Raw genomic sequence first — 57,671 nt, 5'->3', positions numbered from 1 at the left:
CCGCTGAGATTGAGAGTGTCCACGACGAAGTCCGTCGACTTCTCGGCGCGCGGATCACCGGAGCGCAGCGCTTCCAGCAGCGGCTCCACCTCGACCGGCACCATGATCTCTTTTGCGCCGGCTTCGGAAAGCCAGGTGCCGGAGGCCTTCACCCACATGACGCCGTCGGACTTGAGCGACGTGTTGCCGCCGGCACCTTGGGTTTTAAGAATGTCGCTGCCTATCTTGCGCGACAGTTCGATGAAGCCGTCGAAGTCATCCGGACGCGTGAATGAGGCTGTCATTCTTCCTCCCGCCATTCCGCAATGCGATGGATCAGATGCGCCGGAATGCTGCAGTGCATGATGCAAGTTTTGCGCAAAGTGTAAGTCTGTGAGCGAAATACGTCAATGATGATGTTTTTGCGTCGTCGATCTTGAAGATCTTGTTTGCGTATGATTATAGTTGATCATCCACGCATGAGGAGCTTGGAGGAGGACCCCGTTGAGCGACGCCGATCGGCACAGGATCATTACCGACCTGTTGAAGGAACGGCCGTTTGCTTCGGTGCGCGACCTCCAGGAGCAGCTTGGAGTGTCCGCAGCCACGGTGCGCAGGGATATCGACAAGCTCCATGAGATCGGCAAGGCCCGCAAGGTCTATGGCGGCATCTCGGCAAGCGTGGGGCCCGGCTTGAGCCGCATCGCCGCCCGCTCCTATGACGAAAACCGCGACAGGGCTGTGGAGGCCAAGCGTGCCATCGCGCAAGCCGCTGCCGGTCTGGTGCGCGACGGTGACTCCATCATCGTCCATGCGGGCTCGACCTGCTACCACCTCGGTCTGCTTCTGGCGCGCCGCAACGTGCGGCTTTACACAAACTCCATGCCGCTTGCCGCCTATCTCGGTGAAAACGGCACCTGCCATCTGACGATTGCGGGCGGGGAATTGCACCGGGAGCCGCGCATTATCCACGATCCCGCCGCCGGGCCGCCGAGCTTCTTCGCATCGCGGTTCTTTGTCGGCACGCAGGGGATCAACAATGAGGGCCTGCTGGAGTCGCATCCGCTGCTCACCAAGGTCATCAGCGAACTGGCAAGTTGTGCGGACGAAATTGTCGTTCTTGCCGACAGCAGTAAATTCTCTATCCAGGCGCGCAATCTGGTTCTACCTTTGTCACGGGTCAGCACGATCATCGTGGACGATGGGCTGTCCGACGCCAACGCCAAGATGCTGGAGGATGCCGGCGTGACGATCGTCATCGCCCATCCTTCCGGAAACGGAGGTTGACTTGAGCCAGAATGCGTCTCCCAGCATAGCCGTGTTCGATCTCGGCAAGACGAATTCAAAGCTGTTCGTCATTGCTGCCGATGGCATGATTTTGGCTGAGCGGCGCACCCGCCCTGTCTGGCAAGACCGTGACGGCCTGAGGGTGCTGGATGATGCGCACCTCTTCTCCTGGATGCAGGCTGAGTTGAACGACCTTGCCGACGGCTATGACGTTTCCGGCATCATGTTCTCCGGGCATGGCTGCACCTTCGGCCTGATCGAGAATGGTGCGCTCGCCGCCCCGATGCTGGATTACGAGCAGGAGCCACCGGTCGATGTGGCCGCGCGCATCGACGGCCTGCTGCCGTCGTTCTCGGAAACGTTTTCGCCCAACCTGCCGCTTGGCCTGAACTATGGACGGCATATCCTTTGGCTGAAGGATCGCGATCCCGCACTGCTGGAGCGGGCCGAGACCATCCTTGCCTATCCGCAGTTCTGGTCCTGGCGCTTCTCCGGCACGGCTGTATCGGAAGTATCCTATCTCGGCTGCCATTCGCATCTTTGGGCGCCGCTCAAGGATGACTACAGCAGCCTGGTGGATGCTGAAGGCTGGCGCGCCAAGATGCCACCCATGGCGCGCGCTGGATCGGCCGTGGGCACCTGGCGCACGAAAGGCGGCCGGGACCTCACCGTCCATAATGGCGTGCACGACAGCAACGCGGCGCTTTATTATTATCGTTCGGTCGGCTTTTCCGATTTCACCCTCGTGTCCACCGGCACCTGGGTGATCATCTTCAACTCCGCCTGCCCGCTGGAAGCGCTCCACCCCGAGCGCGACATGCTGGCCAATGTCACGGTGGACCATCAGCCGACGGCAACCATCCGCTTCATGGGCGGGCGCGAGTATGACATCGCGAGCGGCGGCTGGAACGAGCCGGTCAGCCTGGATGCCGTGGCGGCGGTTATCGCAAAGGGTGTCTTTACGCTGCCATCCTTTGCAGCGGGCGGCCCGATGCCGGGCGAGGGCAGCTTTGTCGGACCGGCGGCCGAAGGCGAGGAGCGGGCCGCGGCTGCCCTTCTTTATGTTGCCCTGATGACGGATATTTCGCTGGATCTGATCCGTTCGGAGAACGACATCGTCATCGATGGCGGCCTTGTGAAAACGGGCCTTTATCCGGGCCTGCTTGCCGCGCTCCGGCCGCAGCAGCGGGTGCTGATCAGCGCTGTCGCAGAAGGTAGTGCATTGGGCGCCGCGGCGCTTGCCTTCGACGCGAACGGCATTTCCGCCTTTACCAGCGAGTGCCGGCAGGCTGAGCCTGTCGTAGTTCCCGGTCTGGATGCCTATCGCAAGCGGTGGATATCTCTGGCTGAAAGTCGGGATTCAGTCTTAGTTCAACCAGTCAAGGAGGCGCGGGCATGAGCGCGGCGCCTTTGACCTCAGCCGCGGCTGTTCCGGTTCTGGAGATGCGCAACATCTCGAAGACCTTCGGCACCACGCGTGCGCTGTCCAATGTATCCCTCACGGTGCATGCCGGCGAGGTTCACGCGCTGATGGGCGAGAACGGCGCAGGCAAATCGACGCTCATGAAGGTGCTCTCCGGCGCTTATACGGCGGATGCCGGCGGAGAAATTCTCATTGACGGTAAGCCGGTTTTTACCGGCGATCCGAACAAGGCCAAGGAAAACGGCATCGCCGTCATCTACCAGGAACTGTCACTCGCGCCGAATCTCTCGGTCGCGCAAAACATGTTCCTCGGCGCCGAACCCTCGCGTTTCGGCATCCTCGATCGTTCCCGCATGCGTTCCCGGGCGGAGCCGATCCTGAAGCGGCTTGGCCTCGGCTTCAGTGCCGATACCATGGTTGCGACGCTGTCGCTCGGTGAACGGCAGATGGTCGAAATCGCCCGTGCGCTGACGACCAATGCGCGCATCATCGTCATGGACGAGCCGACCACCTCACTCACCACCCGTGAGACGGACCGCTTGTTCGAGGTAATTGCCAGCCTCAAGGCGCATGGCATCGCCATCATCTATATCAGCCATCGGATGGAGGAGATCTATCAACTCGCCGATCGCGTCAGCGTGCTACGCGACAGCGCCTATGTCGGCACGCTGGCGAGGAGCGATCTTTCCGCCGCCAAGCTGGTGTCGATGATGGTGGGTCGCGATCTTTCATCCTTCTACAAGAAGGAGCATAGCGCCCCCGCGGGTGAAAGGGCGGTTGTCCTGTCTATCCGCGACGTCGGCGACGGGCGGCGCGTCCATCATTGTTCATTCGATGTCCATGCCGGCGAAGTCATGGGTATTGCCGGTCTCGTCGGGTCCGGACGGACCGAACTGGCGCGACTGATCTTTGGTGCAGACGCGAAGACGAGCGGCACAGTGGTTCTCAACGGCCGGGAGCTCAACATCCGCAGCCCGCGTGACGCGATGGATGCCGGGATCGCTTACCTCACCGAGGATCGGAAAGGGCTGGGGCTGTTCCTCGAGATGTCGATAACCGACAACGTCAACGTTGCGGTCATTGGCGAAGATGCGCGCTTCGGTTCCGTTCTCGATTTTGCCAAGGCGCGCCAGCGGGCCGACAAGGCCGTCTCCAACCTCTCGATCCGCACCAACAGCACCAGCATCAATGTCGGCGCCCTGTCGGGCGGCAACCAGCAGAAGGCGCTGATTGCCCGGCTGCTCGAAACGCGCCCCAAGGTCATCATCCTTGATGAACCGACCCGTGGCGTCGATGTCGGTGCCAAGTCGGAAATCTACCGGATCATCGATGAACTGGCTCGTGAGGGGATCGCCATCGTGCTGATCTCCAGCGACCTGCCGGAGATCATCGGCATCGCTGACCGGGCGCTTGTCATGCGCGAGGGCCGGATTGTTGGCGAGGTGAAGGCAGCGCCCGGCGCGCCCATCGCGCAGGAGGCAATCATGACGTTGTCGACTGGCTCGATGACGGACAAAGTGCAGGAGGAGGCCTGAGGGCAGGACATGACAACCATCCAGACCGACTCGAAGGCTAAGAACAAGGCCAGACTGGGCTCCACGCTGACCGCACTCGGCATGTTGCCGGTGCTGATCCTGCTCGCGATCGGCTTCCATCTGTTGAGTGGCCGGTTCCTATCGGTGAACAACCTGTCGATCGTCATGCAGCAGGCCTCGATCAACACCGTGCTGGCAGCAGGCATGACCTTCGTCATCCTCACCGGCGGTATCGACCTGTCGGTCGGATCGATCCTTGCAGCATCTGCCATGGTGGGCGTCATCGTCTCCCTCTGGCCGGATATCGGCATGCTCGGCGTTCCGGCCGCGATCGGTGTTGGCCTGGCCTGCGGCCTCATCAACGGCATGATCATCGCCTTCCTGAAGCTGCCGCCTTTCATCGTGACGCTCGGCTCGCTCACCGCCATGCGCGGCATTGCCCGCCTGCTCGGCAATGACACCACTGTCTTCAACCCCGACCTGCCGTTCGACTTCATCGGCAATGGCTCGCTGTTCGGAATTCCGTGGCTGGCAATCATCGCGATCGTCACCATCCTCGTGTCCTGGTTCATCCTGAAGCGCACCGTGCTCGGCAACTGGATCTATGCGGTCGGCGGCAATGTCGAGGCGGCACGGCTGACAGGCATCAAGGTGCCGTTGGTTCTGCTCTTCGTTTACGCGATGTCGGGCCTGTTTTCCGGTCTCGGCGGCGCCATGTCGGCGGCGCGCCTTTATGCGGCAAATGGCCTGCAGCTTGGCCAGGCTTATGAGCTTGACGCCATTGCGGCCGTCATTCTCGGCGGCACCAGCTTTGTTGGCGGGATCGGCTCCATCTGGGGCACGCTGATCGGGGCTCTGATCATCGCCGTGCTTTCGAACGGCCTGATCCTCGTCGGGGTCTCGGACATCTGGCAGTACATCATCAAGGGCTTGGTCATCATCGTTGCCGTGGCGCTGGACCGCTACCGCGCGAAGGGGCTGAGCCGCACCTGATCCGCCTCCACGAGGCGTATGCATTCCGGAAATTCGAGGAAATTTTCGGCAACAACGGCGCGAGGAGCGTCATCAAGAGGAGGAAAACATGCGCATGCTTTCTAAACTCATGCTCGGTACGGCACTTGCTGCCGCCATCGCCATGCCGGCAGCCGCCAAGGATCTGAACAAGATCGGCATCTCGGTCGGCCTGCTCGGCAACCCCTTCTTCGTGGCCACCATCAAGGGCATCGAAGACGCGGCCAAGAAGATCAACCCGAATGTCCAGGTCACCTCGGTTTCGGCCGATTATGACCTCAACAAGCAGGTGTCGCAGATCGACAGCTTCATCGCCGCCGGTGTCGACATCATCATGCTGAACGCCGTTGACGCCAAGGCCATCGCGCCTGCTGTCAAGAAGGCAACGGATGCCGGTGTCGTCGTCGCTGCATTCGACGTGTCGGCACCCGGTGCGGATGTCACCGTCATGACCAACAACGTCAAGGCGGGTGCGGATGCGTGCCAGTACATCGTCGACAAGCTGGGCGGTAAGGGTGACGTCGTCATCATCAACGGACCGGCGTCGTCCTCGATCCTCGATCGCGTGCAGGGCTGCAAGGAAACCTTCGCCAAATCTCCTGACATCAAGATCCTGTCTGACGACCAGAACGGTCAGGGTTCACGCGATGGCGGTCTGGCGGTAATGCAGGGCCTGCTCACCCGCTTCCAGAAGATTGACGGCGTCTTTGCCATCAACGATCCGACGGCGATTGGTGCCGAGCTTGCCGCCAAGCAGTTGAACCGCAACGAGTTCATCATCACCGCGGTCGATGGTGCGCCGGATATCGAAAAGGCTCTTGCCGGCGGCAATTCGCTGATCAAGGCCTCCGCCTCGCAGGACCCCTATACGATGGCGGGACAGGCGCTGCAGCTTGGGGTCGATGTGCTGAACGGCAAGAAGCCGGCCGAGCCGGTCGTGCTGCTCGATCCGCAGCTGATCACGGCGGAAAACCTCAAGGACTACAAGGGCTGGACAGCAGTTCGCTGATTTTCGCGGCTCTTGGCCCCGGGCGCTCCTCAAGGCCCGGGGCTTTCTCATCAAACAGGTTTCTTCGGGCGGTCGTTTTTCATGTCTAAGATTGGTGTTCACTCCTTTGTCTGGAGCGCTGGATCATCCAAGGGTGAGCTTGAAAGCGCTATGGTTCGCTCGCATGAGCTCGGCTTCGACCTGATTGAGTTTTCGTATATCGACCCGGCCCAGGTGGATGTGAAATGGCTCGCCGCCCGCTTGCGGGAGCTGAAGCTTGACGTGGCTATCAGCATGGGCCTGCCGCCGGAAGGCGATATCTCAAGCGACGACGCGAGCACGGTCGCGCACGGCACCGAGATCCTCAAGACGGCGATTGCGCTGACACGTGATCTCGGCGGCACCAAGCTTGCCGGCATCCTGAGTTCGGCGCATGGCAAGCAGGAGGCGGCGCTGACGCGCCAGGGCTGGGACACCAGCGTCACGACCTTTGCCAAGGTTGCCGATTATGCCAGGGACGCTGGTGTGACGCTCAACCTCGAAGTGGTGAACCGCTTCGAAAGCAACATGCTGAACACCGCCGCCCAAGGCATGGCCTATATCGCCGATGTCGGTGCATCGAACGTCTTCCTGCATCTCGATACTTTCCACATGAACATCGAGGAAGCCGATGTCGGCCTCGCCATCCGGCATGCCGCCGACAAGATCGGCTATATCCATATCGGCGAAAGCCACCGTGGTTATCTCGGCACCGGCAATATCGATTTTGCCGCGATCTTCGATGCGCTGGTGGCGATCGGCTGGCACGATTACGTCACCTTCGAATCCTTCTCTTCCGCCATCGTCGACCGGGCGCTGTCGCTGAAGACGGCCATCTGGCGTGACCTCTGGACCGACAACGTCGCGCTGGCCAAGCACGCGCATTCCTTCATCACGCTCGGCATGGAAACGGCGCGCCTGAAGGCGGAGCTTACGCAGAAAGCGCACCTGCCCTGAACGCGAGAGGCTGCCGCTTAGGCGGCAGGCTCCAGGATGATAGTACTGACGGTCTCTTCGGCAATGCGGCTGTCGCTATAGAGAAGCGGCACATATTCGCCACGCGCCCAGATCTGCGCCAGGTCACTGTAATGCGGCGAGCGCGGATCGCCGGACTGGCCCGGCGTGTTGATGCAGAAACTGTTGTCCCAGTCGCCGACATCCATCACCAGCCGGACGGACGCACCCGCTGTGATGCCGAAATCGCTCATCCGGTAGGCCGCATGCATGGGGGTCGAGCGGCTTCCGCCAAGCGGCAGCGGTCCGACATTCCAGGATCCGGACAGCCCGGTATCGGCTCGCCCTGCGGCATGCTCGAACAGGATCTGGTGCAGCTTGCCCCACTGCCAGCCGGAAGGGTCGTCACCGAGGCGCTTGCTGCAGTCGCCGTAGGCTGCCGATAGCGTCACAAGAAGCATCTCGTCCCGCTCGCCTTCGGTCCAACGGCTGCCGGGCTCGGACAGCAACGCCAGCATGTAGTCGACGTCCCCCGGCAGCAGCATCTGCCGCACCGTCTCGTTCGGCGCAAACTTCGCCAGCAGCGCCGGACGCAGGTGCTTCATCCACCACACCTCAAAGAGTGCGGCCGGTGCGCTGGTGGCTCCCAGGTGATGGTCCCAGCCATCCAGGAGCGCGATTGCTGCCTGATGCGTCTCGTCGAGGACCGTACTGCCTTTCAAGCCGGACGACAGACCGCAGATCACCGCCGCCGGGCGGGAATGAACGTCGGTCTGCAGCGCCATGGAAGCTTGCAGCGTGTGCTTTGGATCAGCGCGCAGCACGGACTTGATGCGCTCCGCACGGCTTCCTTCGGCCCATTCGTGGCCGATCGAGGGTGCGTTCTTCGGGCGGTCGGCGGGAAGGTTCATCTCATTGGCAGAGGCCACAAAACCTTCGGCCGGACTGAAGGTGCGCGGAAGCTGGTCGGGCGGCAGGAACCCGTCCCATTCGTGCGAGCCGTCGCCCGGCACGGGAAGCAGCCCTTCCCAGTTGCGGCGGATCGGCGTGAAGCCGGCGGTGTACCAACCGATATTACCTGCGGTGTCGGCGCAGACGTGGTTGACCGAAGGGCTGCCCCAGGAACCAAGCGTGTCGGCAAAAGCCTCGACGGAGCCAGTCCGCATGTAGGAAAGGCTGCCGAGATAAGCGGCGGAGCCGGGCGAATTCCACACCGAGCGCATGGCGATAACCAGATGCTTGGCCGGATCCTCATAAAGAACCGGCCCGTGGCGGGTGAAGCTGAGGGTCAGCGTCTGCTCGTCGTGCCCCTTGATCTCGAAGCGTTCGGCCACCCGCTCGATCGCTTCCCAGCCGTCGCCGAACCGGTAGTGCTCGGGATCACCGTCCTTCGTCCGGTAGACATAGACGTCTTCCTGGTCGGCGCCAAAGATGGTGAGACCGAAGGCAATCTTGTCATTGTGGCCAAGCGAAATGCCGGGTGCCGTCGGCTCGCCGGTACCGATCGCGTTGAAGCCCGGGGCCTCGAGATGCACGAGGTAACGCAGCGAGGGCACGGCATAAGCGCGGTGCGGGTCGCTCGCCAGGATCGGCCGGCCAGTCTCTGTGCGTGAACCATGGACGGCCCAGTTGTTCGACCCCTCTTCGGCAATGCGCTCGATGACGTCACCGAGGTCGGTCACCTCGGTCCAGCGCCAGACATCGTCCATCGTGGCCGAAAGCCTTGCCTTGTCGAACGTAACCGGGGCGGTCGCCAGCTTGAACAGGCGCGTGGCTTCCATGGAAATGTCGGCGAGCTCAACGCCCTCAGCCGGCTGCGGCTGCACCGGCGGGTTGAGGTCGAACCGTAGCAGGTCGGTTTCGGCATCCGCCATCGCCATGATGTTGGCGCGCAGGATCTCCGACAACCCGTTGCGGGTGAGCGCGTGGCTGCGGATCCGCACGACATCGGACGGCTGCCAGAACGCCGGGTGGGTGCCGAAGACCGAGAACTCCGGCGGAAGCCATGAAGGCTCGTTCCGGCAGAACTCGACATAGGCGTTGATGCCGGCGACGAAGGCGGTGCAGATCGCTTGCGTATCCGGAGCGTAGCTTGTCCATTCCGGCGCCATGTCGCCACGATAGAGGAAGTGGCGCGCCGCATGGTCCTGCGCCAGGTAACCCGGACCGAAATCGGCCGCCAGAAGCCCAAGTCCGCGCTTGCGCCAGAGGTCGAGCTGCCACAGGCGATCGCGCGCGGCATTGAAACCCTGCACAAAGAAAAGGTCCTGCTCATTTGCCGCCTTGATATGCGGGATGCCCCATCGGTCGATGCGGATCGTTGCCGGCTCCTGCAGTCCGCGCAGCTGGATGGTCTGGCTCGTCATCGCATCGGTCATGAAACTTCCTCGGGCATGGTGGCAGGCAAGGCGGGGCGCCGGGTCAAGAATGGTGCTCGCCGATATCCCAGTACAATCCGGCCATCATGGCGAGGCCCTCGCGCACGATCGAGATCGGCAGATGCTCGTTCGGCGCATGCTGCAGACAGCCGGGATAGGAATGCGGGATCCAGATCGTTGGCAGCCCCAGAAGATCGGAGAAGATATTATTCGGCAGAGATCCGCCGAGGTTCGGCAGGATAGCTGGCGGCTGACCGAGCGTCTGTTCGATCGAGGCCGAGACGCGCTGGACCCATGGGTGATCGGGATCCAGGCGGCTTGCAAGGAAGATGGCGTCCGTCGGATCCTTGACCACGACCCGGTCATAACCTGCGTCCTGCAGCGCGTTGCGCACCGCCGGCACGACAGCATCCGGATCGACACCAACGGGAAACCGCAGCTGGACGCGGGCGCGCGCCTTGGGCGGGATGGCGTAGAGCGGCTGGGCAAGGTTGCCGCATTCCATTTCCATTACCTCGAAGGAGCTCCAGGCGAAGACCTTTTCCTCCGGCGTCAGGCCCGGCTCTCCCCACCACGGTTCGATTGACGGATCGTCGGCCGCCGGCTCGATCTTGCAGTGCTTCAGCGCCTCACGGACATTCTCCGGGATCTTGCCCGGGGTCATGGCCGGCACCTTGATCTTGCCGGTGCGGTCTACCAGGGCGGTGATCGCGTGGCACAGTTCGATGCCTGGATTGGAGAGGATGCCGCCCCAGTTGCCGGAGTGCTGGAAGCTCTCTCGCGCGTTGATTTCCAGATGGAAGGACATGCCGCCGCGGGCGCCGAGGAAGATGGTCGGGCGGTCAAGCGCAAGGCGCGGGCCGTCGGAAGCGATGAAGACATCGGCGGCCAGCTCTTCCCGGTGCGCGGCGCACATTTCCTCAAGACCGAGAGAGCCGGATTCCTCGCCCATCTCGATCAGGTATTTCAGGTTGAAGCCGAGCGAACCCCTGACGGCGAGCAGCGCTTCGATCGCCGCCAGATTGACGGCGTGCTGGCCCTTGTTGTCGGCCGTACCGCGGCCATACCAGGCGCCGTCCCTTTCGGTCATGTCGAAGGGGCCCAGCCCCTCGTCCCATTGCCCATCCAGGCCGGCGACCACGTCGCCATGGCCATATTGCAGCACCGTGGTGAAGCTCGGGTCCTCGATCCGCTCAGCGATCAGGAAGGGTCCCGGTGCCAGGTTATTCTCATAGACCTTGACGGCAAAGCCGAGTCGCTCGAAGAACGGCTGCATCTCTTCGCTGATGTAACGCCAGAGATCAGGCTTGTTTGCCGCAACGCGGCTCGCCGACGGGATCGCTACGCGCCGGCGCAAGGCAGCTTCGAACGTGCCGTCGTCGAGATAGCTGACGGCCTTGTTTATCGTGGCCTGGCGGGATGGGGTTTCAGTCATCGAGAACATCCTCCAGGTCACTCAAGTTCACATCAATTCGGTCAGCTGCGGGCGAACATCGGCCCGCCCTTGTGCGCGGGAAAACCATAACCGTTGATCATCACGAGGTCGATGTCGCTCGGCCGGGCTGCGATGCCTTCCTTTAGAAGGGCCTCGCCTTCGGCGGCCATTGCCTGCAGCATCCGCTGCTGGATCTCTTCGGTCGAGAAGCTGCGGGGCGTAATGCCCTTCTTGGCACGCGCTGCCTCGATGATTGCGGTCACTTCCGGATCAACGGTGCGCTTGCCGTCCGGATAGGCGTACCATCCGCGTCCGGCCTTTTGTCCCAGGCGTCCCGCTTCGCAAAGCGTATCGGCGATCTCGACATAGCGCTCGGCGGGATCACGCGTCGCGGCCTGCCGCTTGCGGCGTGCCCAGGCGATCTCGAGACCTGCCATATCGTAGACGGCAAAAAGCCCCATCGGGAAGCCGTAGTTTTCCAGCGCCGCATCGATCTCATGCGGCAGCGCGCCATCTTCCAGCAGGAACTCGGCTTCGCGGCGATAGGCCGAAAAGATCCGGTTTCCGATGAAACCTTCCGTGACGCCGGTGACGACTGGCAGCTTGCGGAGCTTCTTGGCCACGGCAAGGCCTGTCGCTAGCACATCCGGCGCGGTCCTGGCGCAGCGCACGACTTCCAGCAGCCGCATGACATGCGCCGGCGAGAAGAAGTGCATGCCGATGACGCGCTCCGGATGCGCGGTCGCCGCCGCGATCTCGTCCGGGTTCAGGTAGCTGGTGTTGGTGGCTAGGATCGCTTCCGGGCGGATCACGCGGTCGAGGCGCTGGAAGAGGTCGATCTTGACGTTGAGGTCATCGAAAACGGCTTCGATCACGAGATCGCAAGGCGCGAGGTCAGCGTCTGACGCGGTAACGGAAAGTCGCGCCTTCTGGGCTTCAAAACCCGCCTGGTCGAGGCGGCCGGAGGATAGGTTGCGCTCCAGCAGGCCAATGATGCGCTCGCGGCCCTTTTCGGCGGCTTCGGCCGTCTGGTCGAGGCCGATGACTGCATAACCGGCGCCCAGTGCTGCAACGGCAATGCCGCTGCCCATCAGGCCGAGCCCGCAGATGCCGATCGTCTTGACCGGACGCGGCTCGACGCCCTCCAGGCCATCCACCTTCGAGGATTCACGTTCGGCGAAGAAGACATGGCGCAGCGCTGCGGCCTCGCGGCTGTCACGCAGCGTCAGGAAGGTAGAGCGTTCGTCGGCGAGCCCTTCGGCGAGGGGGCGGGTTGCGGATGTGACGAGCCGCACGGCTTCGGCTGGGGCTTTCTGCCCACGCGCCTTGGCGAGGATCTTGCCGCTGATCTTTTCGAGCTCGGCCGCATCCGCCGGTGCGACATCCAAGGCGCCGGTGCGACGAAGCGATTTGCCGACAAGGTTGCGTGCAACTGCGACAGCCGCCGGGACCAGGTCGTTTTGGGCAATCTGGTCGATGATGCCGAGTTTCAGGGCCTCATCCGGCTTGGCAATGCGGCCGGACGCGATGAGATCCAGTGCTGCCGGGATACCGATCAGCCGGGGCAGGCGCTGGGTGCCACCTGCGCCCGGGACGATGCCGAGCTTTACTTCCGGCAGGCCGACCTGCGCTGTCGGAGACGATATGCGATAGTGGCATGCGAGCGCCACTTCCAGGCCACCGCCCAGCGCCGCGCCATTGATGGCCGCAACAACGGGCTTTTCCAGGTTCTCGATCTTTTCGATGACGGACGGAAGCGTCGGGTCAAGCGCCGGCTTGCCGAACTCCTTGATGTCTGCGCCGCCAATGAAAGTCTTGCCGGCACCGGTAATGACAACTGCATCCACGGAGGCAGACGATTCCGCATGCGACAGAGCCTTTTCGAGGCCTGCGCGGACATCCCCCGACGTGGCGTTGACGGGCGCGTTATCGAGCGTGACGACCAGGATTCCGTTGTCGATCGTGCCCGAAACGGTGGCGGAAAAGGAGGTCGTCTCGCTCATGGTTCTTATTCCGGAATTACGGCGGTTGCCTGGATCTCGATCTTGGCGCGATCTTCCACAAGGGCGACGACCTGCACGGCGGCCATGGCCGGGAAGTGCTTGCCGATTACCTCACGGTAGGCCTGGCCGATGCCTTTGAGGTTGCCAAGGTATTCCGCCTTGTCAGTGAAGTACCAGGTCATGGTGGTGATATGCTGCGGGCCAGCACCGGCTTCTGCCAGCACAGCCACGATGTTCTGCAGCGTCTGCTTGACTTGGCCAACGAAGTCGTCGGTTTCGAACTGGCACTGTGCGTTCCAGCCGATCTGCCCGCCGACAAAAACCTGACGACCCGTAGCGGCCACGCCGTTCGAGTAGCCGATCGGCTTTGCCCAGCCTTCAGGCTGCAGAATCGTGTGCATCTTGCTTCTCCAAATGGGTGTTGAGCGCTGCGCGCATATCGTCAGGCCAGGGAAGGGCCTTGTGTGTTTCGTGCGATGTCACGACGAGCCGCTGCTTTGCGGTCCAGAGCAGCCGGTCGCCGGCACGCACTTCGTGCTCGAGGTCCACCGAGCTGTTGCCGACCCGCATGACCTTGACCGTGAAATCCATCCGGTCGCCATGGAAGCCGGGGCTCTTGAAGGTGAGGTCGAGGGTGACCGTCGGGAGCCCGATCTTCCGCTCGTTGATCATCTGCGGCCAGGGGAAGCCGAGGGTTTCGAAAAACTCCTCGTACACCCCGACCAGGATGTTCAGGTAGGAAGGGAAGTAGGCGATGCCCGAGGGGTCGCAATCGCCAAAGTTCAGCCGTCGTGTGGTCGTGTAAGCCATCGTCGCCTCAAGCCTTCAGCAATTCGCGGGCGATGATGATCTTCTGAACCTCGGTCGCACCCTCGTAGATGCGCAGCGCCCGGATTTCGCGGTAGAGGCTTTCGGTGATCTCACCGCTTTTCACGCCACGACCGCCGAAGATCTGCACCGCACGGTCGATGACCTGTTGTGCGTTCTCCGTCGCCACCATCTTCGCCATTGCGGCTTCCTTGGTGGTCGGCAGGCCCTGCACGTCCCGGCGCCAGGCTGCACGGTAGGTGAGCAACGCACCGGAATCGATGCCGGCCGCCATGTCGCCGAAGGCTGCCTGGGTCAGTTGCAGATCCGACAGATGGTTGCCGAACATCGGCCGCGCCTTGGCATAAGCGACCGCTTCATCGAGCGCCCGCTTGGCAAAACCGAGGGCTGCTGCGGCCACTGAGGCCCGGAAGATGTCAAGCGTACGCATGGCGATCTTGAAGCCTTCGCCGGGCGCGCCAAGCAGGCGCGATGCCGGAATGCGGCAGTTCTCGAAGCGGATTGTCGCCAGCGGATGCGGCGCGATCACGTCGATGCGTTCGGCTATCGAAAAGCCCGGGTCGTCGGCAAAAACGACAAAGGCGGAAATGCCGCGTGTGCCGGGTGCTTCGCCGGTGCGGACGAAAACCGTGTAGACGTCGGCAATGCCGCCGTTGGAAATCCAGGTCTTTTCACCGTCGAGGATGTAGTGATCGCCGTCCTTGCGGGCCGAGCAGGCCATCGCTGCAACATCTGAGCCGGCTTCCTTTTCCGACAGCGCAAAGGCCGAGATCCATTCGCCAGCCTGCACCTTCGGCAGTACGGCGCGACGCAGTTCTTCCGAACCGGAAAGCCCGATAGCGCCGGTGCCGAGGCCCTGCATGGCAAAGGCGAAATCCGCCAGGCCATCATGCCAGGCAAGCGTTTCGCGGGTCAGGCAGGCTGCACGGGAATCGATCGGCTGGGTGCCGCCGGCGCCGGTGGCTGCATCGAGCAGGCCCGCCTGGCCGAGCGCCTTGACGATGGCGCGGCAGGCGTTGTCGGTGTCCGAATGGTCGATGTTGCTCAGCGCACCCGAAGCCGCGAACGCGTCGAGTTTCTCAGCCAATGCCTTGTGGCTGTCATCGAAGAACGGCCAGTCGAGGAAGTCCCGGCTGGGTCCCTTGAGGTTGGTCGGAGCTGCCATCAGTTGCCCTCGAAAGTGGGCTTGCGCTTTTCCGCAAAAGCTTCGAATGCGCGACGGAAGTCCTTGGTCGCCATGCAGATTGCCTGGGCCTGCGCTTCCGACTCGATCATTTCGTCGATGCCCATCGCCCATTCCTGGTTGAGCATGGTCTTGGTCATCGTATGCGCAAACCAGGGGCCGTCAGCCAGCGAGTGTGCAAGCTTCTTGGCCTCGGCCTCGAGAACCTCGGCTGTGTGGATGGTGTTGAAGAAGCCCCAGGCCTCGCCTTCGCGCGCGTTCATCGTGCGGCCGGTGAACAGAAGTTCGGCAGCGCGGCCCTGGCCGATGATACGCGGAAGGATGCCGCAGGCGCCCATGTCCGCACCGGCAAGGCCAACACGGGTAAAGAGGAAAGCGGTTTTGGCTTCCGGCGTCGCCAGCCGGATATCGGATGCCATGGCGAGGATCGCACCGGCGCCAACGCAGATGCCGTCGACGGCGGCGACGATCGGCTGCGGGCACTTCTTCATCGCCTTGACCAGATCGCCAGTCATGCGGGTGAAGGCAAGCAGGTCCGGCATCGCCATGTGGGTCAGCGGCTCGATGATTTCGAAGACGTCGCCGCCGGACGAGAAGTTGCCGCCGGCACCGGTCAACACGACCGAACGCACGTCCGATGCATAGGCCAGGTCGCGGAAGAGGTCGCGCATCTCGGCATAGCTTTCAAATGTCAGCGGGTTCTTACGCTCGGGCCGGTTCAGGCGCAGCGTTGCCACACGGCCGTCTTCGCTCACGTCCCAGAGAAAGTGCTTCGGCTTGTAGTCCTTGAAAGGCCTCAGGTGCCCAGCCATGGAAGTCGGTTCTACGCTCATCCTGCCAATACCTCCCCACCGGCAACCGCAATTGCCTGTCCATTGATCGAAGCCGCTCCGGGCGATGCGAGCCACAGAACGGTGTCTGCCACTTCCTCTGGTTTCACCAGGCGTCCCTGCGGGTTGCTTTTGGTGAATTCCTTCATTGCCTGTTCTTCCGTCCGACCGGTCTTCGCGACGATCGTCTCGATCGATCGGGCGATCAGCGGCGTGTCGGTAAAGCCCGGGCAAACGGCATTGACGGTAATGCCGGTCTTTGCCAGTTCCAAGGCCAGCGACCGGGTAAGACCGATGACCCCATGCTTGGCGGCAACATAGGCCGAGACATAAGCGTAACCGGTCAGCCCCGCCGTCGAGGCGATGTTGATGATCCGGGCGCCGGCGCCGTACTCCTTGAGGTCGCCGAGCACTGCCTGGGTCACGAGGAACACGCCGGTGAGATCCACCGACATGACGCGGTTCCACATCTCGAGCGACGTCTTTTCAAATGGCGCGCTCGGGCCCTCACCGGCATTGTTGACGAGAATGTCGATCGGCCCGAAGCAGGCGCGGGCGCTCTTCAACCCGTTGGCGATCGCAATCCCGTCAGTGACGTCAAACCCGTCCGCGACGCAGACCCGGTCCTTGCCGAGCTTCGCCGCCAGTGCTTCCAGCGGTTCGGCGCGACGACCGGCCAGGGTGACGCGGGCGCCGGCTTCCACCAGTTGGGTGGCAATGGCAGCGCCGATACCGCTGCCTGCACCCGTTACCAGGGCATGCCGGTCTGCCAGCCGTGCGGCAATCGGTTCGCTCATCACTTGCCCCTATTTTGCTGCGACGGTCGGTCCCACAGCCGGGGGAGCCGCTGCTGCTGCCGCACGTGCGAGATTGGTCTCGTATTGCGACTTGCCAGAATAGTACTGCTTTGGCCACGGAATGTTCGTGAGGCCGATCTTGGCCGCTTCGTGCAGAACCCAGGCAGGATCGGCCAGATGCGGACGCGCGACGGCGCAGAGATCGGCGCGGCCGGCAGCGATGATGGAGTTCGCCTGGTCGGCTTCGGCGATCGCGCCAACCGCAATCGTCGGGATGCCGACTTCGTTGCGGATCTTGTCGGAGAACGGCGTCTGGAAGAGGCGGCCATATACCGGCTTTTCTTCCTTCCACACCTGACCCGACGAGCAGTCGATCACGTCGGCACCGGCTTCCTTGAACATGCGCGCGAAGATCGCGGCATCTTCCGGCGTATTGCCGCCTTCGAACCAGTCGTGGCACGACAGGCGCACCGAGATCGGCTTGTCTTCGGGCCAGACTTCGCGGATCGCCTTGAAGACTTCGAGCGGGTAACGGGCACGGTTCTCGTGGCTGCCGCCGTATTCGTCCGTACGCCGGTTGGTAAGCGGCGAGAGGAACGAGGACAGCAGGTAGCCGTGGGCGCAGTGCAGTTCCAGCCAGTCGGCGCCGGCCTCGGCGGCGTATTTCGCAGCGCGTACGTGGTCAGCCTTGACGCGGTCCATGTCGGCGCGGTCCATGGCCTTCGGAACCTGGCTGTTCTTCAGGTAGGGCAGGGCCGATGCGGAGATCAGCGGCCATCCACCTTCTTCGAGCGGCTGGTCGATGCCTTCCCAAGCGAGCTTGGTCGAGCCCTTGCGGCCTGCATGGCCGAGCTGGATGCCAACCTTGGCAGCCGAGTTGTTGTGAACGAAGTCAACGAACCGCTTCCAGGACGCCGCCTGCTCGTCATTCCACAGGCCAAGGCAGCCGGGGGTGATGCGGGCATCGGGCGAAACGCAGGTCATTTCCGCAAACACCAGTCCGGCGCCGCCGAGTGCGCGCGAGCCGAGATGGACGAGGTGGAAATCATCAAGCACGCCGTCCTTGGCCGAATACATGGCCATCGGCGACATGACGATGCGGTTCGGCAGGTGGCAGCCGCGGACCGAGTAGGGCGTGAACATCGGCGGCACGGTGCGCGCGTTCTCGGTTACCTCGATACCGTTCTGCTTGGCGAACCAGCGCTCGTAACCGTCGAGCCACTTCGGATCGCGCAGGCGCAGGTTCTCGTGGCTGATACGCTGCGAGCGGGTCAGCATGGAATACATGAACTGCTCGGGCGGCAGCGTATCGGCATAACGCTGGCCAACGACCTCGAACCATTCCATGGCGTTGCGGGCCGCATTCTGGATGCGGGCGACGTCGACGCGACGGATTTCCTCGTAGGTTTCGAGAACCGCGGGGATCTTGTCCTTCTGGTGGCCAAGCTTGTTGAACTGGTTGGTGAGCTCGATCGCGTCGTCGATCGCAAGCTTGGTGCCGGAACCGATCGCGAAATGGGCGGTATGAGCCGCGTCGCCCATCAACACGACATGCGAGTTGCCATTGAAGTGGCTCCACTTGCCGCAGATGAGACGGTTGAAGTTCAGCCAGGCGCTGCCACGCAGGTGGCGCGCATTGGTCATCAGTTCAGCGCCCTCGAGCACTTCAGAGAAGAGGTTCTGGCAGAAGTCGATGGAGTCCTGCTGGTCCATCTGGCCAAGCCCGTGCTTCTCGTAGGCTTCTTCCGTGGTCTCGACGATGAAGGTCGAGGTGTTTTCGTCGAACTTGTAGATATGCGCCTGGAACCAGCCGTGGTCGGTCTTGCGGAAATCGAAGGTGAAGGCATCGAACAGCTTGTTGGTGCCGAGCCAGATGTAGCGGTTCGGACGGACGAGCAGGTCGGGCTCGAACACGTCCGTGTAGCGGTTGCGGATCTTGGAGTTGAAGCCGTCCGAAGCAATGATGAGGTCTGCGTCCGGATAATCGACGTCGCCGTTCGACTCCGTCTCGAACACCAGCTCGACGCCAAGCTGCTCGCAGCGGCGCTGCAGGATGTTGAGGAGCTTCTTGCGGCCGATGCCGACGAAGCCGTGGCCGGAGGTGCGCTGGCGGGTGCCCTTGAAGAGCAGCTCGATATCGTCCCAGTGGTTGAACGCGTCTTCGATCTCGGCGGCGCTTTCCGGATCCCATGCGCGCATGGACACCATGGTCGCATCAGAGAACACCACGCCCCAGCCGAACGTGTCGTATGGCTTGTTGCGTTCCACGACGGAGATGGAGTGCTCCGGGTGGAACTTCTTCATCAGGAGTGCAAAATAGAGACCTGCTGGACCACCACCAACACAGACGATGCGCATATCCGAAATCCTCCTGAACGCCTAATCGATCGTTATTTTAAGTTTAAACTATATGGGCCGAAAGCGAGGCGTCAAGCGATAAATCAAAAGCCGCGTGGCGGCCGTCGCGTCGAAAGCGCCCTCCCGTTCCCGTTGTGATCGCTTAACAAGCCAAGGCTTGGGCGTCGAGCCGGCTTGGTCTTGCCTGAGCTGCCGTCATGCGGAGCGAATGTGCGCGCAATAAGCATGCAAATGCATATAAATTGGCGGTTGATGCAAAAATCGTCATGATTCTGCAGCGTTGGCATTGCGAAGGCTGCGCTTTGGTTTGACAGCTTTCCGATCAGGAAATATGATTTTGCAAGTTTTCTGGGATGCAGAGGGAAAGTCATGGCTGAACGGTCATTCGCGCGGGAAGTCGAGGATCTGAAGCTTGGGGAAGGCGAGATCTTCCGCGGGGAAGGTATCCTTGCAATTACCAAGGCCCTTCTTCAGTCGGGCGTTTCCTATGTCGGCGGCTACCAGGGTTCGCCGATCTCGCATCTGATGGACGTGCTAGCTGACGCCAAGGACATCATGGAGGATCTCGGCGTTCATTTCGAGACGTCTGCATCCGAAGCAGCTGCCGCGGCCATGTTGTCCGCCTCCGTCATGTATCCGGTGCGCGGTGCCGTGACCTGGAAGTCGACCGCCGGCACCAACGTGGCGTCCGACGCGCTTTCCAACCTTTCCTCTGGTGGCGTCAATGGCGGCGCGCTCATCATCCTCGGTGAAGACTTCGGCGAAGGTTCATCGATCATGCAGGAGCGCAGCCACGCCTTTGCGATGAAGTCGCAGATGTGGCTCCTCGATCCGCGCCCGAACCTGCCGTCGATGGTCCAGGCCGTCGAAGATGGATTTGAACTGTCGGAGGCGTCGTCCACGCCGGTCATGCTGCAGGTCCGCATCCGCGCCTGTCACGTGCATGGCCAGTTCGTCGCCAAGGACAACAAGCGTCCGGACTTCACCTTGAAGCAGGCGCTCGAGAACCCGGTCCGCGACGTCAACCGCATCGTGCTTCCGCCTGCCAACTTCATGCAGGACAAGGACAAGATCGAGCGCCGCTGGCCGGCCGCCGTCAACTTCATCAAGGAGCGCAAGCTCAACGAGTTCTTCGGTCCGAAGGAAGGCGAGATCGGCATCATCACGCTCGGCGGCCACTACAACGGCGTCATGCGCGCGCTGCAGCAGATGGGCCTCGCCGACGTTTACGGCAATTCGCTCGTGCCGATCTACGTGATGAACGTCGCCTATCCGACCATCGATGACGAAGTCGTCGAGTTCTGCCTTGGCAAGAAGGCGGTGATCATGGTCGAAGAAGGCGCGCCGGAATATGTGGAGCAGACGCTTCACACGCTGATGCGTCGCCGTGACATCCAGACCAAGCTGCACGGCAAGGACATGCTGCCGCTGGGTGGCGAATATACCGCACCGGTGATGCTGAAGGGTCTGAAGACCTTCGTCGAAACCTATGATCGCCTGCTGCTCGGCAACCAGCCGCCGGTGCCGGATCCGACGCCGATCCTCAACGATCCGAAGGTCAAGGCGCTGGCCGACGTCGTGCCGGCCCGTCCGGCAGGTTTCTGCACCGGCTGTCCGGAGCGGCCGATCTTTGCGGCCATGAAACTCGTCGAAAAGGAACTCGGCCCGCATCACGTGTCGGCTGACATCGGCTGCCACCTGTTCTCGATCCTTCCGCCCTTCAATATCGGCGGCACCACGATGGGCTACGGTCTCGGCCCCGCCTCGGCCTCTGCCTTCAACGTCGAGGCGGACAAGCGTTCGATCTCGGTAATGGGTGACGGCGGCTTCTGGCACAATGGTCTTGCGACCTCGGTGGGCAACGCGGTCTTCAACAAGCAGGACGGCGTCATCCTCGTCGTCGACAACTATTATTCGGCGGCGACCGGCGGCCAGGACATCATGTCTTCGCGCGCCATCAACCCGAACCGCAAGACGAACAACTCCATCGTCAACGCGGTGAAGGGCATCGGTGCGACTTGGGTACGCCAGATCGACCGCACCTATGATGTCGCCAAGATGCGTGACACGCTGAAGGAAGCGCTGACGACGGATGAGAAGGGGCCGAAGATCATCGTCGCCTCCTCCGAATGCATGCTGAACAAGCAGCGTCGTGTGAAGCCGCAGTTCAACAAGGCGGTGAAGGACGGCAAGCGGATGGTCAAGGAGCGCTTCGGCGTGGACGAAGACGTCTGCACCGGCGATCACGCCTGCATTCGTCTCTCCGGCTGCCCGTCGCTGTCAGTCAAGCATACCGATGATCCCCTGAAGGATGATCCGGTCGCGGCGATCGACAACAGCTGCGTCGGTTGCGGCAATTGCGGTGAAGTCTCTGAGGCCGCCGTTCTCTGTCCGTCCTTCTATCGCGCCGATGTGATCCACAACCCGACCCGTTGGGACAGCTTCGTTTCGAAGATGCGCAACAAGGTCATCGGCTGGCTGCAGGCGCGCCGCTCTGCCGGTCGTATCGTATTCGCAGACTGAGGGTTTTGAAGATGAACGAGATGGTAAACCCGAAGTCCCTGCTGGCAATCGACAAACCGCTGACCATCGCGATCCTCGCCATGGGTGGCCAGGGCGGCGGCGTGCTGGCGGACTGGATCGTGGGTCTTGCGGAAGAGCAGGGCTGGATGGCCCAGTCGACGTCTGTTCCAGGTGTCGCGCAACGCACCGGGGCAACGATCTATTATATCGAGATGCTGCCGGCGCGCGATGGCGTGGCGCCGATCTTCTCCCTGATGCCAACGCCGGGCGACGTGGATATCGTGCTGGCATCCGAACTGATGGAAGCCGGACGCTCGGTGCTGCGCGGTCTGGTCACACCGGACAAGACGGTGCTGATTGCCTCCACGCATCGCTCCTTCGCGGTCGGCGAAAAGGAAAAGCCGGGCGACGGCATCGGTGATCCGACCGTGGTGGTCGGTGCGACAGACTTCGCAGCCAAACGCACGATCGCCTTCGACATGGACAGCCTCGCCACCAAGAACGGCAGCGTCATCTCCTCATCGATGTTCGGTGCGCTCGCTGCGGCCGACGTCTTACCCTTCGCGAAGGAAGCCTTCGAGGCGACCATTCGTGGTGGCGGCAAGGGCGTGGAGCCCAGCCTTCGTGCCTTCAACGCCGCTTACGAGCGTGCCAAAGCCAAGCCACGCGATCAGATCAGTGCCTCGCCGGCAAAGCGCTTTGATGCGATGCCCGAAACGGCTGGCCATCCGCAGCTTGACCGCCTCGTTCACCGGCTTCGCGCAGAGTTTCCGGAAGTGGCTTGGCCGCTGCTGTTTGCCGGCGTGAAGAAACTGACGGATTTCCAGGATCCGGCCTATGCGGAGGAATATCTTGATCGCGTCGGCCAGCTCCACAAGCTCGACCGTGCCAATGGTGGCCAAGAGAAGGATTTTGCCTTCACCGTCCAGTCCGCAAAGTATGTTGCGGTCGCCATGGCCTATGACGATGTCATTCGGGTTGCCGACCTCAAGACCCGCGGCAGCCGTTTCGAGCGGGTGCGCAAGGAAGTCGGGGTCAAGCCTGACCAGATCCTCTACATGACCGAATACATGCACCCGCGCATGGAAGAGATCTGCGGCACAATGCCGAAGAAGCTCGGCCTGTGGATCGAGGAACGCCCCAAGCTGTTCGCCTGGCTTGACCGCCGGGTCAACAAGGGCCGCCGCGTCAAGACCGGCACGCTCTCCTGGTTCCTGACGCTTTATACGCTTGCCGCATTCCGCCGGATTCGTCGCAGCACCTTGCGCCATGCGCGCGAGACCGAACATCGCGAAGCCTGGCTCAGCGCAGCAACGTCGCTCATTTCGCGCAACTATGATCTCGCCGTTGAAGTCATCAACAACCGGCGCCTGGTGAAGGGTTATTCCGATACCCACGCCCGCGGTCTTTCCAAATTCGATCGCGTCATGTCGGCACTTCAGACCTTGTCGAACCGCGAAGACGGTGCCGCGTGGATGAAGCGGCTGCGCCAGGCGGCCCTGCTTGACGAGGGTGGCATCGCGCTCGACGGCGCATTGAAGACCGTCGCCACGCTCTGAGGAGCGTGGACGACATTGCCTGGAACAGCGCGGGTTCGCTCTAGATCTCGTGCTTGCGGATGTTCAGGAGGATCTTGTGGAGTGTCGCGGTGAAGACGCGATACTCCTCCTCGTCGATGCCGTCGAACATCCGCATGAATGAATCGTACATCGTCGGCCAGAAGCTCGCGAAGGCTTCGCGCCCCGCTTCGGTGATCGTCACGTCGCGAATGCGCATGTCTTCAGGCCGTGGCGTGCGGCGGATGTATCCCTGATCCTCAAGCGAATCCAGGGTGCGGCTCATCGTCGACTGCTCGATGACAGAGAACACAGAGAGCTCGTTGATGGTGAGCGACGAAGAGACGCTCAGCACCGCGAGCGTGCGCATCTTGGCCGTGGACAGGTCGTATTCGCGCAGTTCCTCCGACATGTTGGAGTTCCAGCGCGCCACGACGCGGTTCATCAGGTAAGGCGCGAAATGGTTGAGACCGATTTCTCCCATCGTAGGGGGAGGCAACGCGTTTCCGTCAGGATCCCTTCGCAGCACCACACCTGAAAACCGTTCTGCCATGAGCCCTCGTTTTGATCAGCCGATTGTCGTCATCGAAGCGATGAAGCGAGCAGGAAGCCGGAGCCGCCCGCAAGTCCAGGTCCCGGATGGGTTGAAGCCCCGATGTGGTACAGCCCCTGTATGTGGGTGCGGTGGTTAACAGACGATTTGAACGGCCGCCAGAGGAAAAACTGGTCGATGCCACAGAAGCCGCCGTAAGGATCACCGCCGACGAGGTTCATGTTCATGCATTCAAGGTTGGCCGGCGAATAACAGCGGCGCGACAGCTTGATCTCATGGAAGTTCTCGATGTGGCGCGCCAGCATGGCCTCGATGCGATCGGCGTAGCGTTCGCGCAAGTCTTCGGTCCAGCGCCCATCGGCCGGCGTCTCGATCTCTCCGGCAGCGTCACCCTTGATGAAACGTGGCGTTTCCGGAAGCTGCAGCCACAGCACGGAGGCACCTTCCGGTGCGCGGGACGGGTCAAAGCTCGCAGGCTGGCCGACGCAGACGGTCGGTTCGGCGGGCAGCAGGCCGCGCTCGCATTCATTTGTAGCGCGAGATACGCCATCGAGCCCCGGCGTCAGGTGCAGCAGCGCGACCTTGGCGAGATCCGGATCGCCTTTCCAGCGCGGCTGGCCCGATAGCGCATAGTGGATCTGCATGTTGCCCTTGCCGTAGCGGTAGCGGGCAACGCTTGAGGTCACCTCTTCCGGGAGAGGCTGCGGCCATTCCTGCAGGAGGCGCTCGTAGATCTGGTTCGGGGTCATGGAAGCGATCACGCCGGCGCGGGCATAGATCGTCTCGCCGGACATCAACCGCACGCCGCGGGCGCTGTTGTCGGCGCCGGGCATGATGCGTTCGACATCGCTATGGGTGCGCAGCACCCCGCCCTGGTCGGTGATCAGCTTCTCGAAGGCCTTGACGAGGTTCGCCGCGCCGCCCTTGACGATCGGGCAACCCGCCATTTCGACGGCAAAGCCGATGACCTTTACCATCTCGGCGGAATAGGCGCTTTCGGGTGACAACCCGCAATGCAGGACCCATGGTGCCCATAGGGCTTGTATCGCCTCGGAGCGATAGGTTGTTTCCAGATAGCCCCGCGCGGGAACAAGCGCGTCGCCAAACCAGGCGGCCAACTGCCGCAATCCCTTGCTCCAGCCCTGGCGCGCCACGGTCTTCAGCGTCGCGCCGGACCACAGTGCGCCACCCAGCAGCGAGAACAGGAAGGCGGCATCGGCGCCAAGCAGGTTCATCTCGCGGTCGAATGTCGTACCGTCGCCTTCCGACAGCGCCTCGAAGGTCGCGATATTCTTCTGGCGGTCCTTGGAAAGGATGACGGAGGAACCGTCCGGCCTCAAAACGCCCGTGGGGAGGTCGGCATGTGCGAACTCAAGCCCGCGCGCTTCGAGATCCTTTGCAAGCGCGCCATAAGCGGGAGAGGTGAGGAACAACACCATGGTCGTCGCCATGACGTCATGCACGAAGCCCGGCTCGGTGACCTCTTCGGTGCGAAGACAGCCGCCCAGCTGGGCGTTGCGCTCGAGAACAAGAACCTTCTTGTTCTTCTTGCCGAGCATCGCCGCGGCGACCAGCGCGTTGATGCCGCTGCCGACAATGATGTAGTCGAACTCTGCCATCTCCGGCCTCTCCAGGTCTTACGGGAAAGCCGGGCCGTTGGCGGCCCGGCTCCCATTCATCAGCCGGCGATCAAAGCCAGGGCGCGAACGGGCGAACCGGTGCCCTTGACGATCTTGAGCGGAGCGGCGATCAGCACGGCGCCCTTCGGCGGCAGCTGGTCGAGGTTGGAGAGCGATGCGAGGCCGTACTTGCCGGCGCCGTGCATCAGGTTGTGCGCCGGGAAGGGCGGGTTCATGCCACCGGCCGAACCGGCATCGGTGCCCACCGTTTCCTGGCCCCAGCCGATGATGCCCTTGGAAAGCAGGTACTGGATGGCTTCGGCCGTCGGACCAGGTGAATGCGGGCCGTTTTCGTCAGCGTTCAGGAAGGTCTCGGTGGAGCCGTTGCGCTTGTACCAGTCGGAGCGCATCAGCACCCAGCTGCCGGCTTCGATCTCGCCGTGCTCGGCTTCCCATTCCTTGATGCTTTCCACCGTCAGCAGGTAGTCCGGATCGGCTGCTGCTTCCTTCGAGCGGTCGATGACGTTGACCGGCGCCACGAAGTTCTGAGGCGGAATGGTGTCGGTGGTGTTGTTCGGGTTGTCCTTGCCGGTGATCCAGTGGCACGGCGCGTCGAAATGCGTACCGGTGTGCTCGCCGAGCTCCAGCCAATTCCAGGCCCAGAACGGACCGTCTTCGTTGTATTCTGAAATGGTGTGGACGGCGACCTTCGGCGTGTTCTTGCCGAACTGCGGCGGCAGGTACAGAACCGGCGTGTCGGGACCGAGCGGAGCGGTCAGGTCGACAACCTTGACGGAGCCGGAAACGAGCGCGGAAGCGAGACTGGAAAGAGTGCTGGAAGACATGTGCCGGGTTCCCCTTGAATGGCCGGTTAGGTGATGCAGTCGACCGCAGCTTCTGATGGCCGGCGGTCGTCCGTGATCAAAAACCTATTTCAGAAAATATGACGATGCAAGCAATCGAAATGCGCTTTCGGTTCGGCAACCCGCTGCTTCTAAAAGTTAATTCGAACCAGCCACTTGCGCGGCTTTCCAGTCCTTGCAACCAGAAGCTACAGGCACAGCTGACCATCGCCCCGGCGCCCGAGGTTGGGCGCCGTTTTCGCTGCGAAATATGCAGATGAATAGGTTGTCGGCAGTGGTGCCGAAGCGGCCGGCCTTGGCGTTACCGCTTCTTTTCCTTGCTGAACTTCTTTTCCAGCATGCTCACCAGACGCACCATCGGCCAGAGGAAGGCGATGTAGATCAGAGCGGCGCCAATCAACGGCGTCGGGTTGGCGTAAAGCGCCTGGGCATCGAGACCTTCCTTCATCAGTTCCGCAAGCGCGACGGTGGAGGCAAGCGATGTGTCCTTGAACATCGACACGCAGTTGTTGGTGGTCGGTGGAATGACCAGCCGGACCGCCTGCGGCAGCACGACCTTGTGAAGGGTGGTGATGAAGGAAAGTCCGAGGGCGGCCGCTGCTTCGAACTGTCCGCGCGGGATGCTCTCGATGCCGGAGCGGAATACCTCGGCCATATAGGCGGCCATCACGATCGTGAAGGCGAGGATGGCGCAGGCCCAGGATGAAAGCCGGATGCCGACGAAAGGCAGGGCGAAATAGATGATCATCAGCACCACCAGCATGGGGGTGGCGCGCAGGATGTCGATGTAGAAGACGGCGGCGTAGCGGAAGGGCTTCGGAGCATAGAGGCGGATAAGACCGATCAACAGGCCAAGCGGGATGCCAAGGCCAATGCCGGCAATGCCAAGCAGGAAGGTGTTGATCAGGCCGCGCAGGAGCGCCGGAAAGGCCTCTCCCAGAACCTCAATGTTAAAAAATGTCTCGAGCAGGGTCATTGCGAAGCTTCTCTATGCCAATGAAAATGCCGGCCATTACCGGCCGGCACGCATTTTTGCATCCAGGATGGGCCAGAACCTTACGGCTTCGGCATCGGCATTTCGACGGCAGAGGCCGAACCTTCAGCCGGCTCGCTGCCGAACCACTTCTTGTGGATTTCAGCAAGCGTGCCGTCCTTCTTCATGGCGGTGAGAGCTTCGTTTGCCTTCTCCAGCAGCGGATGGTCCTTGGTCATCATCAGGCCGTACTGCTCGCCGGTCTTGATGCGAACCTTGACGGCAAGATCCTTCATCTTGAGGAAGGAATATTCCATGCCCGGAACGTCGCTGACGGCGGCGTCAGCGCGCCCGGCGGACAGGTCCATCAGCATGTCCTGCTGGGCGTTGTAGCTCTTGATTTCGCTGATGCCGAGCTTGTCCTTGTTTTCCCTCGACCACTTGTCACCGGTGGACCCGGCCAGCACGCCAACGATCTTGCCGTTCAGGTCGTCGATCTTGGAGATCTCGACTTCCTTGCGCGTCGCAATGCCCATGTCGGAGTCATAATAGGGCTGCGTGAAGGACTGGCTGCCCATGCGCTCCTTGGTGATGGTGATCGAGGAGATCGCGACATCGATGCGCTTGGAGGCTGTCGCAGCGAAAAGTGCCTGGAAGCCAAGGTCGGAGATCTCGACCGTCATGCCGAGGCGCTTGGCCACTTCATTGACGATATCCACTTCGAAACCTTCGAAGGTACCGCTGGAGGTCTTGTATTCAAAAGGCGGGTTGCTCGGGTAGGAGCCGACCACTAGCGCTGCGGCCGAGGCCGAAGCGGCGCCTGCGAGCGAAAGGACGGCGGCGCCTGCAAGGCCCAGCAATGTGCGGCGGCAAACGGTCGTGAACATGATTCTCTGTTTCCCTCTGTTTGGTCAGCCTGCCGAAGCGGCGGGGCTGCAGGTCTTTTAATTTTCCGGGTTATCTCGCTTTGGTGCCTCGGCTTTCGCCGATCCACCGCATCCTCCCGTAGCGTGGATCGTGATGGAAAATCAGGCGAGATTCAAGAGGCCAAGTTTTAGGGTTCAAAGAAATTGTTGGGGCGGTTCAAGCGCTTGATGTTACTGAACTTTCAGTTTGTGATCCGGCGCTCTGACGGAGCCGGGATGCGTGACATTTCCTCTAACCTCCCCAGGTAATTGCGCAATTGATCAAGATGCCTATATTAGCGACATGGGCTGGCATGCCCTTCCACTTCGCGTTTAGCGAGTGGCCGCCACATAATGATCGCGCTTGATGAATAGTCGCTCTTGTGCGAGGCGTGGTCAAAATCTGAGGGAGATAAGAGGGCAGAATGGCGGGCAGCAAGCTTCTCAAGGTCACGTCACGGGTAACGGTGCAGGACTCCATTTACGAGCAGTTGCGCAACGCGCTGATGTGGGGCTCGTTCGCTCCGGCCCAGGCAATCACCATTTCCTCGCTGGCGACCGAGTTTGGCACGAGCCACATGCCGGTGCGCGAGGCCTTGCGTCGGCTGGCGGCCGAAAACGGTCTCGAGATCGGGCATAATGGCTCGGCGCGCGTTCCCTCCGTATCGCGCAGCCGCCTGGATGATCTTTGCCAGGCGCGCACCGTGCTCGAAGGGCTTGCCACGGAACTTGCTGCCGCCAACATGACCGATGAGGACATTGATCGTTCCGAACAGCTTGCCCGAGAGCATGAGGAAACCGGTAAGGCTGGCGATGTCTATGGCATGCTGCGCAAGAACCAGGAGTTTCACTTCGGCATCTACGAGAAGTCCGGTTCGCAAGTCCTGCCGCAGCATATCGAAATGCTGTGGCTGCGGTTCGGCCCCTACATGCGCATGCTGACGAACTATGTGGCCGCGGAGTTCGACAAGGGAATGGTGCACCCGTTCTCGTCCTACCACTACCAGATCATCGAGGCTCTGCGGGCCCGCAACGGCGTGGCAGCGCGTGAAATGATGGTGGGCGATATCCTGGCGACCCAGGTGCAGTTGCGGGACATGTGCCCCGAATAAGCCGGGCAAGCAGGTCCCGTCGTGCCGCTCACGCCAGCGTCATCCATTCGTGATGCGGCTACTTGAGTTTTCCAGGACACAGCGCTAAATCTCGCGTCACCAGGACCGGGCCCCTCTGGCAGTTCACCTGAACTGTGATGTCGGACTGGATGTTTTTGTCCAACTTGGGTGCCTGGTGTTCGCGGAAATCACGACACGACGCTAATTTTCAGACCTGCGGCAGTTGAACCTGCCGCTTCGAGGTCTAGTTCGTCACCGTTCGCAGCATAGGTCACTCTCGCTTTTCGATTGGGTGCCAAATGATGGATTTTCTAACGGCGGAGGCATTAGCTGCCCTCGCGCAGGTGATCATGATCGACCTTGTGCTCGCCGGTGACAACGCGATTGTCATCGGTCTGGCTGCGGCCGGTCTTCCAAAGGAAGTGCGTGCAAAGGCGATCCTCGTCGGGATCATCGCCGCAACTGTTCTGCGTATTCTATTCGCTGCCATAACCCAGCAACTGCTCGCGCTTGGCGGCATGGTGCTGATCGCGGGCGGTATCCTCCTGCTTTACGTCTCCTGGAAGATGTGGCGCGAGCTTCGCACTCCTCATCAGCAGGAAGAAGAAGCCACCGAAGCACTGGAAAATGCCGACCTCAACAAGGACGGCACGGTTGCCGGTGGTGCGCCGAGAAAGACGTTTGCCCAGGCTGCCTGGCAGATCGTCATCGCGGACGTCTCGATGTCGCTCGACAACGTGCTCGCCGTCGCCGGTGCAGCGGGTCACCATCAATGGGTGCTGATCGTCGGCCTCGGTCTTTCGATCGCCCTGATGGGCCTTGCGGCAAGCTTCATCGCTCGCCTGCTCAACAAGCATCGCTGGATCGCTTATGTCGGTCTGCTCATTATCCTCTACGTGGCGCTCGAAATGGTGTTCAATGGCGCCAATGCCATCTGGCCCGGGTCGATGGACTGGATTCCGTTTATCGGGGGCGCCGAGGCCCCGGCTTCCGCTCCTGCGGCTCCAGCACCGGCAGCGCCTGCCCCGGCACCGGGCGGCTGACGGCTGACGGCAAGCCACATCGACTTTCAAAAAGGGGTGCAGCTTCCGGCTGCGCCCCTTTTTCTTTTGTCGCTGAACATCGTCCATTCAACCAAAACTTATGAGGCGGCAGGAGATCCTATTCGTCCGGACTAATATCTGCTTTTATGTTTTCCTGCAGATCTCGGGCCCTGTGCCCGCTGCGGTCGAGGGAGGTCGACCGCGGTTTTCGAGGAGGCGGTGCCCGCCTGGGGCGCCAAGCGTGGAGTCTGGATATTTTGACAGAGCATTGCTTTGACGTGGCCCATCTGGGCCATGTGGAGATATTGACCAACAAGTTCGACGAGAGCCTCGACTTCTTCACGCGCGTTTACGGGCTGAAGATCAGCGGTCGAGACGAGAATTCCACCTACCTGCGTGCCTGGGACGACTACGAATTCCACACGCTGAAGCTGACGCGTTCGGACACGACCGGCGTTGCCCATATCGGCTACCGGGTCTCTTCGCCGGAAGCGCTGGAGCGTCGGGTGAAGGCGATCGAGGCGAGCCGGTTCAAGACGATTGGTTGGGTTGAGGGCGACCTCGGCCACGGGCGCGCGTTCCGTTTCGAGGACCCCTTCGGCCATGTCTTCGAGATCTACTGGGAAACCAACCGTTACCAGCCCGATGCTGCCGACAAGCCGGCGCTCAAGAACATGTCGAGCCGTTTCCACGCCCAGGGTGCAAGCCCGCGGCGTCTCGACCACCTGAACCTGCTGGCGGCCGACGTCACGGAGTTCCGCGAGTTCATGGTCACCTGTCTCGGCTCCCGCGTCACCGAGCAGATCCAGCTCGACAACGGGCGCCTCGGTGGCTGCTGGTTCACCGTCAACAACAAGACTTATGACCTTGCCTGCACGGAAGAGCATGGCGGCGGTTTTGCCCGCTTCCACCACATCACCTATGCGACCGACCAGCGCGAAGACATTCTGCGGGCGGCCGATATCTTCCTCGAAAACGGTGTTCATATCGAAACCGGGCCGCACAAGCATGCGATCCAGGGCACCTTCTTCCTTTACGTATGGGAGCCAGCTGGAAACCGCGTGGAGCTCGCCAATTCAGGTGCGCGCCTCATTCTCGCGCCGGACTGGGAGCCTGTCACCTGGACCGAGACCGAGCGCAAGAAGGGCCAGGCCTGGGGGCTGAAGACCATCGAAACATTCCATACGCATGGCACGCCCCCGGTCGTGCACAAATAACAGGATACGAGGCTAAGCATGGCAAAGACAGCATTGGTCATCAGCGCCCATTCGGCGGATTTCGTCTGGCGTTGCGGTGGCGCGATCGCGCTGCATGAGGAGAAGGGCTACGAGGTTACCGTCGTCTGCCTTTCTTATGGTGAGCGCGGCGAAAGCGCCAAGCTCTGGAAGAATCCCGGCATGACGCTGGAGAAGGTCAAGTCGGAGCGTCGGCGGGAAGCCGAAAACGCAGCAAAGGCGCTTGGCGTCACCGACATCCAGTTCTTCGACCTCGGCGATTATCCGTTGATCGTCGACCAGGACGCGAAGTTCAAGCTGGTCGACGTGATCCGCAAGGTGCAGCCCGAATTCATGCTGTCGCACTCCAAGTGGGACCCGTACAACACGGACCATATGTATGCGACTCAGGTGGCGCTTGATGCACGCATGATCGCCCAGGCCTGGGGCCACAATCCGGGCGAAAAGGTGCTCGGCGCGCCGCAGCTTTACCTGTTCGAGCCGCACCAGACCGAGCAGATGGAATGGAAGCCGGACGTCTTCCTGGACATCTCGCCCGTTTGGGAAAAGAAGTGGGCCGCCATCCAGTGCATGGAAGGTCAGGAGCACCTCTGGCACTATTACAAGAACGTCGCCGAAAACCGCGGCAACCATTTCATGCGCAATTCCGGCGGCCAGTCGGGCGGGCGCAAGTCCACCCATGCGGAAGGTTTCCAGTCAGTCTTCCCGCGCACGGTCGACGAATTGTAAGCGGGAGCCGGAACGATGGGTGTGGTTGTCCAGAACATCGAGCGCGCCGAGCAATCCGTCATCGACAGGCTGGCAGCCTGCGGTGTTGCGACGGTGCACGAAGCGCAGGGTCGCAAGGGGCTGCTCGCAAGTTATATGCGGCCGATCTATCGCGGGGCGCGGCTGGCGGCGAGTGCGGTCACCATTTCAGCCCCTCCGGGCGACAACTGGATGCTGCATGTGGCGATCGAGCAGATCAAGCCGGGCGACATCCTGCTGCTCGCACCCACCAGCCCCTGCGAAGACGGCTATTTCGGTGACCTGCTCGCGACCTCCGCGATGGCACGCGGCTGCAAGGGGCTGATCATCGATGCCGGTGTGCGTGATGTCGCCGACCTCACCGAGATGCAGTTTCCGGTCTGGTCCAAGGCGGTGTTCGCACAGGGTACCGTGAAGGAGACGCTGGGATCGGTCAATGTCCCGGTGGTCTGCGCCGGCGCCTATGTGCGTCCGGGCGACGTCATCGTCGCCGATGACGATGGTGTCTGCGTCGTGTTGCGTGAAGAAGCGGCAGAGGTGGCCAAGAAAGCCGAGGCGCGTGTCGCGGCCGAAGAAGGAAAGCGCAAGCGTCTTGCCGCTGGTGAACTCGGTCTCGACATCTACGACATGCGGGGCAGACTGGCCGAAAAGGGCCTGAAATATTATCTGACCGTCGAGCGGTCTGGGAGGCGGCTATGAACGCAAGTGAGAACGGCGTCCGCTGCATGTGGATGCGCGGCGGCACGTCCAAGGGCGGATATTTCCTGGCCGAAGACCTGCCGGCGGATCGTGACGGTTTTCTTCTGCGCGCCATGGGGTCGCCCGACAGCCGCCAGATCGACGGCATGGGCGGCGCCAATCCGCTCACCTCGAAGGTTGCCGTCGTCAGGAAGTCGGAGCGCGAGGGCGTCGACGTCGATTACCTGTTCCTGCAGGTCTTCGTCGACCAGCCGATTGTCACCGACGCCCAGAACTGCGGCAACATCCTCGCCGGTATCGGGCCGTTTGCGATCGAACGCGGGCTGGTGCCGGTGAAGGGCGAGAAGACCGAAGTCTCGATCTACATGGAAAACACCGGCCAGATTGCCATTGCGACGGTCGAGACGCCCGGCGGCAAGGTCACGTATAAGGGTGATGCGCGTATCGACGGCGTACCTGGCACCTCGGCACCGGTGCCGATCGTGTTTGCCGATACGGCCGGATCTTCCTGCGGCGCGCTGCTGCCGACCGGCAATGCCGTGGACGAGATCGAAGGCGTGGCCTGCACGCTGATCGACAACGGCATGCCCTGTGTGGTGATGCGCGCCGATGCGCTTGGCATTCGCGGCGACGAAAAGCCGAAGGATCTTGAGGCTAACCAGGAACTGAGGGCAAAGCTCGAAGCGATCCGGCTGAAGGCCGGCCCGATGATGAACCTCGGCGACGTCTCGAAAAAGTCCGTTCCCAAGATGACGATGGTATCCGCGGCGACCGGTGGCGGTGCAATCTCGACCCGCACCTTCATTCCCCATACCTGCCACGATGCGATCGGCGTCCTCGGCGCTGTCAGCGTGGCCACGGCCTGCCTGCTGCCCGAGGGGCCGGCGAGCGAGCTGGCGGCGATTCCCGAAGGAGATGAAAAGCTGCTGTCGATCGAGCATCCAACCGGCGAGATGAGCGTCATCGCGACGATGAAGGATGGCGAGGTCCACCGGGCGGCGGTGCTGCGGACGGCGCGCAAGCTTTTCGACGGGATGGTATTTGGCGACTGAGGTGCCGACGATGAAGATCGCATTCTTGGGCTTCGGCGAAGCCGCCCGCGCATTCCATGATACCCTGGCGCCGGTGCTCCAGACCGGAGAATTTCGCGCTTATGACCGGCTGCTCGATGATGAGCAGTCTTTCGGTGGCATGCAGCAGGCGATACAGTCGCGTAACGTTTCTGTCGCCCGGTCTGCCGCCGAACTTGCCGATGCGGAATGGATCTTCAGCGCAGTGACGGCCGACCAGAGCTTGGAGGCGGCGCAGTCGATCCTGCCTGCCATCGGCCAGGGTGCGCTCTTCATCGACATCAACTCCGTGTCGCCGGATCGAAAGCGGGAAACGGCAGAGTTGATCGAGGGCGCTGGCGCAGATTATCTCGACATGGCGGTCATGGCGCCGGTCCACCCCAAGGGTCACGCAACGCCGGTGCTGATCGCCGGCAGTGTGGCGGAAACACTGGTCGGGCGGCTGCGGGAACTGGGCTTTGATGCCAACGTAGCAGGCGCGAAAGTCGGCTCCGCAACGGCGATCAAGATGGTGCGCTCGGTGTTCGTGAAGGGCCTGGAAGCGATCACGGTTGAAGCTCTGCTCGCTGCAGAAGCATCAGGCTGTTTCGAGGAGATCTTGGCGTCGCTGTCGAAAAGCTTTCCCGGCCTGGAGTGGTCGAAGTTCCCGAACTATCAGTTCGAACGCACCACGCGCCATGGCCGCCGCCGGGCCGCCGAAATGCGCGAAAGCGGTGCGACGCTCGATGCACTTGGCCTGAACGGCGGGATCGCGCGAGAAACCGCAGCCATTCAGGACGCGATGGCGGCAAGCGGTGTCGTTGACGGCGAGGATCTGCACGAGACGGTGGTGCGCGTGCTGGCTGCGCGCCTCAAAGGCTGAGACACCCTCTTCGGCGGCATGTATACACGGCCCTTGGCGAGTCTTTCAGAACCCGCTAAGCTTTCTTCCGATCGGGCGGCAGCGCGCCGGCTTTGCATAGGTGCAGATGTGGAAGAGCCTTCAAGAAATACCCACACGATGCGTGCGCTGATGGAGCTGCGCAAGCGGATCCTGAGCGGTGATTATCCCGGCGGGACGCGCCTGTTCGAGGTGCCGCTTGCCGAAACGCTGCAGATTTCCCGCACGCCGGTGCGTGAGGTGATGTCGCGCCTTGCCGAGGAAGGCCTGCTGGACCGGCTCGCCAATGGCGGCTTCGTGGTGCGCAGCTTCACCTATGCCGATGCCGTTGATGCCATCGAACTGCGCGGCGTTCTGGAAGGCACGGCGGCACGGCTCGCCGCCGAACGTGGCGTGTCGCAGGCTGGGCTCGACCAGTTGCGGGAGCTTCTGGCGCGGCTTGAAGATTGCTTCGGCAGCAGTTCGGATGATGTGGATCTCGAAGCGTATTCCGAAGCCAATGCCCGCTTCCATGCCACGCTCGTGGAAATGTCCGGGAGCACGGTTATCCAGCGCGAAGTGGACCGCGCGACGCGCCTGCCATTTGCCTCGCCGTCGGCCTTCCTGTCGGGGAGTACGCAGGTTGCAGCCTTCCGGCAATCGCTGCATATCGCCCAGGACCAGCACCGCAACCTGCTCGCCGCCGTTGCGAGCCGCGAAGGGGCTCGCGCCGAGTTTATTGCGCGGGAGCACGCCCGCATCGCTCGCAAGAACCTGGAATATGCCGTATATGAAGATCCGGAACTGATGCTGACGCTGCCGGGCCTCGTGCTTCTCAATTCCTGAGTCGGACTTCAATAGGTCCCGCATCTCCGGGCACGGCCGCCGGCCACGATGCGCTGGCTGATTCTTTTCCCTTGAATTTGGCAATGGATGACGTCATGTATACATCCACTCGCGAACCAAGGGAGGATTTCCGTGACCCAAGCCAATCTTACGCAAGTTTTGAAGGATGCAGGCAACACTGTTGAGCACCTGCGCAACTCCAAGACCGGCATCTATGTATACCCTGTCGTCGCTCCGGAATTTTCGAACTGGCGTTCGGAACAGGCTGCCTGGCGTGAAGGCGCCGTGCTTTTCGACCAGTCCCACCACATGGATGAACTGGTTGTCGAAGGCCCGGATGCGGCCAAGTTCCTCGAGAGCCTCGCGATCAACAGCTTTGCCAACTTTGGCACGAACCGCGCCAAGCATTATGTGCCGGTAACGCCGGCCGGCTACGTCATCGGCGACATGATCATCTTCCGCGAAACCGAAGAGAAGTTCGTTCTCGTTGGCCGCGCGCCGACTGCTAACTGGCTGCTCTACAATGCCTCGCTCGGCAAGCATAACGTCAAGCTGACGCACGACCCGCGCTCGCCGTCGCGCCCTGATGGCAAGCTCGTTACCCGTATCCACTACCGTTTCCAGATCCAGGGCCCGGACGCCCCGAAGGTCTTCGAAAAGATGAACGGTGGTCCGATCCCGGAAATCAAGTTCTTCCACGTTGACTGGATCAATGTCGGCGGTCGCAAGGTCCAGGCTCTGCGGCACGGCATGGCCGGTGCTCCGGGTCTTGAAATCTGGGGTCCGTATGCTGAAAAGGACGAAGTCCGCGACGCCATCATGAAGGCTGCGGAAGAGGCAGGCGTTGATCTGCGTCCGGTCGGTAGCCGTGCATACGCCACCAACACGCTGGAGTCCGGCTGGATCCCGTCGCCGCTCCCGGCGATCTACACGGGCGACGAACTGCAGGGTTATCGCGACTGGCTCTCCGCCCAGAGCTACGAAGCTTCGGGTTCGATCGGCGGCAGCTTCGTGTCCGACAACATCGAAGACTATTATCTCAACCCCTACGAGCTGGGCTACGGCGTTTACGTCAAGTTCGACCACGACTTTGTCGGTCGCGCTGCCGTTGAGAAGCAGAAGGAAACCCCGCAGCGCCGCAAGGTCACTTTCGAGTGGAACTCTGACGATGTCGTCAAGGTCATCGCTTCGGCCTTCCAGCCGGGCGAGCAGGCCAAGAAGTGGATCGACTTCCCGCTTTCCAACTACGCGTCTTCGAGCTTCGACAAGGTGCTGAAGGATGGCAAGGTCGTCGGCCTCTCGATGTTCAACGGCTACAGCTACAACGAGCGCTCCATGCTGTCGCTCGGCGTTGTTGATGCCGACATCAAGGAAAACGACGTCCTGACGCTCGTCTGGGGCGAGCCGGATGGTGGCACCTCCAAGACCTCGGTCGAGCAGGGCCACGGCCAGGCCGAGATCCGCGTTCGCGTTGCCGCCGTGCCTTACGCACAGGAAGCTCGTGAAAATTACGCCGAAAGCTGGCGCACGAAGAAGGCCCTCTAAGGCCAAGGCGTGCGAGACATCACTGTCTCGCACGCCTTTCGTCCACGTGACGGAGAGGTTTTCATTGGCTGAGCGGGGGGAGGATCAACAATGGCACTTATGAATTTGTTCAAGGGCAAGCCGGACGAAGCGCCGGTCGAGTCCACCCGCTTCAGGGACCTCATCGACGGTTATTCGATCGAGGTTATGCCGCGCACCGCGGCCAAGATCGAGGACTTCAAGACGCTCCTGCCGAAGGGCACCCGCGTCTATGTCGCCCATATCGAGGGCACGCCGATCGAGGAGATGGTGGCGACGGCCAAGCGCCTGACCGATGATGGTTTCCCCGTCATGCCGCATTTCCCGGCCCGCATCATTCCGAGCCTCGCCGTTCTGGAAGACTGGATCAAGCGCTACCATAATGAGGCGGGCGTCGAGCAGGCGCTGCTGCTGGGTGGCGGTGTTTCGACCCCTGCTGGCGAGCTCGACAGCTCAATGCAGATGATCGAGTCCGGCCTGTTCGACCGGTACGGCTTCAAGCGCCTTCATGTCGCTGGCCATCCTGAAGGCAACAAGGATATCGACAAAGACGGCGGCTACCGCATCGTCGATGAGGCGCTCAAGTTCAAGCAGGCTTTTTCCGAAAGCAGCGATGCCGAAATGGCGATTGTCACCCAGTTCGCCTTCGATGCCAAGCCCGTCATTGCCTGGGCCGAGCGCATTGCCGCAGCCGGCGTCAAGCTGCCGATCCATCTTGGTATCGCCGGCCCCACCAAGCTGCAGACGCTGATCAAGTTTGCGATCTCCTGCGGTGTTGGACCGTCCATCGCGGTTCTCCAGAAGCGCGCCATGGACCTGAGCAAGCTACTCGTCCCTTATGAACCGGCGGAAGTCCTCGAGGATATCGCGGATTACAAGGCAGCCCATCCGGAAAGCCTGATCCAGCAGATCCATGTCTTCCCGCTCGGCGGCATTCGCACCAGCGCCGAATGGATGAACGCGCGGCTTCCTGAAAGACAGGCCGCGACGGCCTGAGGCTGGGTTCGGAGAAGTCTTAAACGCCGCCGCTGGCATCCTGCTGGCGGCGTTTTCGCGTCGTCACCTCGAGATGCGGTCAATATAACGTATTGCCGAACGGGTGACGATGTCGTGCCCGTCCGCCCTGACATTCTGGTGCGAGAAGGCGCCATAGATCCGCTCGAACGGCCAGTGCGCAAGACGCTCGGCCACATCGGCCACTTCCTGTGCACTGAGCGGAATCATGTTGGGATAACTCCACATGAAGGAAACCTGGTCGGCACCTGGCGTCACCTGCACGATGTCACCCGCCAGCAGCACGCCCTTGTCATCCTCGCCCGTCCAGTGCAGCACTGTGCCGCCGGCAAAATGGCCACCGCCGTGAACCAGCGTCACCGTGGACGAAAGAGCGAGCGCATCCTCGTCCCAGAAGCGGATGTGGTCGGACGGACGACAGACCCATTCCCGGTCTGCCGCATGAAGATAGATCGGCGCATCGAAGGCTGCCGCCCAATCCTGCATCACCGTATAATAATGCGGATGCGAGATCGCGATGGCGCTTAATCCACCGAGCCCTTCCACCAGCGCCTTCGTCGCGTCATCGAGGAGCGCGAGGCAATCCCAGAGCACGTTGCCGTTCGCGGTTTTCAGGAGCAGCGCTCGCTGGTTGATCGCGAAGGCTGGCACTGTCTGGAGCGACAACAGCCCCGGCTCAAGCTGTCGCCATGTGTTGGTGTGAGAGGCGGCGAGCTTCTGCGGTGTTGTCCAGCCTTGGCCGGACGGCGGGACATATTGCCGTTCGTCCTGGCAGATGCGGCAGCCGTCCGGCGCCGGTTCGCCACCTTCATATGACGTGCCGCAGGCGGTGCAGATAAAGATCGTCATGAACCCTCCGGTATGCGCAAGTCCTGGCCAAAGCTGCAGCAAATAAGCGAGAAGCGCAAAGGGTAGTTCCGATCCAGCGCAGCGTCGCGTGGCATTTGGCGCTCGATCTTCACCATTCTCAAAGCCATGCCGCCTATGATGGGCTTCGTCTCCAAGCCGAGGACAAGCGGATGACGAACACGAAGCCCCCGCGCCTGCTCAACCTGGACCTTTTGCGCCTCGCTTCGGCGTTGATGGTCCTGCTGTTCCACTACGGTTTCAGGATGGAGCGAAGCGGCGAGGGCGGCGGCATCGGCTTTCCGGAATTCGCCCCCTTGGCCCAATGGTTCGATGCGGGACTGCTCATCTTCTTTGCCATATCGGGCTACGTCATCACCATGTCGGCGGAAGGGCGGTCCGCTTTTAACTTTGCAGTTGGACGCTTCGCGCGGCTCTGGCCGACATTCGTCGTATGCGCGACGATTACGGCCGTCATCCTGTCCGTTATGCCGGTGCCGGGGCTCGAACCGCCGACGATCAGGCAGTGGCTTGCGCATGCGGTCATCATCTCGCGCGGGTTGGGCCAGCCCTTCCTCGACGGCGCCTACTGGACCATCGCCTACGAGATCATCTTTTATGGATGGATCTTCCTGTTGCTCGCCTCCGGCCTCCTCCGTCGGCATTGGCGGCAGGTGGTGCTCGCCTGGTTGCTCGTTTCCGCGACTAACGAGCTGTTCCTCGGCAGCGGCGCCATCCAGAAACTGCTGATCACCGAATATTCCGGCTATTTTGCCTTCGGCCTCGTGCTCTACAAGACCCAACGCGACTGGTCCGCACGGAACCTCGTGCTTCTGTTCGCTGCCGCCTGCTGGGCGACGATGGCGCCATTCCTGACGGAGCCGGACTTCATCGAGATGTATGGGCTCCATCGAAGCATTGAAGGGCTCTCGCTGCTGGGGCCGCTCTCGCTTGGGCTTGTTGCTGTCTGTGCCACCATGCCGTCGGTACCGATGCGCCCTGCGCTCGCCATTGCGCTCGGCGGGCTCACCTATCCGCTGTACCTGCTGCACCAGAATATCGGTTATGCTGTCTTCGCGAGGTTCGGCACGGTCGAAAATCGTTGGCTGCTCGCGCTCGCCCTCCTCGCGGCGTTGCTTGCCGTCTCCTTTGCATTGGCGCGTTGGCTGGAGCCGTGGGCCCGGCGCAGCATCCTCAATGTTGCCGCCCAACTGAAACCTGGCATGGCCAGGTTCAGGCAGCAGCGGGCGTAGAACTACACCCTCCCAGCCTTACTGATCGTTTGCGCACAGAACCTGTTCGTCCTTTCGCATGGACCGAGCTTCTTCCTCGCCGTAATGTTCCGCCGCCGCCGGGGGAGCGGCAAGGAGGAGCAGTTTTATGAATCGCATGCAGGACAAGGTGGTGCTGGTGTTTGGCGCGGGCTCGGTGGGACCGGGTTTCGGCAATGGCAAGGCCGCCGCCGTTGCTTATGCCCGCGAGGGCGGAAAAGTTGTTTGTGTCGATGTTGATCTCGAGGCCGCAAAAAACACCGTCGAGGTGATCGAGTCCGAGGGCGGAACGGCACTCGCGCTGTCAGCTGATGTCACGCAGTCCACCCAGATTGCTTCGGTCGTGGAGCAGACGCTGAACCGCTTCGGCCGCATCGACGTGCTGCACAACAATGTCGGGATCAACCTGCCAGGCGGTGCGGCTGAGGCGACGGAGGAAAGCTGGCGCAAGGTCATGGATGTCAACCTGACCAGTGCGTTCCTCACCTGCAAGGCCGTGCTGCCGATCATGGAGCGCCAGGGCAACGGCGCAATCATCAATATCTCGTCGCTCGCTTCGATCCGCTGGACGGGTTATCCGTACGTTTCATATTATGCATCTAAGGCGGCGCTCAATCACTTTACGCGCGCAATTGCGGTGGAATATGCCGCCAAGGGGATCCGCGCCAACACCATCCTGCCGGGGCTCATGGATACGCCCCACATCCAGAAGCAGATCAGCGGTTATTACGGCTCGGCCGAGGAGATGAAGGCGAAGCGCGACGCCTTGTCGCCCATGAAGCGGCAGGGTGACGGCTGGGACATTGCCTGGGCTTCGGTTTTCCTGGCATCCGACCAGGCGAAATACATCACCGGTATCGAGCTTCCGATCGACGGCGGATTGCATATGACCGTCGCCGGGAGCCTCAACTGATGAACATCCTGGTGGTTCATCATATGGACCGCCAAAGACAAAAATGCGCGTTTTCGTGATTTAACGCTTGCGTCATGCTTCGGCGTCGAGCAGATTTCACGGGCTCGAACAACGGCTCTTGGGGGAGCTGCTGCGAATGGCTGGAGGAGCCGGACGCGGGGGAGAAGTTGGTCGCTGCCGTGGCGCTTTGAGCGTCGCCGCTCCAGACGATGGATCCTGTTGCTTCTCGGGCAGCGCGAGGTTTGCGCTTGATAGGGAGGATGGCAGGTGACGGCAACAGCCAACAGCACGATCGATCCGATGAACGAGGCAGCGATCCTGGCGGGGCTTGAGGGTATTGCGCCCCAGCAGACCGGCTCGCGCTGGATGCGCCCGATCGAAGCGGTTGCCGCCGCGCTTCTGGTCGCCATCATCGCGCTTCTCCTGACCGGCGTCATCTCCCGTTACGTTTTCTCGCTTCCGATCGTCTGGATCGATGAAGTCGCCTCGATTTCCTTCCTGTGGCTCGCCATGCTCGGTTCCGCTATGGCGGTGGACCGCAGCGAACACCTGCGGCTGACGCTTTTCGTCGGCATGCTGCCGTCGCGGGTCCAGGGGGTGGCGAACACGCTCGCCATGCTGCTGATGGCCGTGTTCCTCGGCGTGATGCTGCGCCCGGCCTATGAATACGCGATGGAAGAAGCCTTCATCACATCGGCGGCCCTGAACATCCCGATGAGCTATCGCGCGACCGCGCTGCCGGTCGGCATCGCGCTGATGCTGGTGCTTGCCGTGGTCAACGTCATCAAGGGCTCGAACTTCCGGCAGATCGCCATTTCGGTCGTCGCCACGGCCGTCGTGGTGGGCTTGTTGTGGTTCGTGGGTCCCAGCCTCAAGACCATCGGCAACTGGAACATTCCGATCTTCCTCGTTGGCTTCGTGGCGTTGTTCCTGGTGCTTGGCGTGCCGATCGCCTTCTGCTTCGGGCTTGGCACGCTGGCCTTCCTTACCTTCACCACCTCTGTCCCGGTCTTCGTCATGATCGGCCGCATGGACGAGGGCATGTCGAGCATCATCCTGCTTTCGGTGCCGATCTTCGTGCTGCTCGGCTGCGTGCTTGATGCGACGGGCATGGGTAAGGCGATCGTGGAGTTCCTGGCGTCGTTGCTCGGCCACGTCCGCGCGGGTATGTCTTATGTGCTGCTCGGCTCGCTTTTCCTCGTGTCGGGTATCTCCGGCTCCAAGGTGTCCGACATGGCGACCGTGGCGCCCGCGCTGTTTCCGGAAATGAAGCGCCGCGGGCACAAGCCGCCGGAAATGATCGCGCTTCTCGCAACCGGCGCTGCCATGGCCGAAACGGTCCCGCCGTCGATCGTGCTGATCGTGCTCGGCTCGGCAGCCGGTGTATCGATCGCGGGCCTGTTTACCTCCGGCTTTGCAATCGCCATGGTGTTGCTTCTGGTGCTGGCCGTGCTGGCACGCTGGAAGTCCCGCCACGAATCCATGGCGGGCGTGCGCCGTGCGCCGCTGTCGCTCATCAAGAAGGCCTTCCTAGTTGCCGCGCCGGCGCTGGTCCTGCCGTTCCTGATCCGCACCGCGGTCGGCGAGGGCATTGCCACGGCAACCGAGGTGTCGACGATTGCCGTGCTTTACGCGATGATCATCGGCGTCATCCTCTATGGTGGCATCAGCCGCGAGCGGCTTTACGGCATGCTGGTGGAAACGGCAGCGCTTTCCGGGGCCATCCTGATGATCCTCGGTGCGGCTTCGGCCATGGCCTGGGCGCTGACGCAGACCGGTTTTGCCTCGCAGATCGTCGCCGCGGTCCAGGATCTTCCGGGCGGCTGGCTCACCTTCATGGGCGTCACCATCCTCATCTTCATGGTGCTCGGCTGCGTGCTGGAGGGGCTGCCGGCAATCGTGCTGATGGCGCCGATCATGTTCCCTGTCGCCCGCTCGCTCGGCATCAACGACATCCACTATTCCATGGTGGTCGTAACGGCGATGAACATCGGCCTGATGGCCCCACCGATCGGCATCGGTTTCTATATCGCCTGCAAGATCGGCAATGTTTCGCCAGACGAGGCCATGAAGGCCATCTGGCCCTATATCGGCGCGCTGATGATCGGCCTTCTGGTGATCGCGGCTGTGCCCTTCTTCTCGACGGTTTTCCTGTGAAACCGTGAGACCATAAACCGGGAATAAAACTGGAGGAGGACTTTATGACCGTTAATCGCAGAACGCTTCTTTTGGGTGCCGCCACCACCGGCATTGCCACCACATTTTCCATTCGCACGCGCCCGGCCAATGCGGCCGAATTCACCTACAAGTTTGCCAATAACCAGGCGCTGTCGCACCCGATGAACGTGCGCGCCAAGGAAGCTGTCGCCAAGATCCAGGAGGAGAGCGGCGGCCGTATGGCGATCAACATCTTCCCCTCCAGCCAGCTTGGCGCCGATACGGACATGCTGAACCAGATCCGCTCCGGCGGCGTCGAAATGTTCAGCCTGTCGCCGATCATCCTGTCGACCTTCGTTCCGAATGCTTCGCTCAATGGCGTCGGTTTTGCCTTCCCGAGCTATGACAAGGTCTGGCCGGCCATGGACGGCGACCTCGGCAAGTATGTGCGCGGCGAGATCGAGAAGAAGGGCCTGCTGACGCTCGACAAGATCTGGGACAACGGCTTCCGCCAGATCACGTCGTCCAAGGGTCCGATCGAAACGCCGAAGGACCTCGAAGGCTTCAAGATCCGCGTTCCGGTGAGCCCGCTCTGGACCTCCATGTTCACCGCCTTCGGCTCGGCACCGGCATCGATCAACTTCGCCGAAACCTACACGGCGCTGCAGACCGGTATCGTTGACGGCCAGGAAAACCCGCTTGCCATCCTCACCACCGCGAAGCTCTACGAAGTGCAGAAGTTCGTCTCGATGACGAACCATATGTGGGACGGCTTCTGGATCCTCCTGAACCGCCGCGCATGGCAGGCGCTGCCGGAAGACCTTCAGGAAATCGTCTCCAAGCACTTCAACGCCGCAGCCGAACTGCAGCGCAAGGACGTGATGGACCTCAACACGACGGTCCAGGCGGAGCTGGAAGGCAAGGGCATGACCTTCAACAAGCCGGACGGCGCGCTCTTCCAGGAAAAGCTGAAGGAAGCCAACTTCTACAAGGACTGGAAGGCCAAGTATGGCGACGAGGCCTGGGAAATCCTCGAAAACGCCGTCGGAACGAAGCTCGGCTAAGCCAGGCGGGATAGGCGGACGTGCCTGTGGAGCAGATGATCGCAAACCTGGCTGATCTTCGGATCGGTGGCACGTCCGGCTCGGGCGCGCAGGCGGTGGAAAGGGCCTTGCAGCTTCTTTCCATCGTCGGGCGTCGTGCCGAGCATGGGGTCGCATTGAGTGAAGTGGTCGCCGAAAGTGGCCTCAACAAACCGACGACGCGGCGGCTCCTGATGGCGCTGATGCGCTCGCGACTGGTTGAACAAGACGAAGTGACGCGCCGTTATTACCTTGGCGGCGAACTGTATGTGCTCGGCGTGCTGGCAGCCCGCCGCCACGGACTTCTGGAGATGGCTGCAGACAGCCTGAAGAGGTTGTCTGCGCTGTCTGCCGACACCAGCTTTGTATCGATGCGGCGCGATGACTACGCCGTTTGTCTGCATCGCGAGGAAGGAACGCACCCGGTGCGTACCCACGCTCTTCTGACCGGCGACCAGAATCCGCTCGGCGTCGGGGCGGGCTCGCTCGCCATGCTGGCGGCGCTACCGGACGAGGAAGTGGAAGCGATCCTGGCGCGCATCGAAGGCGTCCTTGCCTCCCAATACCCGGGCTATACGCCCGATATCGTGCGCGAAGATGTCGCCCGGACGCGCGCAACAGGTTACGCGATCAATCCGGGGCGGGTCATTTCGAGCTCCTGGGGCATCGGGATGGCGATCCTGCTTCCCGACGGTCGGCTCGCCGGGGCACTATCGATCGCGGCGATCGATAGCCGCATGGGCGAGGCGCGGCAAAAGGAACTCGCGGGCCTGCTCCAGGCGGAAGTCGAGCGGGTCCAGACGAAAATGCGGGCGCTGTTTACGGTTCGCGACCCCGTGCCACGCAGCAAGCCCGCCGGCGCACGTCGCAGGGCGCTTCAACCAGTTTAAGGCAAAGGAGAAGATCATGTCAGGTGCAGAGATTGTCGGCTGGGCCCATTCCAAGTTCGGGAAATCCGAGGCAGGCTCGACGCGTGAGCTGATGGCGGAAGTGATCAATCCGGCGCTCGAACATGCAGGCGTCACCGCGAAGGATGTCGATGGTATCTTTGTCGGCGTCTTCAACAACGGTTTTTCCAAGCAGGATTTCCAGGGTGCGCTTGCGGCCATGGCGGCCGATGGTCTCGACCATGTCCCGGCGGTCCGCATGGAAAATGCATGCGCAACGGGTTCTGCCGCGCTGTATTCCGCGCTTGACTTCATCGCCTCCGGCCGCGGCAAGATTGCGCTCGTTGTTGGCGCCGAAAAGATGACGGCGCTGCCGACCAAGGAGACCGGAGACATCCTGCTTTCAGCCTCCTACCGTGAGGAGGAAGCCGATGTCGAAGGCGGTTTTGCAGGCCTCTTCGGCCGTATCGCCAGCCACTACTTCCAGCGTTATGGCGACCGTTCGGAAGAGCTTGCGATGATCGCCGCCAAGAACCACTCGAACGGCATGAAGAACCCTTATGCCCACATGCAGAAGGATTTCGGCTTCGAATTCTGCAACACGGTATCCGAGAAGAACCCTTATGTCGCGGCGCCGCTTCGGCGCACGGATTGCTCGCTGGTGTCGGATGGTGCGGCAGCGCTTGTCATCGCGGCTCCTGATGTCGCCGCCAACATGAAGCGGGCGGTGGCCTTCAAGGCGCGCAACCACGTCAACGACATCCTCGCCATGTCGCGCCGCGACCCGATCGCTTTCGAGGGCGCCCGGCGTGCCTGGCAGAAGTCGCTCGGCGACGCCGGTATCACGCTCGACGACCTGAGCTTCGTCGAAACGCATGACTGCTTCACGATTGCCGAGCTCATCGAATACGAGGCGATGGGCCTCGCCGAGCCGGGCAAGGGCTATCGCGTCATCCGTGAAGGCATTACCCGCAAGGATGGCCGTCTGCCGGTCAATCCATCTGGCGGATTGAAATCCAAGGGTCATCCGATCGGTGCGACAGGGGTTTCCATGCACGTCATGGCCGCCATGCAGCTTTGCGGTGAAGCGGGCGACATGCAGGTCCCGAATGCCACCATGGCTGGCGTCTTCAACATGGGCGGGGCTGCGGTCGCCAACTACGTGTCGATCCTGGAGCGCACGAAATGAATGCGATCACCTCGGTGGCGGTCGACGGAAAAAGCGATCCGGCGGGTGGGGTAAGCCCGCGCTCGACGCGGGTCATGAACCTCGCCCGTTTCGTGACGCAGGCGACCCGTCGCGAGCCGGAGGGCATCGCACTGGTCTGGGCCGACAAGACCTGGACCTGGGCGGAATTCGAAGCCCGCATCGACTCCATGGCGGCCGCATTGCAGCAACGTTTCGGCGTCGGCAAGGGTGACCGCGTCCTGGTTCAGTCGCAGAACTGCAACCAGATGTTTGAGTCCATGTTCGCCTGCTTCCGCATCGGTGCGGTCTGGGTGCCGACCAACTTCCGGCAGACGCCCGACGAGGTTGCCTATCTGGCGAAGGCGAGCGGCGCGACCGGCATGATCTGCAACGCCTCGTTTCCGGACCATGCGCGGGTGGCGCGGGAGCACAACCCGGAGATCGGCTTCGTCATTGCCATCGGGACTGCCGGGTTCGGCCCGTCCTATGACGAGATCGTCACCGAGTTTTCCGGCAAGAAGCCGGGCGAGGCGGCCGTTGATCGTGATGATCCATGCTGGTTCTTCTTCACCTCCGGCACCACGGGGCGCCCGAAGGCGGCTGTGCTGACCCACGGGCAGATGGCATTTGTGGTCAACAACCACCTCTGCGACCTGATGCCGGGCGTCACCTCCGCCGATGCGGCTCTGGTTGTCGCACCGCTTTCGCATGGCGCGGGCGTCCATCAACTGACGCAGGTTGCGCATGGGGTGAAGACCATCCTTCTGCCGACCGAAAAATTCGATATCGATGTCGCCTGGGGGCTGGTCGAGAAGTGGCGCGTTTCCACCATGTTCACCGTGCCGACCATCCTCAAGCTGATGGTCGAGCATCCGGCGGCCGAAAAGCACGACCATTCCTCGCTGCGCTACGTCATCTATGCCGGCGCGCCGATGTATCGCGAGGACCAGAAGCGGGCGCTGAAGACGCTTGGGCCGGTCATCGTCCAGTATTTCGGCCTCGGCGAAGTCACAGGCGCGATCACCGTCCTGCCGCCGGCACTGCATTCGGCCGAAGATGGAGAGCATGCGCGGATCGGCACCTGCGGCATCGAGCGGACCGGCATGCAGGTCTCCATCCAGAACGACAGGGGCGAAGAAGTCGCGCCGTTCGAAACCGGTGAAATCTGCTGCATCGGCCCGGCTGTCTTTGCCGGCTACTACGACAACCCTGAGGCCAACGAGAAGGCCTTCCGCAATGGCTGGTTCCGCACCGGCGATCTTGGCCATGTGGACGAGCAGGGCTTCCTCTACATCACCGGTCGGGCGTCGGATATGTATATCTCCGGCGGCTCGAACGTTTATCCGCGCGAGATCGAGGAAAAGCTGCTCACCCACCCGGCCATCAGCGAAGTGGCGGTTCTCGGCGTGCCGGATCCCCTGTGGGGCGAGGTCGGTTACGCGGTTTGCGTGGCAAAACCCGGCGTGTCGGTCACGGAGGCGGAGATGTTTGCCTTCATCGACGGCAAGATGTCCCGCTACAAGGTGCCGAAACGCTTCATCTTCTGGGATGCCCTGCCGAAATCGGCCTATGGCAAGATCACCAAGAAGATGATCCGCGAAGAGTTGCAGGCGCGCGGCGAGCTGGATTCAAAGCCGGCTAAAAACGCCAAGCCTGCGCTGCGCCAGCTCAAGCATCCGGGGCCAGTCGCGCCGCTCCGGTACGAGGCGGTACGCGCGGAGATGAGACTACTCGAGGGCGTACTCCAGCCCGGCGAGATTCTCCTTGATGGCATCACGCGCGTGTTTTCCGAAGCCGGCTGCAAGGGCGGTTTCGTGGAAATTGAAGGTGGCGCCTGCGTTCCGTTCCGCTACGTCCTGCCGGCCTTCTCGCCGGATTCGGATCATGCGGCCTGGTACAGCGAAACCTTCGCACCCGCTGCCGGCGGCAAATTCCAGCGCGCGACCGCGATCTTTGGTGAACGGGACGGCAAGCCGTTCCTGCATTGCCACGGCATCTGGGACACGGGCGAGGGTGCCTTGCGCATGGGCCATGTGCTGCCGTTCGACAGTGTCGTCAGCCAGCCGATTGCGGTGCACGGTTATGGCAGCGCCACGGCGACCTTCGACTCCATTCCGGATCCCGAAACCAACTTCACGCTGTTTTCCGCCACGGGTGAAAGCGGCGCCGGCAATGGGATCCTGCTGCGCATCCGGCCGAACGAGGATGTCGCGACTGTAATCGAGACTGTCTGTGCCGCGCATGGCATCACCGACGCCCGTATCTTCGGGATCGGCAGCATCAACGAGCCGGCCTTTGAGGATGGTCGTCGCGTGGTCTGTCTCGCCACGGAAATCGCGATCGAAAACGGCCGGCTGGAGAAGGCGGCGGACGGTCTGCGCGCCACGCTCGATGCAGCAGTCGTTGACACCGATGGCGCCATCTACCACGGCCGGCTGGTGCGCGGTGATAATCCGGTGGGCGTCACTTTCGAGCTCGTCATCGTCGAAGGGGAGAAAAGCTAAGGCATGCGGAGCGTCCTTGTTACCGGAGCAGGTTCCGGGATCGGCCTGTCGACCACCGAGCTGCTGATCAGGGAAGGCTGGCATGTCGTCGCGGTGGATCGGGATGCCTCAGCGCTTGAACGGTTGTCGCGGAAGCTGGCTGGCGCAAGCCTCACTACGCTCACCCTCGATGTCACGGACGAGGCAGCCATTGGCGATGTCGCCGCCCGCTGCCGCAGCTTGCCGAACCCGCTCACGGCGTTGGTCAACAGCGCCGGCGTCGGCTCCAATGTGCGGTTCGCGGATACGACAACCCAACAGTTCCGGCGCATCTACGAGATCAACGTCATCGGCGCCTTTGCCTTGAGCCAGGCGCTGGCGCCGGTGATCCGGGACAATGGCGGCGGCTCGATCGTCAACATCGCTTCCGTTTCGGGGATCAAGGGCAATTTCGGCCGCTCCGCCTACGGTGCCTCGAAAGGCGCGGTCATCACGCTGACGAAGATCATGGCGGTCGAGCTTGCCGACGACCGCATCCGCGTCAATGCGGTCGCGCCGGGACCGATCGAAACGCCGATGGTGGTGGAAACGCATACCGCCGTCACCCGCGAGGAATGGCATCGCACGGTGCCCATGCGGCGTTACGGCCAGCCGGAGGAAATTGCCTCCGCCATATCCTTCCTCGTTGATGAAGAACGGTCCTCTTACATCACCGGCCAGGTGCTGGCGGTGGATGGCGGCTTCACCGCAGCCGGCATCATGGCCTGATCGGTTCTTAATTGGCGTTATGAGCAATCGTCACGGGACGGGCCGCGGCTTTCCCCTCGAGCTTCATTGACAAGCATCCGGCAGCGGCGGAAAATCCCCTGGCTCGACGTCAGCCAGGGGGATCTTCATGTCTAGGCGCGCGTTCTTCGGCTTCATCGCTGCTCTTTCATCCGTTTTCGTCGCCCAGGCGCCGCTTGTGACGCCGGCCGGGGCGGCCGAACGGCGTATCGAAACGGCGGCGGATCGCGATTACCCCGGCTTTGATCTGAGGACCGTCAAGAATATCAGTCAGCCGCAGTGCGAGGCTGCCTGCATCGGCGACAACAGCTGCAAGGCCTTCACCTACAACGTGAAGGCCAAGTGGTGTTTCCTCAAGTCCGACCACGGGCAGATGAACGTCTTTGCCGGCGCCGTTGCGGGCAAGATCGTGGAAGTTGCGAGCGAGCCGGATATTGGCGCGCCACCCCGGCTCTCCTTCCTTTCAGACGACCTCACGCAGCAGGCACGTGAGCAGAAGGATGGCCTGACGCTCGGCGACAATCAGCAGGGTTACGGCATCGAGAACCTGAAGGCGATCGCCCAAAGCGAGCTTTTGAAGGGCAACGTCGATACCGCCATCTACAACTTCAAGGGCGCGCTGTCGCTGACGCCGGACGATGGCGATCTGTGGATCGAGATGGCGCGGGCGGCAGGCACGGCCAACAGTAATTCCTCGGCCGATGCGGAAGGCACGCTCGCGGCGATCAACGGCTACCTGTTGTCCCGCACCACGCAAAGGCGCGCTGATGCGCTGGCCATTCTCGCGGCCGCGCTCGCAAAGCAACAGAACTACCGCCCGGCGCTCAACGCGTACAAGGCGAGCCTCGCACTCGTCAGCGCCCGCACGGTGCAGGCGGCGTATAACGACCTCAACCAGCGTTTCGGCTTCCGTGTCACCGGCAACACCGTCAACAATGACAGCGCCAACCCGCGTGTCTGCGTGCAGTTCTCCGAGCCGCTGGTGAAGGCGGGTGTGGATTACGCGCCCTTCGTTGTTCTGGACGGGCAGGCGCCGAAGGCACTCGAAGCCAAGGACAACCAGATCTGCGTCGAAGGCCTCGCGCATGGCCAGCGTTACAAGCTCTCGCTGCGCCGCGGCCTGCCATCCTCGGTCGATGAACCGCTCGCCGCCCAGGTGGATCTCGACATCTATGTCCGGGACCGCTCGCCGATGGTGCGCTTCACGGGTGACAGTTTCGTCCTGCCATCGACCGCGCGCCGCGGCATCCCGATCGTGTCCGTCAACACCGAAAGGGCAGAGCTCAAGCTCTACCGCGTCGGCGATCGCAATATCCCGTCCATCCTCGCTGGCTCCCAGTTCCTGAGCCAGATCGATAGCTACAATGCCACCCAGATCGAGGAAACCAATGGCGAGCTGGTCTGGCAGGGTTCGATTGACCTTGCTCGCGACATCAACAAGGAGGTGGTGACCAGCTTCCCGATTGATGAGGCGCTGCCGACCCGAAAGCCCGGCGTTTATGTCCTCACCGCTGCGGCATCCAATGCCGTAAGCCAGGAGTGGGAAAACAAGGCCACCCAGTGGTTTGTTGTTTCCGATATCGGCCTCTCCACCTATGCCGGCACGGATGGTTTGCATGTCTTTGCCCGCTCCCTCGGCAGCGCCAGGCCGCTGGCAGGTGTCGACCTGCAACTGCTTGCCAAGAACAACGAAATTCTCGGCACGGCGAAGACCGATCGCGATGGCCGCGCCGTCTTCACCGCAGGCTTGATGCGTGGAACGGCGGGCATGGTACCGGCGGTGCTGACCGCACAGCTGTCCGGCCAGTATTATGTCTTCCTCGACATGACCCGTGCGGGTTTCGACCTGTCGGATCGTGGCGTGACGGGACGTCCGGCCCCCGGGGCGATCGACCTCCTGCCCTGGACGGAGCGCGGTATCTACCGACCGGGCGAAACCGTTCACGCCATGGCGCTTGCCCGCAATATCGATGCCACCGCAATCGAGAACCTGCCGCTAACCTTCGTTTTCCTGCGGCCGGATGGCGTGGAAGACCGGCGCATGGTGAGCAACGGTGCGCTTGGCGGTTACGCGCTGGACCTGCCGCTGCAGCAGACCGCGATGCGCGGCACCTGGACGATGCAGATCTTTACGGATCCGAAGGGTTCGGCGATAGGCGAGAAAAGCTTTCTGGTCGATGACTTCGTGCCGGACCGCATCGAGTTCGACATGGAAAGCCCGGCGAAGGAACTCGTCGTGGCTGAAGCGGCGCCGGTCAATATCGACGGGCGGTTCCTGTATGGCGCACCGGCTGCGGGGCTGAAGCTCGAAGGCGAGATCGCGCTCAAGGCGACGCGCGAAAACGCTGCCTTCCCCGGCTACCAGTTCGGCCTGGCTGACGAGGAAGAAACGGAGACGACGCGAATCCCGCTCGACATGCTGGAGCCGACCGACGACGACGGCAAGGGGAGCTTCGATGCGCTTGTGACCGAAGTGCCATCCACCACCCGGCTCATCAATGCCGATATCGTGGTGCGGATGCAGGAAGCGGGCGGACGCGCCGTGGAGCGGACCATCACCCTTCCGGTGAAGGCGGACGAGGCACGGCTTGGGATCAAGCCGGAATTTTCCGGCGACCTTCCAGAAAACGCGGTTGCGAACTTCACTGTGATCGCGCTGGATGCGGACGGCCGCAAGCAGGACATGCGTGGCCTCAGCTGGAAACTCATCAAGGTCGAGCGCGATTACCAATGGTACCGCGAGGGTTCGTCCTGGCGGTATGAACCGGTCAACCGCACCAGCCAGGTGGCTGACGGCACGGTCGACGTGACTGCTGCCGATGGCGGCAAGGTATCCGTTCCCGTTGCCTGGGGGCGTTACCGGCTGGAGATCGAAACGGCAGATGTTGGCGGCCCGGTGAGCAGCGCAGAGTTCCAGGCCGGATGGTTTGTTACCGCAAGCTCGACCGAAACGCCTGATGCGCTCGAAATCGCCCTCGACAAGCAAAGCTACAAGATCGGCGACACGGCCAAGCTCAAGATCTCGTCGCGTTATGCCGGCGAACTGATGGTCACGGCCGGATCGGAAAACCTGATCGCCGTGCAGAATGCCAGCATTGATGCCGATGGGGGCGAGGTGAGCATTCCGGTGACGGCAGATTTTGGCGCCGGCTCCTACATCACCGCGACGCTTTATCGGCCGGGCGAGGCGCAGCAAAGCCGCATGCCGATGCGGGCGATCGGCATCACCTGGTTGAAGGTGGATCCGGAAAACCGTGATCTGCAGGTGTCGATTACCGCGCCGGACCAGACCCAGCCGCGCCAGGCGCTCGACATTTCGCTCGATGTCGCCGGTGCCGGCGCCAATGAGGACGCTTATGTCACGGTCGCGGCAGTCGATGTCGGTATCTTGAACCTGACGCGTTACCAGCCGCCGGCGCCCGACGACTGGTATTTCGGCCAGCGGCGCCTGGGGCTCGAGATCCGCGACATCTACGGCCGGCTGATCGATGGTTCGCTCGGTGCCATGGGGCGTCTGCGAACCGGTGGTGACGGCGGCAGCATGGCCTTGCAGGCCAGCCCGCCAAAGGAAAAGCTTGTGGCTTTCTTCTACGGACCGGTGAAGCTCGACGGTGAAGGCAAGGCCAAGGTCTCCTTCGATATCCCGCAATTCAACGGCACGGCCCGCGTCATGGCGGTCGCCTGGTCGAAAACCGGGGTCGGGCATGGCGTGAAGGACGTGGTGATCCGCGATCCGATCGTGGTCACTGCCAGCCTGCCGCGTTTCCTTGCTCCCGGAGACGAAGCAAACCTCCGGCTCGATATTGCCAACACCGATGCGCCCGCCGGTGACTACCAGCTCAAAGTGATGACCACAGAGCCGGTCTCGGTGGGTCGCGGCACGCTCAGGACCGTGAAGCTTGCCGAAGGCGGCAAGGCCAGCGTCACGCTTCCGCTGTCTGGCGTAAAGGCGGGCGACGGATCGGTCTATATCAGCCTGCAGAACGTTTCCGGCGTGTCGGTCTACCAGCAACTCGACATACCCGTGCGGCCGGCTGCCATGCCCGTCACCGAACGGCGGCTGGTGGAGCTGCGGCCGGGGGCCAGCGTGACGGTGGATGCCAATCTGCTGGCCGACAGCATGCTTCCCGGTGCGTCCGTCAGCGTCAATGTCAGCCGCTCCACCGCCTTCGACATCCCGGCGCTCCTCATGAGCCTCGACCGCTATCCCTACGGCTGCGCCGAGCAGACGACGAGCCGGGCGCTGCCCTTGCTCTATCTCAGCGAACTGGCGGTACAGAATGGTCTTGCCGATGACGGTGAGGTGAAGAAGCGCGTCCAGGATGCGATCTACCGCGTCTTGTCCTTCCAGTCCTCGTCCGGCAGTTTCGGCCTCTGGGCACCGGGCGGTGGTGACCTGTGGCTTGATGCCTATGTCACCGATTTCCTGTCGCGTGCGCGCGAGCAGGGTTACGTGGTGCCTGAACAGGCGCTGGTGCAGGCGCTGGAAAGCCTGCAGAACTCGCTGAGCTTCACCACCAATGTTAAGGATCAGGGCAACGAGATCGCCTATGCGCTTTATGTCCTGGCCCGCAACCGCAAGGCCGCGATCAGCGACCTGCGTTATTACGCGGACACGATGCTCGGCGACTTCCCGACGCCGCTTTCCAAGGCCCATCTGGCCGCAGCGATGGCGCTCTACGGTGATGCACAGCGGTCGCGCAACATCTTCGCGGCTTCGCTGCAGATGTCTGAAAACGCCTTGCTGCAGAAGGTGAGCCTTGTCCGCTCCGACTACGGCTCGTCACTGCGTGACGGGGCGGCGGTGCTGGCGCTTGCGGCAGAAAGCAAGCCCGTGCCGCCCATCGTGCCGGCGCTTGCCGATATCGTCGCCAAGGAATGGGCGGCGAAGAAATACACGAGCACCCAGGAGCAGACATGGATGCTGCTCGCGGCCCGTTCCCTGCAGAACGGCGACGAGAACCTGAGGCTCAACGTCAATGGTGCCAGCCACACCGGCGCGCTGATGTCGCAGATCTCCGGCGACGCGCTGATGAACAACCCTGTGACCATCCGCAACGACAGCAGTGAGCCTTTGTCCGCAGCCATTACCACGGTTGCCGCACCGGCCCAGCCGCTCCAGGCGGGCGGCGATGGGTTCGGCATCACCCGGACCTATTACAGCATGAACGGCGAAGAGGTGAGCGTCAGCGAGGTGCAGCAGAACGAGCGTTATGTCGTGGTACTCACGATCAATGAAACGAATGACTGGCCGTCGCGGATCGTCGTGACCGACCTGCTTCCGGCCGGCTTCGAGATCGACAACCCGGGTATCGTCAACAGCGCGGGCCTCCAGAACTTCGACTGGATCGAGGAGGTCACGCCGGCGCATCTGGAGTTCCGCAACGACCGCTTTGTTGCCGCCTTCAACCGCAATGCCGGCGACAACCGCGAGATCTCCCTGGCCTACGTCGTTCGCGCCGTAACACCGGGCGTCTACGATCATCCGGCGGCGCAGGTCGAGGACATGTATCGCCCGCAGCTTGCGGCCCGCACCGCAGCCGGCAAGATGGAGGTTGTCGCCGCGCAATAAGCGGCGGCATTGGCCCATGAAGCGTCGGTGGAAACTCTCGATCGGGCTTGGCGCCTGCCTCCTCGCGGCGGCGGTACTGCTTGCGGGTCTTGATGCCGCGGACAAGGCCTTTCCACCGCCGCTCGACGGTGCCAAGGTGGTTTCGGCTGAGGTGCTCGACCGCGACGGCGAGCTTTTGCGGGCCTTCGCCACGCCGGAGGGGCGCTGGCGCTTGAGGACACGGCCGGAGGATGTCGACCTGCGCTTCCTCAAGATGCTCGTCGCCTACGAGGACCAGCGTTTCCACGACCATGCCGGCGTTGACCTTTGGGCGATCGGGCGGGCGGTCTTGCAGCTTGTGACCCACGGCAGGATCGTTTCCGGTGCCTCGACGCTGTCGATGCAGGTGGCGCGGTTGATCGAGCCGCGCGAGACCCGCTCGTTTTCCGCCAAGCTTCTCCAGTTCGTCCGCGCGATCCAGATCGAACGGCGACTGAGCAAGGGGGAGATCCTTGAGCTTTACCTGACGCGAGCCCCTTATGGCGGCAACCTTGAAGGCGTACGCGCGGCGAGCCTGGCATATTTCGGGAAGGAGCCGAGGCGGCTGAGCGTGGCAGAGGCGGCGCTCCTGGTTGCCTTGCCGCAATCGCCGGAAGGGCGGAGGCCGGACCGGCACCGGCAGGCGGCACAAGCGGCGCGTGAACGTGTGCTGCAGCGCGCGGCGGTGGCGGCAATTACCGGCGAGGGCGAGGCAGAACGGGCGGCCGGTGACCCGATCCCGGCCAAACGTTTGCAGCTTCCGGCTTATGCGGCCCATCTTGCCGAGGTGGCAATCCGCAGGCAGCCGAAGGCGGAGGCACATCATACGACGCTGAAGCGGAGCATCCAGAGCGGGCTGGAGCAGGTGGCGCGCGAAGCCGCCGCCAAGCTTGCACCAAAAGTGTCGCTGGCGATGGTGATGGCGGACGCAACGACCGGCGAGATTGTCGGAGAGGTCGGGTCGGCGGACTATTTCGACGCCAGCCGTTCCGGCTGGATCGACATGACGCGGGTGCTGCGCTCGCCGGGCTCGACGCTGAAGCCTTTCATCTACGGGCTTGCCTTCGAGCAGGGGTTGGTCAGCCAGGAGACGATCATCGAGGACCGGGCTGCCGATTTCTTCGGCTACCGGCCGAAAAATTTCGACATGACCTACCAGGGCGATGTCAGCGTGCGGCAGGCGCTGCAGCTGTCGCTCAATGTGCCGGCGGTGCGGCTGCTTGATGCCGTCGGGCCATCACGGCTGATGGTTCGGTTTCGCCGGGCCGAGATCAAGCCGGTGCTGCCGCCGAACGAGGCGCCGGGACTGGCGATCGGGCTCGGCGGTGTTGGCATCAGCCTGAAGGACCTGGTTCAGGCCTATGCAGCGCTTGCCAATCGCGGCAGCCCCGTGAAGCTCGGAAATGGGGTGGAGGACCAGCCGGGCCTGATTGAAGCGGGTCCGCTGCTGGAGCCTGTAGCCGCCTGGAACATCGCAGACATCCTTTCGGACATCATCCCGCCACAGGGGTCGCGGCGGCTCGGCATCGCCTACAAGACCGGCACGAGCTACGGTTATCGAGACGCCTGGTCGGTGGGTTATGACGGGCGCCATGTGCTGGGCGTCTGGGTCGGGCGGCCCGACAATGGCGCGGTGCCGGGTATTGCGGGCTACCAGACGGCGGCACCGATCCTGTTTTCCGCCTTCGAGAAGTCTGGTGTGGCTGTTACGCCCTTTCCGCCGGCGCCGGCCGGCGCGATGCGGCTCGCGCAGGCGGATCTGCCCAATAGCCTCAGGCGATTTTCGGTAACGGCGAGCGGGCTGTTCTCGGCCTCGGCGCGTGAGCCTGCGCCGCAGATCATCTATCCCCCGGAAGGGGCACGGGTCGATCTCGGGGCGCGGTCGGGAGAAATGTCGCCGCTGGTGCTGAAGCTGCAGGGCGGTCGCGCGCCGTTCCGCTGGCTCGCCAATGGCAAGCCGTTGCAGGACCTTTCGCGCCGCCGCACCCATGACTGGACGCCGGATGGCGCGGGTTATTCAACGCTGACGGTGATCGATGCGGTTGGCCGGGCCGCGACGGTGCGGGTGTTCGTGGAGTAGGTTGACGCGGATTGCTGCTCGGCATTGCGCAATAACCGGTGTCGTGGAATAACCGGTGCTGGGAGCAGGCGCACTCGTCCCTTGGCGATCTCAAGAATTTTCAAAGAACCCTGGGCGAGGCCAGGTATCGGACGGGGCGCTGAAAGCTGCCTCGTAAGTTTTAGTTTATGTGACACCTC

At 62.3% G+C, this 57,671-nt stretch carries 44 protein-coding genes and 1 pseudogene (1 of these 45 running past the window's edge); 29 read left to right on the top strand and 16 right to left on the bottom strand.

Features of this window, described 5'->3' with window-relative positions; all coding sequences use genetic code 11:
* Positions 1 to 284, bottom strand: the 5' end (the start) of a protein-coding gene (locus M0654_RS15860; protein WP_248683949.1) for a class II aldolase/adducin family protein. 790 nt of this gene lie to the left of the window's left edge; only the first 284 of its 1,074 coding nucleotides appear in the window; the start codon lies at positions 282 to 284; its stop codon lies off the left edge, out of view.
* Positions 285 to 483: 199 nt separating this feature from the next.
* On the opposite strand from M0654_RS15860, the gene M0654_RS15855 reads away from it, so the two are divergent.
* The 6 genes from M0654_RS15855 to M0654_RS15830 all read left to right on the top strand — a co-directional run bounded on the left by M0654_RS15855 (position 484) and on the right by M0654_RS15830 (position 7,219).
* The gene (locus M0654_RS15855; protein WP_118851029.1) at positions 484 to 1,266 is read left to right on the top strand and encodes a DeoR/GlpR family DNA-binding transcription regulator; all 783 of its coding nucleotides are present in this window, start codon (positions 484 to 486) and stop codon (positions 1,264 to 1,266) included.
* A gap of 85 nt (positions 1,267 to 1,351) precedes the next feature.
* Positions 1,352 to 2,665 carry a carbohydrate kinase gene (locus tag M0654_RS15850; protein WP_390920497.1) on the top strand — a complete coding sequence of 438 codons (1,314 nt, stop codon included), beginning with the start codon at positions 1,352 to 1,354 and terminating at the stop codon, positions 2,663 to 2,665.
* The gene (locus M0654_RS15845; RefSeq protein WP_248683947.1) at positions 2,662 to 4,224 is read left to right on the top strand and encodes a sugar ABC transporter ATP-binding protein; all 1,563 of its coding nucleotides are present in this window, start codon (positions 2,662 to 2,664) and stop codon (positions 4,222 to 4,224) included. The genes M0654_RS15850 and M0654_RS15845 overlap by 4 nt, the downstream gene beginning before the upstream one ends.
* Positions 4,225 to 4,233: 9 nt before the next feature.
* Positions 4,234 to 5,217: an ABC transporter permease subunit gene (locus M0654_RS15840; RefSeq protein ID WP_248683946.1), complete on the top strand. Its 984-nt coding sequence runs from the start codon at positions 4,234 to 4,236 to the stop codon at positions 5,215 to 5,217.
* A gap of 88 nt (positions 5,218 to 5,305) precedes the next feature.
* On the top strand, positions 5,306 to 6,244 hold the full coding sequence (locus M0654_RS15835; protein WP_248683945.1) for an ABC transporter substrate-binding protein: 939 nt from the start codon (positions 5,306 to 5,308) through the stop codon (positions 6,242 to 6,244).
* Positions 6,245 to 6,325: 81 nt separating this feature from the next.
* Positions 6,326 to 7,219: a sugar phosphate isomerase/epimerase family protein gene (locus M0654_RS15830; protein ID WP_248683944.1), complete on the top strand. Its 894-nt coding sequence runs from the start codon at positions 6,326 to 6,328 to the stop codon at positions 7,217 to 7,219.
* Positions 7,220 to 7,236: 17 nt separating this feature from the next.
* Here M0654_RS15830 and M0654_RS15825 read toward each other — a convergent pair whose 3' ends face one another.
* From M0654_RS15825 to M0654_RS15785, 9 genes are read right to left on the bottom strand one after another with little or no spacing between them, the layout of a single operon-like run.
* Positions 7,237 to 9,594 carry a penicillin acylase family protein gene (locus M0654_RS15825; protein ID WP_248683943.1) on the bottom strand — a complete coding sequence of 786 codons (2,358 nt, stop codon included), beginning with the start codon at positions 9,592 to 9,594 and terminating at the stop codon, positions 7,237 to 7,239.
* Between the two features lie 43 nt (positions 9,595 to 9,637).
* On the bottom strand, positions 9,638 to 11,029 hold the full coding sequence (locus M0654_RS15820) for a M20 family metallopeptidase (RefSeq protein ID WP_248683942.1): 1,392 nt from the start codon (positions 11,027 to 11,029) through the stop codon (positions 9,638 to 9,640).
* Positions 11,030 to 11,070: 41 nt separating this feature from the next.
* Positions 11,071 to 13,032: a 3-hydroxyacyl-CoA dehydrogenase NAD-binding domain-containing protein gene (locus tag M0654_RS15815; RefSeq protein WP_248683941.1), complete on the bottom strand. Its 1,962-nt coding sequence runs from the start codon at positions 13,030 to 13,032 to the stop codon at positions 11,071 to 11,073.
* Positions 13,033 to 13,037: 5 nt separating this feature from the next.
* Positions 13,038 to 13,433 (bottom strand): RidA family protein, encoded by a 396-nt coding sequence (locus M0654_RS15810; RefSeq protein WP_118851020.1) that lies wholly within the window; start codon positions 13,431 to 13,433, stop codon positions 13,038 to 13,040.
* Entirely contained in the window at positions 13,411 to 13,842 is a 432-nt protein-coding gene (locus tag M0654_RS15805; RefSeq protein WP_248683940.1) for an acyl-CoA thioesterase, read from the bottom strand. The genes M0654_RS15810 and M0654_RS15805 overlap by 23 nt, the downstream gene beginning before the upstream one ends.
* 7 nt (positions 13,843 to 13,849) lie before the next feature.
* On the bottom strand, positions 13,850 to 15,025 hold the full coding sequence (locus tag M0654_RS15800) for an acyl-CoA dehydrogenase family protein (RefSeq protein WP_248683939.1): 1,176 nt from the start codon (positions 15,023 to 15,025) through the stop codon (positions 13,850 to 13,852).
* Complete coding sequence (locus tag M0654_RS15795; RefSeq protein WP_248683938.1) at positions 15,025 to 15,876, bottom strand: enoyl-CoA hydratase family protein; 852 nt, start codon at positions 15,874 to 15,876, stop codon at positions 15,025 to 15,027. Before M0654_RS15795 ends, M0654_RS15800 begins: the two co-directional genes overlap by 1 nt.
* Complete coding sequence (locus M0654_RS15790; RefSeq protein WP_248683937.1) at positions 15,873 to 16,670, bottom strand: SDR family NAD(P)-dependent oxidoreductase; 798 nt, start codon at positions 16,668 to 16,670, stop codon at positions 15,873 to 15,875. Before M0654_RS15790 ends, M0654_RS15795 begins: the two co-directional genes overlap by 4 nt.
* A 9-nt stretch (positions 16,671 to 16,679) precedes the next feature.
* Complete coding sequence (locus M0654_RS15785) at positions 16,680 to 19,028, bottom strand: bifunctional salicylyl-CoA 5-hydroxylase/oxidoreductase (RefSeq protein ID WP_248683936.1); 2,349 nt, start codon at positions 19,026 to 19,028, stop codon at positions 16,680 to 16,682.
* Between the two features lie 369 nt (positions 19,029 to 19,397).
* Here M0654_RS15785 and M0654_RS15780 point away from each other — a divergent pair, with 369 nt between their 5' ends.
* Both M0654_RS15780 and M0654_RS15775 read left to right on the top strand, forming a co-directional pair.
* Positions 19,398 to 21,551, top strand: coding sequence for an indolepyruvate ferredoxin oxidoreductase subunit alpha (locus tag M0654_RS15780; protein WP_248683935.1), 2,154 nt, complete (start codon positions 19,398 to 19,400; stop codon positions 21,549 to 21,551).
* An 11-nt stretch (positions 21,552 to 21,562) separates the two neighbouring features.
* The gene (locus tag M0654_RS15775) at positions 21,563 to 23,110 is read left to right on the top strand and encodes an indolepyruvate oxidoreductase subunit beta family protein (RefSeq protein WP_248683934.1); all 1,548 of its coding nucleotides are present in this window, start codon (positions 21,563 to 21,565) and stop codon (positions 23,108 to 23,110) included.
* A gap of 40 nt (positions 23,111 to 23,150) precedes the next feature.
* Here the strand turns inward: M0654_RS15775 and M0654_RS15770 are convergent, their stop codons facing one another.
* From M0654_RS15770 to M0654_RS15750, 5 genes are all read right to left on the bottom strand, one after another.
* Entirely contained in the window at positions 23,151 to 23,660 is a 510-nt protein-coding gene (locus M0654_RS15770) for a MarR family winged helix-turn-helix transcriptional regulator (RefSeq protein ID WP_248683933.1), read from the bottom strand.
* A 29-nt stretch (positions 23,661 to 23,689) separates the two neighbouring features.
* Complete coding sequence (locus M0654_RS15765) at positions 23,690 to 25,279, bottom strand: phytoene desaturase family protein (protein WP_248683932.1); 1,590 nt, start codon at positions 25,277 to 25,279, stop codon at positions 23,690 to 23,692.
* Between the two features lie 59 nt (positions 25,280 to 25,338).
* Entirely contained in the window at positions 25,339 to 26,124 is a 786-nt protein-coding gene (locus tag M0654_RS15760; RefSeq protein ID WP_118851010.1) for a cyclase family protein, read from the bottom strand.
* Between the two features lie 319 nt (positions 26,125 to 26,443).
* Positions 26,444 to 27,118 carry an amino acid ABC transporter permease gene (locus tag M0654_RS15755; RefSeq protein WP_248683931.1) on the bottom strand — a complete coding sequence of 225 codons (675 nt, stop codon included), beginning with the start codon at positions 27,116 to 27,118 and terminating at the stop codon, positions 26,444 to 26,446.
* Between the two features lie 80 nt (positions 27,119 to 27,198).
* Positions 27,199 to 28,002 carry an ABC transporter substrate-binding protein gene (locus M0654_RS15750; RefSeq protein ID WP_248683930.1) on the bottom strand — a complete coding sequence of 268 codons (804 nt, stop codon included), beginning with the start codon at positions 28,000 to 28,002 and terminating at the stop codon, positions 27,199 to 27,201.
* A gap of 443 nt (positions 28,003 to 28,445) precedes the next feature.
* On the opposite strand from M0654_RS15750, the gene M0654_RS15745 reads away from it, so the two are divergent.
* The 10 genes from M0654_RS15745 (at position 28,446) to M0654_RS15700 (ending at position 38,190) form a co-directional block, all read left to right on the top strand.
* The gene (locus M0654_RS15745) at positions 28,446 to 29,132 is read left to right on the top strand and encodes a GntR family transcriptional regulator (RefSeq protein WP_248683929.1); all 687 of its coding nucleotides are present in this window, start codon (positions 28,446 to 28,448) and stop codon (positions 29,130 to 29,132) included.
* Between the two features lie 299 nt (positions 29,133 to 29,431).
* Positions 29,432 to 30,175: a TerC family protein gene (locus tag M0654_RS15740; RefSeq protein ID WP_118851006.1), complete on the top strand. Its 744-nt coding sequence runs from the start codon at positions 29,432 to 29,434 to the stop codon at positions 30,173 to 30,175.
* Positions 30,176 to 30,432: 257 nt separating this feature from the next.
* The gene (locus tag M0654_RS15735; protein WP_248683928.1) at positions 30,433 to 31,392 is read left to right on the top strand and encodes a VOC family protein; all 960 of its coding nucleotides are present in this window, start codon (positions 30,433 to 30,435) and stop codon (positions 31,390 to 31,392) included.
* 18 nt (positions 31,393 to 31,410) lie between these two features.
* Positions 31,411 to 32,139, top strand: a complete 729-nt coding sequence (locus M0654_RS15730; protein ID WP_248683927.1) for a PIG-L deacetylase family protein — start codon at positions 31,411 to 31,413, stop codon at positions 32,137 to 32,139.
* A 15-nt stretch (positions 32,140 to 32,154) separates the two neighbouring features.
* Positions 32,155 to 32,856, top strand: a complete 702-nt coding sequence (locus tag M0654_RS15725) for a 4-carboxy-4-hydroxy-2-oxoadipate aldolase/oxaloacetate decarboxylase (RefSeq protein ID WP_248683926.1) — start codon at positions 32,155 to 32,157, stop codon at positions 32,854 to 32,856.
* Positions 32,853 to 33,908 carry a 4-oxalomesaconate tautomerase gene (locus M0654_RS15720; protein WP_248683925.1) on the top strand — a complete coding sequence of 352 codons (1,056 nt, stop codon included), beginning with the start codon at positions 32,853 to 32,855 and terminating at the stop codon, positions 33,906 to 33,908. The genes M0654_RS15725 and M0654_RS15720 overlap by 4 nt, the downstream gene beginning before the upstream one ends.
* 10 nt (positions 33,909 to 33,918) lie before the next feature.
* A complete protein-coding gene (locus tag M0654_RS15715; protein WP_248683924.1) occupies positions 33,919 to 34,788 on the top strand; it encodes an NAD(P)-dependent oxidoreductase in 870 nt (289 codons plus the stop codon).
* Between the two features lie 108 nt (positions 34,789 to 34,896).
* Positions 34,897 to 35,631, top strand: coding sequence for a GntR family transcriptional regulator (locus M0654_RS15710; protein WP_390920467.1), 735 nt, complete (start codon positions 34,897 to 34,899; stop codon positions 35,629 to 35,631).
* 132 nt (positions 35,632 to 35,763) lie between these two features.
* A complete protein-coding gene (gene ligM, locus M0654_RS15705) occupies positions 35,764 to 37,176 on the top strand; it encodes a vanillate/3-O-methylgallate O-demethylase (protein ID WP_118850999.1) in 1,413 nt (470 codons plus the stop codon).
* 90 nt (positions 37,177 to 37,266) lie between these two features.
* Positions 37,267 to 38,190, top strand: coding sequence for a methylenetetrahydrofolate reductase (locus tag M0654_RS15700; protein WP_248683923.1), 924 nt, complete (start codon positions 37,267 to 37,269; stop codon positions 38,188 to 38,190).
* Positions 38,191 to 38,253: 63 nt separating this feature from the next.
* On the opposite strand, the gene M0654_RS15695 is transcribed toward M0654_RS15700, so the two are convergent.
* Positions 38,254 to 39,057 (bottom strand): MBL fold metallo-hydrolase, encoded by an 804-nt coding sequence (locus tag M0654_RS15695; RefSeq protein WP_248683922.1) that lies wholly within the window; start codon positions 39,055 to 39,057, stop codon positions 38,254 to 38,256.
* A gap of 170 nt (positions 39,058 to 39,227) precedes the next feature.
* Here M0654_RS15695 and M0654_RS15690 point away from each other — a divergent pair, with 170 nt between their 5' ends.
* The 11 genes and pseudogenes from M0654_RS15690 (at position 39,228) to pbpC (ending at position 57,492) form a co-directional block, all read left to right on the top strand.
* Positions 39,228 to 40,307, top strand: coding sequence for an acyltransferase family protein (locus M0654_RS15690; RefSeq protein WP_248683921.1), 1,080 nt, complete (start codon positions 39,228 to 39,230; stop codon positions 40,305 to 40,307).
* A 127-nt stretch (positions 40,308 to 40,434) separates the two neighbouring features.
* Positions 40,435 to 41,238: an SDR family NAD(P)-dependent oxidoreductase gene (locus M0654_RS15685; RefSeq protein ID WP_248683920.1), complete on the top strand. Its 804-nt coding sequence runs from the start codon at positions 40,435 to 40,437 to the stop codon at positions 41,236 to 41,238.
* Between the two features lie 300 nt (positions 41,239 to 41,538).
* Positions 41,539 to 43,395: a TRAP transporter large permease gene (locus M0654_RS15680; protein ID WP_248683965.1), complete on the top strand. Its 1,857-nt coding sequence runs from the start codon at positions 41,539 to 41,541 to the stop codon at positions 43,393 to 43,395.
* 44 nt (positions 43,396 to 43,439) lie between these two features.
* Complete coding sequence (locus tag M0654_RS15675) at positions 43,440 to 44,459, top strand: TRAP transporter substrate-binding protein (protein ID WP_248683919.1); 1,020 nt, start codon at positions 43,440 to 43,442, stop codon at positions 44,457 to 44,459.
* A gap of 35 nt (positions 44,460 to 44,494) precedes the next feature.
* Positions 44,495 to 45,367, top strand: coding sequence for an IclR family transcriptional regulator (locus M0654_RS15670; RefSeq protein ID WP_248683964.1), 873 nt, complete (start codon positions 44,495 to 44,497; stop codon positions 45,365 to 45,367).
* A gap of 16 nt (positions 45,368 to 45,383) precedes the next feature.
* Complete coding sequence (locus tag M0654_RS15665; RefSeq protein WP_248683918.1) at positions 45,384 to 46,553, top strand: acetyl-CoA acetyltransferase; 1,170 nt, start codon at positions 45,384 to 45,386, stop codon at positions 46,551 to 46,553.
* A pseudogene (locus M0654_RS15660) lies at positions 46,550 to 48,184 on the top strand (acyl-CoA synthetase); the annotation flags it as partial. The gene M0654_RS15665 and the pseudogene M0654_RS15660, both read left to right, overlap by 4 nt.
* A gap of 90 nt (positions 48,185 to 48,274) precedes the next feature.
* Positions 48,275 to 49,057 (top strand): PCC domain-containing protein, encoded by a 783-nt coding sequence (locus M0654_RS22890; RefSeq protein WP_313791086.1) that lies wholly within the window; start codon positions 48,275 to 48,277, stop codon positions 49,055 to 49,057.
* A gap of 3 nt (positions 49,058 to 49,060) precedes the next feature.
* Positions 49,061 to 49,804 carry an SDR family NAD(P)-dependent oxidoreductase gene (locus tag M0654_RS15650; protein ID WP_248683917.1) on the top strand — a complete coding sequence of 248 codons (744 nt, stop codon included), beginning with the start codon at positions 49,061 to 49,063 and terminating at the stop codon, positions 49,802 to 49,804.
* Positions 49,805 to 49,931: 127 nt separating this feature from the next.
* The gene (locus tag M0654_RS15645) at positions 49,932 to 55,394 is read left to right on the top strand and encodes an alpha-2-macroglobulin family protein (protein WP_248683916.1); all 5,463 of its coding nucleotides are present in this window, start codon (positions 49,932 to 49,934) and stop codon (positions 55,392 to 55,394) included.
* A gap of 16 nt (positions 55,395 to 55,410) precedes the next feature.
* Positions 55,411 to 57,492, top strand: a complete 2,082-nt coding sequence (gene pbpC, locus M0654_RS15640) for a penicillin-binding protein 1C (RefSeq protein WP_248683915.1) — start codon at positions 55,411 to 55,413, stop codon at positions 57,490 to 57,492.
* Positions 57,493 to 57,671 lie beyond the last annotated feature (179 nt).

It is taken from the genome of Neorhizobium turbinariae (assembly GCF_023223505.1).
In the GTDB taxonomy this organism is placed as follows: domain Bacteria; phylum Pseudomonadota; class Alphaproteobacteria; order Rhizobiales; family Rhizobiaceae; genus Neorhizobium; species Neorhizobium turbinariae.
The sequence above is the reverse complement of the archived record's forward strand: the minus strand, read 5'-3'. Positions and strand labels throughout refer to the sequence as shown.

Bases quoted from the DNA above. Each gene is read 5' to 3' on its own strand.
- M0654_RS15775 (WP_248683934.1), top strand. From the start codon at position 21,563: ATGAACGAGATGGTAAACCCGAAGTCCCTGCTGGCAATCGACAAACCG.
- M0654_RS15690 (WP_248683921.1), top strand. From the start codon at position 39,228: ATGACGAACACGAAGCCCCCGCGCCTGCTCAACCTGGACCTTTTGCGC.
- M0654_RS15675 (WP_248683919.1), top strand. From the start codon at position 43,440: ATGACCGTTAATCGCAGAACGCTTCTTTTGGGTGCCGCCACCACCGGC.
- M0654_RS15850 (WP_390920497.1), top strand. From the start codon at position 1,352: ATGATTTTGGCTGAGCGGCGCACCCGCCCTGTCTGGCAAGACCGTGAC.
- M0654_RS15830 (WP_248683944.1), top strand. From the start codon at position 6,326: ATGTCTAAGATTGGTGTTCACTCCTTTGTCTGGAGCGCTGGATCATCC.
- M0654_RS15785 (WP_248683936.1), bottom strand. From the start codon at position 19,028: ATGCGCATCGTCTGTGTTGGTGGTGGTCCAGCAGGTCTCTATTTTGCA.
- M0654_RS15650 (WP_248683917.1), top strand. From the start codon at position 49,061: ATGCGGAGCGTCCTTGTTACCGGAGCAGGTTCCGGGATCGGCCTGTCG.
- M0654_RS15745 (WP_248683929.1), top strand. From the start codon at position 28,446: ATGGCGGGCAGCAAGCTTCTCAAGGTCACGTCACGGGTAACGGTGCAG.
- M0654_RS15695 (WP_248683922.1), bottom strand. From the start codon at position 39,057: ATGACGATCTTTATCTGCACCGCCTGCGGCACGTCATATGAAGGTGGC.
- M0654_RS15645 (WP_248683916.1), top strand. From the start codon at position 49,932: ATGTCTAGGCGCGCGTTCTTCGGCTTCATCGCTGCTCTTTCATCCGTT.
- M0654_RS15800 (WP_248683939.1), bottom strand. From the start codon at position 15,025: ATGGCAGCTCCGACCAACCTCAAGGGACCCAGCCGGGACTTCCTCGAC.
- M0654_RS15755 (WP_248683931.1), bottom strand. From the start codon at position 27,118: ATGACCCTGCTCGAGACATTTTTTAACATTGAGGTTCTGGGAGAGGCC.
- M0654_RS15845 (WP_248683947.1), top strand. From the start codon at position 2,662: ATGAGCGCGGCGCCTTTGACCTCAGCCGCGGCTGTTCCGGTTCTGGAG.
- M0654_RS15835 (WP_248683945.1), top strand. From the start codon at position 5,306: ATGCGCATGCTTTCTAAACTCATGCTCGGTACGGCACTTGCTGCCGCC.
- M0654_RS15665 (WP_248683918.1), top strand. From the start codon at position 45,384: ATGTCAGGTGCAGAGATTGTCGGCTGGGCCCATTCCAAGTTCGGGAAA.
- M0654_RS15825 (WP_248683943.1), bottom strand. From the start codon at position 9,594: ATGACCGATGCGATGACGAGCCAGACCATCCAGCTGCGCGGACTGCAG.
- M0654_RS15720 (WP_248683925.1), top strand. From the start codon at position 32,853: ATGAACGCAAGTGAGAACGGCGTCCGCTGCATGTGGATGCGCGGCGGC.
- M0654_RS15780 (WP_248683935.1), top strand. From the start codon at position 19,398: ATGGCTGAACGGTCATTCGCGCGGGAAGTCGAGGATCTGAAGCTTGGG.
- M0654_RS15795 (WP_248683938.1), bottom strand. From the start codon at position 15,876: ATGAGCGTAGAACCGACTTCCATGGCTGGGCACCTGAGGCCTTTCAAG.
- M0654_RS15715 (WP_248683924.1), top strand. From the start codon at position 33,919: ATGAAGATCGCATTCTTGGGCTTCGGCGAAGCCGCCCGCGCATTCCAT.
- M0654_RS15725 (WP_248683926.1), top strand. From the start codon at position 32,155: ATGGGTGTGGTTGTCCAGAACATCGAGCGCGCCGAGCAATCCGTCATC.
- M0654_RS15820 (WP_248683942.1), bottom strand. From the start codon at position 11,029: ATGACTGAAACCCCATCCCGCCAGGCCACGATAAACAAGGCCGTCAGC.
- M0654_RS15805 (WP_248683940.1), bottom strand. From the start codon at position 13,842: ATGGCTTACACGACCACACGACGGCTGAACTTTGGCGATTGCGACCCC.
- M0654_RS15750 (WP_248683930.1), bottom strand. From the start codon at position 28,002: ATGTTCACGACCGTTTGCCGCCGCACATTGCTGGGCCTTGCAGGCGCC.
- M0654_RS15770 (WP_248683933.1), bottom strand. From the start codon at position 23,660: ATGGCAGAACGGTTTTCAGGTGTGGTGCTGCGAAGGGATCCTGACGGA.
- M0654_RS15760 (WP_118851010.1), bottom strand. From the start codon at position 26,124: ATGTCTTCCAGCACTCTTTCCAGTCTCGCTTCCGCGCTCGTTTCCGGC.
- M0654_RS15730 (WP_248683927.1), top strand. From the start codon at position 31,411: ATGGCAAAGACAGCATTGGTCATCAGCGCCCATTCGGCGGATTTCGTC.
- M0654_RS15685 (WP_248683920.1), top strand. From the start codon at position 40,435: ATGAATCGCATGCAGGACAAGGTGGTGCTGGTGTTTGGCGCGGGCTCG.
- M0654_RS15810 (WP_118851020.1), bottom strand. From the start codon at position 13,433: ATGCACACGATTCTGCAGCCTGAAGGCTGGGCAAAGCCGATCGGCTAC.
- M0654_RS15670 (WP_248683964.1), top strand. From the start codon at position 44,495: ATGATCGCAAACCTGGCTGATCTTCGGATCGGTGGCACGTCCGGCTCG.
- M0654_RS15740 (WP_118851006.1), top strand. From the start codon at position 29,432: ATGATGGATTTTCTAACGGCGGAGGCATTAGCTGCCCTCGCGCAGGTG.
- M0654_RS15815 (WP_248683941.1), bottom strand. From the start codon at position 13,032: ATGAGCGAGACGACCTCCTTTTCCGCCACCGTTTCGGGCACGATCGAC.
- M0654_RS15790 (WP_248683937.1), bottom strand. From the start codon at position 16,670: ATGAGCGAACCGATTGCCGCACGGCTGGCAGACCGGCATGCCCTGGTA.
- M0654_RS15700 (WP_248683923.1), top strand. From the start codon at position 37,267: ATGGCACTTATGAATTTGTTCAAGGGCAAGCCGGACGAAGCGCCGGTC.
- M0654_RS15840 (WP_248683946.1), top strand. From the start codon at position 4,234: ATGACAACCATCCAGACCGACTCGAAGGCTAAGAACAAGGCCAGACTG.
- M0654_RS22890 (WP_313791086.1), top strand. From the start codon at position 48,275: ATGAGACTACTCGAGGGCGTACTCCAGCCCGGCGAGATTCTCCTTGAT.
- M0654_RS15680 (WP_248683965.1), top strand. From the start codon at position 41,539: ATGAACGAGGCAGCGATCCTGGCGGGGCTTGAGGGTATTGCGCCCCAG.
- M0654_RS15765 (WP_248683932.1), bottom strand. From the start codon at position 25,279: ATGGCAGAGTTCGACTACATCATTGTCGGCAGCGGCATCAACGCGCTG.
- pbpC (WP_248683915.1), top strand. From the start codon at position 55,411: ATGAAGCGTCGGTGGAAACTCTCGATCGGGCTTGGCGCCTGCCTCCTC.